The organism is Streptomyces sp. URMC 127, from assembly GCF_051386535.1.
Lineage (GTDB): Bacteria > Actinomycetota > Actinomycetes > Streptomycetales > Streptomycetaceae > Streptomyces.
The window spans coordinates 1-55,205 of record NZ_JBPQTW010000025.1 but is presented as its reverse complement, the minus strand read 5'-3'; the positions used below and the strand labels follow the sequence as shown (position 1 = coordinate 55,205).

The following is a 55,205-nucleotide window of genomic DNA, read 5'->3' as shown; positions in this document are numbered from 1 at the left end:
ATCGTCATGGACGTGGACTCCACGCTGATCCAGGACGAGGTCATCGAGCTGTTCGCGGCGCACGCGGGCTGCGAGGCCGAGGTCGCGGAGGTGACCGCGCGGGCGATGCGCGGCGAGCTGGACTTCGAGGAGTCGCTGCACGCCCGGGTGGCGCTGCTGGCCGGCCTGGACGAGTCCGTGGTGGACAAGGTGCGGGCGGAGGTGCGGCTGACGCCGGGCGCCCGGACGCTGATCCGCACCCTCAAGCGGCTCGGCTACCAGGTGGGCGTGGTCTCGGGCGGCTTCACGCAGGTGACCGACGACCTGCAGGAGCGGCTCGGGCTGGACTTCGCCTCGGCGAACACCCTGGAGATCGCCGACGGAAAGCTGACCGGCCGGGTCACCGGGGAGATCGTGGACCGGGCGGGCAAGGCCCGGCTGCTGCGCCGGTTCGCCGCCGAGGCGGGCGTGCCGCTCGCGCAGACCGTGGCCATCGGTGACGGCGCGAACGACCTCGACATGCTCAACGCGGCGGGGCTGGGCGTGGCCTTCAACGCCAAGCCGGTGGTCCGTCAGGCCGCGCACACGGCGGTGAACGTCCCGTTCCTGGACACGGTGCTCTACCTGCTGGGCGTCACGCGCGAAGAGGTCGAGGCGGCGCGCACCCACGAGTGAGGTGGGCGGGGGGTGGGGGTGCCGGTGACTGTGCATTCCGCCGGACCCTCGCCGTGGGGGCTCGTCACCGCTGCGGCGGGCTCTTCTTCCAGGGCACCCCGCCCGTTGCAGGCCGCGCACAAGTGCCCACCGCAACGGCGAGGCACCCGATGGCGAGGGTCCGGCGGAATGGGGGACCGCCGGAACCCACGCGTACTCCGCAACCGGGCGACCCCGCCCGCTACGCGTGCGGCGCCCAGAAGGCCACGAGCCTGCCGACGCCGTGTTCGACCGCCTTCCACGAGCCGGTGAAGGTCAGCACCGCGATGGCGGAGGTGGGGAACCCCGAGCGGTTCATCCGGGCGAGCAGATCGCCGTCGGCCTCGCCCGCGAGGGCGTCGGCCAGGGCGTGCATACCCGGGTTGTGCCCGATCAGCACCAGGTCGGCCACCTCGTCGGAGACCTCGTTGAGCAGGGCGATCAGCTCGCCGAGCGAGGCCTCGTACATCCGGTCCTCGTAGACCGTCCGGGGACGCTCGGGCAGCTCGGAGACGGCGAGCTTCCACGTCTCGCGGGTGCGGGCGGAGGTGGAACAGAGGGCCAGCTCGGGGGTGACGCCGGAACCGGCGAGCCAGCGGCCGGCTACCGGGGCGTCCTTGCGGCCGCGGTCGGCGAGGGGGCGTTCGTGGTCGTCGCCGTCGGACCACTCGGCTTTGGCGTGCCGGAGAATGACGATCCTGCGGGTCGGTTCGGAGCTCATGCCGTCCAGCTTCGCATGAAACCCACGGCGAAGCGCGGGGTGTTGGGGCGCTTGCCCCCGAAGCGGCACGGACTCGCCCCGCCGGCCGTCATGCGGTGAGCGCGCCCAGCGCGAGCTGGACGAATGCGACCACGTGGGCGACGGGGCCCGCGCCGGCGGCGTCCGGGGCGGGGTCCGCGGAGGCGGGGGCGGCCGTGAGGGCGAAGAAGGCGGTGAAGGCCGCGACGGCCAGCGCCAGGGCCCACCACGGCAGGCCCGCCTGCACCGTGCTGACGGTCCGGGCCTTCGGGCCGACAGGCCCCTTCGTACCGGCGGACCCTTTCGTACCGGCGGATCCGTTCGTACCGGCGGGCATGGGATCGCCTCCGAGCGCTCTGGTGCACCGCCGCGTCGCGGTGTACTACGAAGCTACGGAGAACGGGGTGCCGCTCCCATCCGGTGGACCACCCACTTGTCCCTGACCCAGGCCCCCTAGGGGACGGGGGGTTAGCCCCACCCCCGCATGGAGGCGGGCCGCCGGGGCCGGCGCCGGGCGCCGGAGGGAGCCGGGGGCCGGGGCCGGGCCCTGGCCAGGGCCCGGGCGCTCAGGGGGAGAAGACCGTCGCGATGACCGCGATGACCACGGTGATGCCGAGCATCGCACCGAGGATCGTCAGCAGGGCCTTCTGGCCGTTCTTGGGGTTCGGGTCGAGCACAGGCTGCATGCCGCCCAGTGTCCCACCCCGCCTGCCCGCGGGTGCGACCGGGTCAGGAAGGGCAGGAGGGGCAGGAAGGACAAGAAGGGACCATACGGGGCAGGCCGGGACGAGCCGGGGCCCGGGCGGTCACGCGCGGTCGAGCTCGTCCTCGACGGTGCGGGCGCGGCCGGCCAGCACGCCCGCGATGACCTGAGGAACCATCAGCGCGGCCATGAGGGCGAGCGGCACGCCCCAGCCGCCGGTGCGCTCGTTGAGCCAGCCCACGAGCAGCGGGCCGGGGATGGAGATCAGGTAGCCGGTGCTCTGGGCGAACGCGGACAGCCGCACCACGCCCCCGCCGGTGCGGGCGCGCATGCCGATCAGCGTCAGGGCGAGCGTGAAGGCACTGTTGGACACGCCGAGCAGCACGGCCCAGACCCAGGCGCCGCCGGCCGGGGCCAGCCACAGGCCCGCGTAGCCAGCCAGCCCGAAGCAGGCCAGGGCGACAACCAGGACGCCCTGGTGGGGCAGGCGGGCGGCGAGGCGCGGCAGCAGGAAGGCCAGCGGCACGCCGGTCAGCATCGTGACGGCGCTCAGGACGCCCGCGGTGGAGGCGGGCACCCCCGCGTCCCGGAAGATCGCCGGCATCCAGCCCATGACGATGTAGGCACCGGTGGCCTGGATGCCGAAGAAGATGCCGAGGGCCCAGGCGGTCGGGCTGCGGGTGATGCTGGTGCGCGGGGTGTCCTGGGCGGCGGCCGCGGGGGCGGCGGCGTCCTCCGTACGGCCGCGGCGGGCGGCCGCCAGCCAGAGCAGTCCGGCCGCGGCGGCGAGCAGCGCCCAGGAGCCGAGGCCGAGGCGCCAGCTGTGGCCCATCGCGTCGGCGAGCGGCACGGTGGCGGCGGCCGCACCGGCCGCGCCCGCGGCGATGGCCATCGAATACAAGCCGGTCATCGGGCCGATGCGGTCGGGGAACCAGCGCCTGACGGCCAGGGGCATCAGGACGTTGCTGACGGCGATGCCCGCGAGCGCGAGCACGCTCAGGGCGAGGAAGCCGGGGACCCCTCCCGCGTACGGGCGCAGGGCGAGGCCCGCGGCTATCGCCGCCATGCCGGCGCAGACGACCGCGGCGGGCCCGAAGCGGCGGGCCAGCCGGGGCGCGGCGAGGCCGAAGACGGCGAAGCAGAAGGCGGGCACGGACGTGAGCAGGCCGGCCACGGCCCCGCTCATGCCGAGGTCGGCGCGGACCTCCTTGAGGAGCGAGCCGAGGCTCGTGACGGCGGGGCGGAGGTTGAGCGCGGCGAGGACGAGGCCCGCGACGAGGAGCGGGACGGCCCGGGAGCGGCCGGCCGGACGCGCCGGACCGGCCGGTCCTTCCTGGGCGGGCGGGGGCGCGGGGGTGCCGGCCGGGCCGGTTGCTCCGAGGTCTTCGTCTCTGAGGTCTTCGTCTGCCGTGGGTGCCATGACGGCATCATAGATAGAATCATGGGATGAATGGAGGCTGTCGATGCCACTGAACTCCCCCAGGCGCTCCCGCCTCGTCGACCAGGTCATCGCCGAGCTGCGCGGTCAGATCACGTCCGGTGAGTGGGCCGTCGGCTCGCGCATCCCCACCGAGCCCGAGCTGGTCGAGCGGCTCGGCGTGGCCCGCAACACCGTGCGCGAGGCGGTGCGCGCCCTCGCGCACAACGGTCTGCTGGACATCCGCCAGGGCTCCGGCACGTACGTCGCCGCGACCAGCGAGCTGGCCGGCGTGATGCACCGCCGCTTCGCCGACGCCGACCCGCTGCACGTGGCCGAGCTGCGCAGCGCCCTGGAGGCGTCGGCCGCGCGGCTCGCGGCCCGCCGCCGCACCGAGCAGGACCTCGTACAGCTGGCCGCGCTGCTGGAGCGGCGCGAGGAGGCGTGGCGCTCGGGCGACGCGGAGCGGTTCGTGGAGGCGGACGCCACGCTGCACGCCGCCGTCGTCTCCGCCGCGCACAACGAGGTGATGTCCGAGGTCTACGCGGACCTCGGCGGGGTGATGCGCGAGTTCCTGCGGGCGGGCGTGGGGACGGCGCTGCGGCCGGAGGGGCTCGTGGACCACGGGCGGCTGGTCGCGGCCATCGAGGAGGGCGACGAGGAGACCGCGGGCGCGGAGGCGAGCGCCTACCCGTTCGGCTGCCGGGGCGTCGCCTGCGCGGGCTGAGTCCGGAAAAGCCCGGTGCCCGTTCCGCAGCTGCGGAACGGGCACCGGGCGTGAAGGCGGCGGAGCGCTACGCCCCCATGGAGCGTTTACGCTCCCATCATGTGGACGCCGCCGTCCACGTGGACGATCTCGCCCGTCGTGCGCGGGAAGAAGTCGGAGAGCATGCCGACGACGCCGCGGCCGGCCGGCTCCGGGTCGGCGAGGTCCCAGCCGATGGGCGCGCGGTGGTTCCACACGTCCGCGAGCTCCTCGAAGCCCGGGATGGACTTGGCGGCCATCGACTTGATGGGGCCGGCGGAGACCAGGTTGCAGCGGATGCCCTTGGGGCCGAGGTCACGGGCCAGGTAGCGGTTGGTGCCCTCCAGCGCGGCCTTGGCCACGCCCATCCAGTCGTACTTCGGCCACGCGATCTGCGCGTCGAAGGTCAGGCCGACGATCGAGGCGCCCTCGCCCATCAGCGGCAGCAGCGCCATGGCCAGCGACTTGTAGGAGTACGCCGAGACCTGGACGGCCGTGGAGACGTCCTCCCACGTGGCGTCGAGGAAGTTGAAGGCGCCCTGCGGGCCGAAGGCGATGGAGTGCACGATGCCGTCGAGCCGGGCGTCCTCGCCCTGGAGCTCGCGCACCTTGTCCGCCAGCCCGTCCAGGTGCTCCTGGTTGGTGACGTCCAGCTCGATGACCGGGGCTTCCTTGGGGAGGCGCTTGGCGATGCGCTCGACCAGGGAGAGCCGGCCGAAGCCGGTCAGGATGACCTCGGCGCCCTCGTTCTGGGCGACCTTCGCGGCCTGGAAGGCGATCGACGCCTCGGTGAGGACGCCGGTGACCAGGATGCGCTTGCCTGCGAGGATTCCACTCATGTCGTTCAGTGACCCATGCCCAATCCGCCGTCGACGGGAATGACGGCTCCAGTGATGTATGCGGCCTCGTCGGAGGCGAGGAAGCGGACCGAGGCGGCGATCTCCTCGGGCTGCGCGTAGCGCGCGAGCGGAACCTGCTTGGTGATGCCCTCGCGCTGCTCGTCGGTGAGCACGCGGGTCATGTCGGTGTCGACGAAGCCGGGGGCGACGACGTTACAGGTGATGTTGCGGGAGCCCAGCTCACGGGCGATCGAGCGGGCGAAGCCCACCAGGCCGGCCTTGGAGGCGGCGTAGTTGGCCTGGCCCGCGGAGCCCAGCAGGCCCACCACGGAGGAGATCAGCACGACGCGGCCCTTGCGGGCGCGGAGCATGCCCTTCGAGGCCCGCTTGACGACCCGGAAGGTGCCCGTGAGGTTGGTGTCCACGACGGAGGTGAAGTCCTCCTCGGACATCCGCAGCAGCAGCTGGTCGCGGGTGACGCCGGCGTTGGCCACCAGCACCTCGACCGCGCCCTGCTTGTCCTCGATCTCCTTGAAGGCCTGTTCGACCTGCTCGGAGTCGGTGATGTCGCACTTGACGGGGAGGCATCCCAGGTCCAGGAGGGCGGCCGGCGGCTCACCCGAGCGGTAGGTGAAGGCGACCTTGTCGCCCGCCTCCGCGAAGGCGCGGGCGATGGCGAGGCCGATGCCCCGGTTTCCTCCGGTGACCAGAACCGAGCGGCTCAAAGGACCACCCTTCCTTCACGTGTAGCTGCCATTGGTCGTCTGTACCGTACGAAAACTATCGGGCCGCGGCGGCGGGCGCGCAGCCCGCCCCTAACAGGAGCGCATCGCGGACCCTGTGGGGTCCCTACAGAAACCGGCACCGCGCGCGGCGGCGCGGGCCGTCCGCGACGCTCCCCGGCGGACTTCGCGATCCGTCGCTGAACTGCGCAAAAGGCCGGGCCCGGGCGTGCCGCGGCGTGGTTCACTGCGTCTTCGGGAGACATCGCATGCTCAAGGGGAGGCCATCCGTGCCACATGAAATCGACGCGTCGTTCCTCGCGCTGCCGCTGCGGCAGCTCGCCGACGCGGCCCTCGCGCGCGCCCGGGCCCTGGGGGCCGATCACGCGGACTTCCGCCTGGAGCGGGTGCGCAGCGCGTCCTGGCGGCTGCGGGACGCCCGGCCGGCGGGCACCTCGGACACCACGGACCTGGGGTACGCGGTGCGGGTGGTGCACGGCGGGAGCTGGGGCTTCGCGTCGGGCGTCGAGCTGACGATGGACGCGGCGGCGCGGGTGGCCGGGCAGGCCGTCGCGATGGCCAGGCTGTCGGCGAAGGTGATCGCGGCCGCGGGCTCCGACGAGCGCGTGGAGCTGGCGCCGGAGCCGGTGCACGCCGAGCGGACGTGGGTGTCGTCCTACGAGGTCAGCCCCTTCGACGTGCCGGACGCGGACAAGAGCGCGCTGCTCGCCGACTGGAGCGCGCGGCTGCTGGCGGCGGACGGGGTGGCGCACGCGGACGCCTCGCTGCTGACCGTCCAGGAGAACAAGTTCTACGCCGACTCGGCGGGCACGACCACCACCCAGCAGCGCGTGCGGGTGCACCCGCAGCTGACGGCGGTCGCCGTCGATCCGGCCACCGGCGGCTTCGACGCGATGCGCACCCTCGCGCCCCCGGCCGGCCGCGGCTGGGAGTACCTGACGGGCACCGGCTGGGACTGGGACGCCGAGCTGGCGGAGATCCCGGAGCTGCTGGCGGAGAAGATGCGCGCGCCGAGCGTCGAAGCGGGCTCGTACGACCTGGTGGTCGACCCGTCCAACCTGTGGCTGACCATCCACGAGTCGGTCGGCCACGCCACCGAGCTGGACCGCGCGCTGGGCTACGAGGCCGCCTACGCGGGCACCTCCTTCGCGACCTTCGACCAGCTCGGCAAGCTGAAGTACGGCTCGCAGCTGATGAACGTCACGGGCGACCGGACCGCCGAGCACGGCCTCGCGACCATCGGCTACGACGACGAGGGCGTCGAGGCCCAGTCCTGGGACCTCGTCAAGGACGGCGTCTTGGTGGGCTACCAGCTGGACCGGCGCATCGCGAAGCTCACCGGTTTCGAGCGCTCCAACGGCTGCGCCTTCGCCGACTCCCCCGCCCACGTCCCGGTGCAGCGCATGGCCAACGTCTCCCTGCAGCCGGCACCGGACGGGCCGTCGACGGAGGAGCTGATCTCCGGCGTGGAGCGCGGCATCTACGTGGTCGGCGACCGCTCCTGGTCGATCGACATGCAGCGGTACAACTTCCAGTTCACGCAGCAGAGGGCGTACGCGATCCGGAACGGGCGGCTGGCGGGGCAGTTGCGCGATGTCGCCTACCAGGCGACGACCACCGACTTCTGGGGTTCGATGACGGCGGTCGGCGGTCCGCAGACGTACGTCCTGGGGGGCGCGTTCAACTGCGGCAAGGCGCAGCCGGGCCAGGTCGCGGCCGTCTCCCACGGCTGCCCCTCGGCTCTCTTCGAGGGCGTCAACATCCTGAACACGAACGAGGAGGCGGGTCAGTGAGCGGCTGCCACGCAACCGGCCGGGGGTCCGGGGGTCGTCCCCCGGGACAGCACAGCCTGAACACGAACGAGGAGGCGGGTCAGTGAGCCCTCGTAACCAGCCGCACGAGATCGTCGAGCGCGCCCTGGAGCTGTCGCGGGCCGACGGCTGCATGGTGATCGCCAGTGAGCGGTCCACGGCCAACCTCCGCTGGGCGCGCAACGCCCTGACGACCAACGGCGTCACCCGTGGCCGTACGGTCACGGTGATCGCCACCGTGGACGGTGCCGAGGGCACCGCCTCGGGCGTCGTGTCGCGCTCGGCCGTCACGGCCGCGGAGCTGGAGCCGTTGGTGCGGGCGGCCGAGGCCGCCGCGCGCGAGGCCGGCCCGGCGGAGGACGCGCAGCCGCTGGTGACGGGCGTGCCGCACTCGCCCGACTTCACGGCCGCGCCCGCCGAGACCTCCTCCTCCGTCTTCGACGCGTTCGCGCCCGCGCTCGGGGAGTCCTTCGCCGGGGCGCGGGCCGCGGGCCGCGAGCTGTACGGCTTCGCCCACCACGAGGTGTCCTCGCACTACCTGGGCACGTCCGCCGGGCTGCGGCTGCGCCACGACCAGCCGACCGGCACCCTGGAGCTCAACGCCAAGTCTCCGGACGGCGTGCGCTCCGCGTGGGCGGGCCGGGCCACGCGTGACTTCACGGACGTCGACCCGCAGGCGATGGACGCCGAGCTGGCGCAGCGCCTCGCCTGGGCCGGGCGGAAGATCGAGCTGCCGGCCGGGCGGTACGAGACGCTGCTGCCGCCGACGGCCGTGGCGGACCTGCTCGTCTACCAGCTGTGGTCGGCCGCGGCGCGCGACGCCGCCGAGGGCCGGACGGTCTTCTCGAAGCCCGGCGGCGGCACCCGCGTCGGGGAGAAGCTGTCGCCGCTGCCGCTGACGCTGCGCAGCGACCCGCGGGCGGCGGGCCTGGAGTGCGCGCCGTTCGTGCTCACCTCCTCCTCGGGGGACGACGCGTCGGTCTTCGACAACGGCCTGCCGCTGGGCCGGGTGGACTGGATCCGCGACGGCGTGCTGGAGCACCTGGTGACCACGCGGCACACGGCCGGGCTCACGGGCCTGCCGGTCACCCCGGGCGTGGACAACCTGATCCTGGACGCGGGCGGCACGCGCTCGCTGCAGGAGATGGTCGCGGCCACCGAGCGGGGCCTGCTGCTGACCTCCCTGTGGTACATCCGCGAGGTCGACCCGGCGTCGCTGCTGCTGACCGGGCTGACCCGGGACGGCGTCTACCTCGTGGAGAACGGCGAGGTCGTCGGCGAGGTCAACAACTTCCGCTTCAACGAGTCCCCGGTGTCGCTGCTGTCGCGCGTCACCGAGGCGGGCCGCACCGAGCCGACGCTGCCGCGCGAGTGGGGCGACTACTTCACCCGGGCGGCGGCGCCCGCCCTGCGCGTGCCGGACTTCAACATGAGTTCGGTGAGCCGGGGCGTGTGACGGCCGGGGGGCGAACAGCGGGGGCGCGGCACCGGTCCGAATAGACTGGTCCGCGTCCACCCGTCCCTTCTCTCCTCTCTCTCCTCCTCCCCTTTCTCCGTTTCACCGCGTCCCCGGGCGCACCGCTTTCTTCTTTCGTCCCTTTTCCGTCCCATCGACCCCAGGAATGTCATGACACGCCTCGGCGAATCCGTCGCCCGCGCCGGCGAGCTCCTCGCGCAGGACCTCTCCTCCGACCAGACCGTCCAGCGGCTGCTGCAGGAGACGGGCTCGCGGCGCTATCTCGATCTGACGGATCTGTCGGCGAAGGAGCAGGCCGAGCTGATCGCCGCCCGCACCGTCGAGGTGCTGCCGGGCGTGGACAAGCTGGCCGAGCGCATCGAGGAGCGGCGCGCGGCGGGCAAGGGCCTGAAGATCAAGCTGGGCATCGACCCGACCGCGGCCGACGTGCACCTCGGCCACGCCGTGCCGGTGATCATCCTCAGCCGCTTCCAGCGCATGGGCCACGACGTCACCCTCCTCATCGGCGACTTCACGGCCAAGATCGGCGACCCGACGGGCCGCACGGCCGAGCGCCCGCCGCTGACCGACGAGGACATCGCGCAGAACCTCGCGGGCTACCGCGAGCAGGTGCGCCCGTTCTTCGACTTCGAGAAGGTCACGTTCGTCCAGAACAGCGAGTGGCTGGCCCCGTACACCTTCCCGGAGCTGCTCGGCCTGCTGTCGCAGGTGCCGGTCTCGCAGCTGCTGCAGCGCGAGGACTTCCGCAACCGTCTGGCGGCGGGCTCGGGCCTGACCATGTCGGAGCTGCTGTACCCGATCGCCCAGGGCCTGGACTCGGTCGCGCTCGACTGCGACGTGGAGCTCGGCGGCGCCGACCAGCTGCTGAACCTGCAGATGGGCCGCAAGCTCATGGAGCTGAAGGGCCAGAAGCCGCAGCTGGTCGTCACCATGCCGCTGATCGAGGGCACGGACGGCACGGGCGCGAAGATGTCCAAGTCCAAGGGCAACTACGTGGGCCTGTCCGCGCCCGCCGACGACGTCTTCGGCAAGATCATGTCGGTGCCGGACCGGCTGATGGAGCCGTACCTGAAGGCCTGGACCGAGTGGACGGACGAGGAGATCGCCCGCGCCCTGTCCCGGGTCGAGGAGCGCTCGCTGCACCCGATGGACCTCAAGAAGATCCTCGCGGGTGAGGTCGTGACCGCGCTGTACGGCATCGAGGCGGCGATGGCGGCCCGGGCCGGGTTCGTCGCGCAGTTCTCGAAGAAGAGCTTCTCCGACGTGGAGACGCCCGTGGTGGAGCTCGCCGAGCACGGTGCCTCGCCGGCGACGGCGGTGCTCAGCCAGGTCCTGGGCTTCCAGCCGTCCGCTTCGGCGGCGCGCCGGGTCGCCAAGCAGAACGGCCTGCGGCTCGTGGTCGAGACGGACGGCGGCCAGGAGGCCGTCGTGCTGGCCGAGGCCGATGCGATCCGCCCGCTGGGCGAGGTCGTGACCGAGACGGTCGCCAAGGTGGCCGGCGCCGGCCGGGTCTACCTCAAGGCGGGCCGGAAGATCGCCGAGCTGCGGTAGGGAGCCCTGCCGAGCCCTCCGTCCGGGGCGGTCCGTACGCGAGACGCGTGCGGGCCGCCCCGGCGGCGTATAGCGGCTTTACGGCGTCGTAGCGGCCTCACGACGTCATGGCGGCCTCACGACGTCATGACGCCTTGTGGGCGCCCGCCCCTCCCGTCACGCAGCGTGTCTCCCGCCCGGTCTCCTGTCCCCGCGCACCGCGACCCACAGCCGGTCTCCGATGCCGACGACGAGGACGGCTCCCGCCAGCTGCAGCAGGTGCCGGCCCCAGTCGACGCCCTTGGTCTCGTTGATGCCGAGCCCCGTGGCCGCCCAGTTGCCGAGCAGGCTGCCGATCATGCCCAGGATGATCGTCAGCCACAGGGGGATCTGCTGCTTGCCGGGCAGGATCGCCTTGGCGATCAGGCCCAGCACGAGCCCGACGATGATGGCCCACAACCAGCTCATGTCGCCTCCTCAGCGGCGCGATGTGCCGTGCCCCGCCATTCTGGGGCCGCCGCCCGTACGGCGCACGCCGGAGCCGCTCGTCCCCCGCCGTACGGGCCTGCCGTACGCAGCCGCAGGCCGGAACGGGGACGCCGGGGGACCCGCTCTCGTACCCGGCGGCCACGCGGCGTAACGTGGAGGTTGTCCCGCCGAGGGTGCGCGGGCGCGGCGGATCAGGTGGTGGAACGTGATGCGGAAGCAGGGCGGGACGGCGGTCTTCAGGATCACCGGTGCCCGTCAGGGCCTGGCCGAGGACGTGCGCGGCCGCCAGCGCCGCTACGTCATCTCGATGGCGATCCGCACCCTGTCGGTGGTGCTCACCGTGGTGCTGTGGAACGTCGAGCGCTTTGTGGCGATCGGCACGCTGATCCTGGGTGCCGCGCTGCCGTACGTGGCGGTCGTGATCGCCAACGCGGGGCGGGAGAACGCCCCTTCGCTGCCCGGCACGTTCGTTCCGGCCCCGACACGGCCGGTGCTGATGCCGGGCCCCGACGGGGAGATGGCGGAATCCGTCCCGGAAGCCGCCCGCGGCACCGAGGGCGATCAAGGGCGTGACCACGGCTGATACGCCGTGGGGGCGCGGCGGCCGGGGGCGCGCGCCGCAAAGCTCAAGAAAACCTCAGATCAATCATGTGGTTTCAGTGCCGCACGCCGGGCACCCCGTGACATACTTCCTAAGCGCTCCGCATCCCCCGTCGGAGCGACAGACCGACGCCGGGCGGCTCCCCCCGTGGCTGCCCGGCGTCGCCGTGTCCGCACGCGGTTCGTAGAGTCTGGGGTGTGACTTCCCCCGATGACGCCGTGATCTGTTCCGCCAAGGGCTGCCGTGCCCCCGCCGTCTGGGTGCTGGCGTGGAACAACCCCAAGCTGCACACGCCGGACCGCCGCAAGACGTGGCTCGCGTGCGACGAGCACCGCGAGCACCTGTCCAACTTCCTCGGTCTGCGGGGCTTCCTGAAGGACGTGGTGACGCTGGAGGAGTGGGAGGCCTCGCCCAAGGCGTAGACCCGGCCCCGGCCGCCCGGCCGGTCAGCCGCCGATGGCGGACATGGGCCGCTGCGGCTGCAGGAAGGCCGGGTCGTCCAGGCCCGAGCCCGCCTTCTTGCCCCGCATCGCCCGCTCCCAGCGCCCGGCGAGCTCCTCGTCCGTGGCGCCGGAGCGCAGCGCGGCGCGCAGGTCCGTCTCCTCGCGCGCGAAGAGGCAGTTGCGGATCTGCCCGTCGGCGGTGAGCCGGGTGCGGTCGCAGGCGCCGCAGAAGGGGCGGGTGACGGAGGCGATGACGCCGACCCGGCCGGGCCCGCCGTCGACGAGCCAGCGTTCGGCGGGGGCGGCGCCGCGCTCGCCAGCGTCCTCGGGGGTGAGGGCGAAGCGGGTGCTCAGGCTCGCGAGGATGTCCGACGCGGTGATCATGCCGTCGCGGCGCCACCCGTGCTGGGCGTCGAGGGGCATCTGTTCGATGAAGCGCAGCTCGTAGCCCTGGTCGAGGGCCCAGGCCAGCAGGTCGGGCGCCTCGTCGTCGTTGAGGCCGGGCATCAGGACGGTGTTGACCTTCACGGGCGTGAGGCCGGCGGCGCGGGCCGCGGCGAGGCCGTCGAGGACGTCCTGGTGACGCTTGCGGCGGGTCAGCCGCTGGAAGACGTCGGGCCGCAGCGTGTCGAGGGAGACGTTGACGCGGTCGAGGCCGGCGTCCGCGAGGGCCTGGGCGGTGCGCGCGAGGCCGATGCCGTTGGTGGTGAGGGATATCCGGGGGCGCGGCCGCAGGGCGGCGCAGCGCTCGACGAGGGAGACGAGGCCGGGGCGCAGCAGGGGCTCGCCGCCGGTGAAGCGGACCTCGGTGATGCCGAGCCGGGTCACGGCGATGCGCACGAGGCGGACGATCTCGTCGTCGGTGAGCAGGTCGGGCTTGGCGAGCCACTGGAGGCCCTCTTCGGGCATGCAGTAGGTGCAGCGCAGGTTGCAGCGGTCGGTCAGGGAGACGCGCAGGTCGGTCGCGACGCGCCCGTAGGTGTCGATGAGCACGCTGCGGCCCCTCCCGGCGGACGTGAACGTTCGTTCCTGTGCAGCGTACGCGATCGCCCGGGGCGCGGGTGGTTTCGGGCTCCGCCCCGGGCCCGGCCGCCGGTCGCCGGGCGGGCTGTCTGCCGGCCCGCCCGGCGTTCGGACGCGGGAATGCCGCCCGGTCCGGAGGAGCTCAGTGCGCCCCGTATCCCGTGAGGGAGCGGACCTCGAGCTCGGCGTACTTGGCGTCCGCGGCGGGCTCTTCGCGGGAGAGCAGCGAGCCGAGCCAGCCCAGCAGGAAGCCGAGCGGGATGGAGACCAGGCCCGGGTTGCCGAGCGGGAAGTAGTCGAAGTCCATGCCGGGGAAGAGCGCCTTCTCGTTGCCGGAGACCACCGGGGAGAAGATCACCAGGCCGACGGACGAGATCAGCCCGCCGTAGATCGACCAGAGCGCGCCGCGGGTGGTGAAGCGCTTCCAGAAGAGGCTGTAGAGGATGGTCGGGAGGTTGGCGGAGGCCGCGACGGCGAAGGCGAGGGCCACGACGGCGGCGGCGTTGAGCCGGTGGGCGAAGATGCTCAGGGCGATGGCGACCGCGCCGATGACGACGGCGGCGCACTTGGCGGTGAGCACCTCCTCCTTCTCGCTGGTCTTCCCCTTGCGGATGACGTTGGCCCACAGGTCGTGCGCGAAGGAGGCCGAGGAGGCGAGGGTGAGGCCCGCGACCACGGCGAGGATCGTCGCGAAGGCGACCGCGGAGATCACGGCGAGGAGGACGGCGCCGCCGGTCGAGCCGGCGCCGCCGCCGACCTCCTGGGCGAGCAGCGGGGCGGCGGTGTTGCCGGAGGGGTCGGAGGCGGTGATGGACTTGGAGCCGACGAGGGCGGCGGCGCCGAAGCCCAGTGCGATGGTCATCAGGTAGAAGGCGCCGATGATGCCGATGGCCCAGTTCACGGACTTGCGGGCGGCCTTGGCGGTGGGCACGGTGTAGAAGCGGATGAGGATGTGCGGCAGGCCGGCGGTGCCCAGGACGAGGGCGAGGCCGAGCGAGATGAAGTTGAGCTTGGTGGTGCCGTCCTTGCCGTACTGCAGGCCCGGTTCGAGGAAGGCCTTGCCCTTGCCGCTCTCCTCGGCGGCGCGCCCGAGGAGGGTGGAGACGTTCCAGCCGACCTTGTTGAGCACGAGGACGGTGATCAGCAGGGTGCCGAGGATGAGCAGGACCGCCTTGACGATCTGCACCCACGTGGTGCCCTTCATGCCGCCGATGGTCACGTAGAGGACCATCACCAGGCCGACCAGGCCGATGATCCAGCGCCGCGAGCCCTCTCCCGAGGCCCCGAGCAGCAGCGCCACGAGGGCGCCCGCGCCGATCATCTGCGCGAGCAGGTAGAAGATCGAGACGACGATGGTGGAGGTGCCGGCGGCGGTCCGTACGGGGCGCTGCCTGAGCCGGTACGCGAGGGCGTCGGCCATGGTGAAGCGGCCGGAGTTGCGCAGCGGTTCGGCGACGAGCAGCAGGGCCACCAGCCAGGCGACGAGGAAGCCGATGGAGTAGAGGAAGCCGTCGTAGCCGTAGAGGGCGATGGCGCCCGCGATGCCGAGGAAGGACGCTGCGGACATGTAGTCGCCGGAGATGGCGAGGCCGTTCTGGAAGCCGGTGAAGGAGCGGCCGCCGGCGTAGAAGTCGGTGGCGTCCTTGGTCTGCCGGCCGGCCCAGACGGTGATGGCGAGGGTGGCGGCGACGAAGACGGAGAAGAGCGTGATGATCAGGGTGCGGTGCTCGCTCGCGGCGCCGGCCGCGAGGGGGACGCCGGTGTGCAGGGCACCGGGGATGCCGGCCGCGCTGGAGATGCTGGACATGGAAGTCACTCCCCCGCTTCCAGGCGGGCCCGCAGGGCCTCGGCCTTGGGATCGAGCTTCGCCGCCGCGTGCCGCGAGTACCACCAGGCGATGAGGAAGGTGGTGAGGAACTGGGCGAGACCGAGGACGAACGCCACGTTGATGTTGCCCAGGACCGTCGTGCCCATGAAGTCGCCCGCGTAGTTGGAGAGCAGGACGTACAGCAGGTACCAGGAGACGAAGGCGAGGGTGAGCGGGAAGGCGAAGGAGCGCTGGGCGCGGCGGAGTTCGCCGAACTCGGCGCTCGACTGCACCTCGCTGAAACGGTCGGCCGCCGCGGGTGCGGCGGCTGCGGTGGTGCCCGGGCCGTCGGGCTCGTCCGGCCCTTGAGTGGTGATCGGTGCGGTGTCCACGGTCTCTCCTGTACAAGGGGGGTGTGAGGCGCGAGCCGATGGCTTGTGATCCGGATCACGCATCGTAGAGGCAGGTCGCAGTATGCGACAGGGGTGGCGGCCCGGAATTCGGCAGCGGCAGGGGGCCCGGGCGACACCGCCCGCCCGCGGCATCGTTGACCCTGGTGTGAGCGACGCGCCTCCTCCTCCCCCGCCGTCCCCCGGTCGACGACCGTTCGGGATCGTCAGGTTGACGGCGCCCATAGCGGCGGTGCCGACCGGCCGGCCCGTGCCCCTGCCGCGGGCGGGACGGTGGTACGGGCCCCGGGTGCCGCTGCCGCCGCTGAGCATCGACGCGCTGCGCGACAGCGATCTCGCGCCCTGACTCCGGGCCCTGTTCCAGGCCCCGTTCAGACCTCTTTCCAGGCCCGTTCAGGCCCTGGTCCGGACCTCTGACGGACCCCCCGCCCGGGCCTCGCCGGCCCCCTTCGCGGGCCTCCCCGCTCCTCCTCCGGAGCCGGATGCTCCTCTTCCGAATTGCCCCTGAACCAGGGCCTTTTACTACCCGCCTTACGGCCCGTCTTACGGCCCGTCGATGACCTCCGGGCCCGCTGATCCGGAATGCATTGCCCGGTTGTTCCGGAATCCATTGCCCGGTGCCATGATCGGCGCTAGCTTCACTCGTCATGCACCCGCCCGCGCGCGGCCCGCGCTCCGGCGGTTTTCGGATGATGTGGAGAACCCATGGCTCATCTGCGTTCCAGACGGCACGCGCTGCTCGCGGTGCCCGCCGGCCTCGCCCTCACCGCCTCGCTCGGCCTCCTGCCGGGGGTCGCCGCCGCCGCGCCGCAGGCCGCCCCGCAGGCGAAGCAGGCCGTAACGGACGGCCCCCTGCTGTCGTACGTGGTGAACACCGCCGCCGACCGCGCCACCGTCGCCAAGGTGAAGAAGGCCGTCGCCGCGTCCGGCGGCAGCGTCGTGACCGCCTACGAGCAGATAGGCGTCGTCGTCGCCCACTCCGCGAACCCGGACTTCGCCAAGGCGCTGCGCGCGGTCCCCGGCGTCGCGTCCGCGGGCGCCACCCGCACCGCGCCGATCGTCCCGGCCGCCACCACGGACGTCGGCAAGCCCGAGAAGGTCAAGCTGTCCAAGGCGAGCGCCGCCGCGGCTGCGGCCGGCAAGTCCTCCACCGGGGCCGAGCCCCTGGAGAGCCTGCAGTGGGACCTGCCCGCCATCAAGGCGGACCAGGCCGCGAAGGTCAACCCGGGCAGCCGCAAGGTCACCGTCGGCGTCATCGACACGGGTGTGGACGACACCCACCCGGACCTCGCCCCGAACTTCTCCCGGGCCCAGTCGGCGAGCTGCGTCAGCGGCAAGGCCGACACCACGCCCGGCGCCTGGCGCCCGTACAACCCGGCCAAGGACTACCACGGCACGCACGTCGCCGGCACGATAGCCGCGGCCCGCAACGGCACCGGCATCGCGGGCGTCGCCCCGAACGTCAAGGTCTCGGCCCTCAAGGTCTCCAACAAGGACAGCCTGTTCTACGCCGAGAGCGTGGTCTGCGCCTTCGTCTTCGCCGCCGAGCACGGCATAGCGGTGACGAACAACAGCTACTACGTGGACCCGTGGTTGTTCAACTGCGCCGACGACCCCGACCAGAAGGCGATAGCCGAGTCGGTCGCCCGCGCCTCGAAGTACGCCCAGGACAAGGGCACGGTGAACGTCGCCTCGGCCGGCAACTCCAACTTCGACCTGGCCGCCAAGGAGATCACCGACGACTCCAGCCCGAACGACAAGGGCCGCCCGGCGCAGAAGCGCAAGATCGACCCGTCCGTCTGCCTGGACGTCCCGGCGCAGCTGCCCGGCGTGGTCACCGTCTCCGCGACCGGCGCGAAGGGCCAGAAGTCGTACTACTCCAACTACGGCCTCGGCCAGATCGACGTGGCGGCCCCCGGCGGCGACAAGTACCAGGTCCCGGAGCTGCCCGGCAAGGACGGCCGCATCCTCTCCACGCTGCCCGGCGGCGACTGGGGCTTCCTGCAGGGCACCTCGATGGCCGGTCCGCACGTGGCCGGCGTGGCGGCGCTGCTGAAGAGCGCGCACCCCAAGTCGTCCCCGCAGGAGATCCAGTGGCTCCTGAAGGCGCAGGCGGACAACCCCGGCTGCCCGACGGCCCCGTACGACGGTGACGGCGACGGCAAGGTGGACGCCGTCTGCACCGGCACCAAGCCGGTCAACGGCTTCTACGGCTTCGGCATCGTGGACGCGCTGGACGCGGTGCGCTGACGCTCGCGCTTCGTCTCCGGGGAGGGGCCGGGCGGAAGCCCGGTCCCTCCCGCGCTGCGCAACAGCCCCTCGGCGAGCAGGACCTGCGCGCCGAGGTAGGTGAGCATCACCCAGAACTGGGCGGCGGGCGGCTGGGGCCAGTCGGCGACGCCGGTGGCGATCAGGGTGTCCGACACGACGAACAGCCCGCCGCCCGCGGCGGCGAGCGGCAGCGTACGGGTCGCGCCCAGCGCCATCGTGACGAGCAGCAGGCTGTAGAGGGCGACGGGCGCCCGCAGCCCGGCCTCCAGGCCGGGCCACAGCAGGGCGACGGTGACGAGCCAGGCCGCCCCGTAGCCGGCGGCCAGCCTGCGGGTGCGGGCGCCGCGGGGGCTGCCGTGCCGCGCGCACAGCACGAGGTAGCAGACGTGCCCGGCGGCGAACGAGGCCATGCCGAGCAGGAACGGCACGTCGCCGCCGGTCTGCAGGAGCGTGTCCCCGCCGCAGCCGAACAGCAGCGCCACCGCGAGCAGCCGGGGCCCTCCGCGCGCGAGGACGCACGCCGCGAGCAGGGGCATCAGGGCGGGCTTGGTGACGGGCGCGACGGCGGACCCGGCCGGCAGGGCGGCCAGGTGGGCGAGGGCGACGGCGCCGAAGAGGACGGTGAGGGCCCGGGCGCGGGTCACGCGGCGCGCTCGTGAGCGGGCACGGCCTCGCCGGACGAGGCGGCCGGGACGGCTCCGGCTCCCGGCGCGGGAGCGTCCTGCCGGGGCGCCGGCTGCCACCCCGGCCCGCGGAACACCCGCCCCAGCCGCTCCCGCCAGTCACGCGCGGCGCGCAGGTCGCGGGCGATCGCGGCGTACTCGTGGGTGGCGACGCGCAGCGGGTTGTACGTGTTGATGTTCTTGGTCAGCCCGTACACCGGCTTCTCCCCCTCCGCCACGAAGGAGCCGAACATCCGGTCCCAGACGATGAGGATCCCGCCGTAGTTCCGGTCCAGGTAGCCGCCCTGGGAGGCGTGGTGGACGCGGTGGTGGGAGGCCGTGTTCAGGACGTACTCGAGCGGCCGGGGCAGCTTCCCGACCCGCTCGGTGTGCACCCAGAACTGGTAGACGAGGTTGGCCGAGGAGCAGAAGGCCAGCGCGGCCGGGTGCACGCCGGCGGCGATCATCGGCAGGTAGAACGGCCAGACGGTCAGCGTCGTCCAGGGCTGGCGCAGGGCGGTGGTGAGGTTGAACTTCCGGCTGGAGTGGTGCACCACGTGGCAGGCCCACAAGATCCTGATGACGTGGTGCCCGCGGTGCGACCAGTAATAGAAGAAGTCCTGCACGAGCAGCATCAGCGGGAGCGTCCACCACAGCACGGGGACGCGCAGCGGGGTGAGCTCGTACAGGGCGGTGTAGACGGCGACGATCGGAATCTTCCACAGCGCGTCGAAGACGAGGCTGCCGGCGCCCATTCCGATACTGGTCGCCGCGTCCTTGACCTCGTAGCCCGCATCACCCGTCTCCTCGGCGGGGCGCAGCCGGTAGCTCACCAACTCGACCGCGGTGAGCAGGAGGAAGGCGGGTATGGACCACAGCACGACATCGGGAAGGTGCGGCATGGGCGCACGATAGGCGCGTCATCAGGCGTGCCGCTAGGGGTAGTTACCCTTCGGTATGGAATTGTGTTACCGGGGGTTCGTGCGCGCGGCGGGAGCGTGTCGCGGCCTCGCCGCGGCAGGCCTCGCCCGTCACCGGAAAGTGCGAACGCCGTCGCTCGTGCGGTGCACCGTGGGCGGAGGGCCCGTCCTTCCGGCCGGCGCCGGACCGGACCGGTCCGCACCGGACGTCCCCGGCATCCGCCGGGGCGCGGAAGGCGTCCCGTCCGGCGCTTGCGCCCGCCCGCTCCCCGTCCCTGTCAGTCCGCCCCCGTATTCTCTGTGACCATGCTCGAAGACCAGACCGCAGCCGCAAACCCGACTCCGTGGCCGGCCGCGTATCCCTCGGGGTACGCGGTCGTCGACGTGGAGACCACCGGGCTCGCCCGGGACGACCGGATAGTGTCCGCGGCGGTCTATCAGCTGGATGCCCGCGGCGAGGTCGAGGACCACTGGTACACGCTGGTCAACCCGGAGCGGGATCCGGGGCCCGTGTGGATTCACGGGCTGACGACCGCCGTGCTCTCGTCCGCGCCCCTCTTTCCCGAGATCGCCGACGAGTTCGCCAAGCGGCTCGAAGGCCGCGTGCTGGTCGCGCACAACGCCGCCTTCGACTGGTCGATGATCGCCCGTGAGTACGCCCGCGCCCGGGCGACCGCGCCCGTCCGCCAGCGGCTGTGCACCATTGCGCTCTCCAAGGAGCTGCAGCTGCCGCTGCCCAACCACAAGCTGGAGTCGCTCGCCGCGCACTACGGCGTCGTGCAGGAGCGGGCCCACCACGCGCTCGACGACGCCCGCGTGCTCGCCGAGGCCTTCCGGCCGAGCCTGCGCCTGGCCGCCGAGGCCGGTCTGCGGCTGCCGCTGCTCGCCTGCCAGCCGCTCACGGAGTGGGCCGACGGGCCGGCAAACCCCCGCCCTACGGGACATATCGGACAGCAGCGTTCGTACGGCTACGGGTCGCCCTCCTCCTGGCGGCCGAGCCGTAAGCGCCCGGCCTGCCCGTACCCCAACCCCGGACGGTACAAAGTTGGCGAACAGCTCATTCAGGGCATGCGGGTGGCGTTCTCGGGGGACACCTCCATCGACCGCGAGCTGCTGGAGGACCGCGCCGTCGAGGCGGGGCTGCACGTGGCGACGAGCATCTCGCGCCTCACCAGCGTGCTGGTCACCAACGACCCCGACTCGCCCACGACCAAGACCACGAAGGCCCGCTCCTTCGGCACCCCGGTGATCGACGAGGCCGCCTTCGTCCAGCTGCTCTCGCACGTGGTCCCCGCTCCCGGGGTCTGACGCCGCCCGGCACCGCCACCCACTGCGCCCGGGGCGAACCGGGCCAGGTACCGTCAAATGCGTGTACCGCTTCCTGTTGTCCCGGCAGTGGGTGATCCTCACCCTCGTGGGGCTCGTCCTCATCCCGGTGATGATCAAACTGGGCTTCTGGCAGTTCCACCGCCACGAGCACCGGGTCGCGCGCAACGACTTCGTCGCCCGCAGCCTCGCCGCCGACCCCGTGCCGGTGACCGAGCTGTCCGCGCCCGGCAAGGACGTCTCGGACGACGTCTGGCGCCGGGTCACCGCGAGCGGCACCTTCGACACCAAGGGCGAGGTCGTCGTCCGGCTGCGGACCGACGCCGACGGCAAGTCCGGCTACATGGTCCTCACGCCCCTCGACCTCGCCGACGGGCGGGCCGTCCTCGTCAACCGCGGCTGGATCCCCTCCACCGGCGATCTGACGAAGTTCCCCGAGGTCCCCGCCCCGCCCTCCGGCAAGGTCACCGTCACCGGCCGGCTGCGCGCCGACGAGACCGACTCCAGCGGGATCAAGGACACCCGCGGCCTGCCGCCCCGTCAGGTCATGCGCATCAACAGCGAGCGCCAGGCGCAGTCCCTGCACCGCCCCGTCCTCGGCGGCTACATCGAGCTCACCGACCCGGATCCCGGTGCCAAGGGGCCCGAGCCGGTGGCGGCCCCCGACCACGACAGCATCGGCCCGCACATGGCCTACGCCGTCCAGTGGTGGCTGTTCGCCGCCTTCGTGCCCGTCGGCTGGGTCGTCCTCGTCCGCCGCGAGCGCCGCGACCGCGCCACCGGAAGCGCCCCCCAGGCCCCCGGAACACCCGAAGCCCCCGGTGCTCCCGGCGCGCAACCGGACGTAGCCCGTACGGCCGCCTCACCCGAGTAGCCTCCCCGGCTCGCGGGAAGACGCACCGCGTGGCAGCACCCATCGAGGACTACGCGCTCATCGGCGATCTCCAGACCGCCGCCCTGGTCGGCCGCGACGGCTCGGTCGACTGGCTCTGCCTGCCCCGCTTCGACTCGGGAGCCTGCTTCGCGGCCCTCCTGGGCGACGAGGAGAACGGCCACTGGCGCCTGGCCCCCGCCGGCCTCGCGCCCGGCACGCCCTGCACCCGCCGCGCCTACCTCCCCGGCTCCCTCGTCCTCGAAACCGTCTGGGAGACGGACTCCGGCACCGTCAAGGTCACCGACTTCATGCCGCAGCGCGACCGCGCCCCCGACGTCGTCCGCATCGTCGAGGGCGTCTCCGGGAGCGTCGACATGCTCGGCGTCCTCCGCCTGCGCTTCGACTACGGCAGCATCGTCCCGTGGATACGGCGCTCCGACGGCCACCGCGTCGCCGTCGCCGGCCCCGACTCCGCCTGGCTGCGCAGCGAGCCGCCGGTCAAGACGTACGGCCGCGACTTCAGCACCCGCTCCGAGTTCACCGTCTCCGCCGGTGACGAGGTCGCCTTCGTCCTGACCTGGCACCCCTCCCACGAGCCCCGCCCGGCCCTCATCGACCCCCATGAGTCCCTCGCCCAGAGCCTTGCGGACTGGCGCGAGTGGGCGGGCCGCTGCACCTACGACGGCCCCCACCGCGAGGCCGTCCTCCGCTCGCTCATCACCCTCAAGGCCCTCACCTACGCCCCCACCGGAGGCATCGCCGCCGCCTGCACCACCTCCCTGCCCGAGGAGATCGGCGGCGTCCGCAACTGGGACTACCGCTACTGCTGGCTGCGCGACTCCACCCTCACCCTCGGCGCCCTGCTGGCCGCGGGCTACGGCGACGAGGCCGCCGCCTGGCGCTCCTGGCTGCTGCGCGCCGCCGCCGGCGACCCCGCCGACCTGCAGGTGATGTACGGCGTCGCCGGCGAGCGCCGGCTGACCGAGACCGAGCTGCCCTGGCTCCCCGGCTACGAGCGCTCCGCCCCCGTACGCATCGGCAACGGTGCCGTGCGGCAGCTCCAGCTCGACGTCTACGGCGAGGTCATGGACTCCCTGCACCTCTGCCGCGACTGGGGCCTGCCCGCCCGGCCGCACGAGTGGAAGCTCCAGCGCTGCCTGATGGAGTACATCCAGGAGCACTGGCGCGAGCCCGACGAAGGCATCTGGGAGATCCGCAGCCCCCGCCGTCACTTCGTCCACTCCAAGGTCATGGCCTGGGTCGCCGCCGACCGCGCCGTCCGCGCCCTGGAGGCCGACCCCGGCCTGCCCGGCGACCTCGACGGCTGGCGCGCCATGCGCGACGAGGTCCACCGCGAGGTCTGCGAACGGGGCTACGACGCCGAGCGCAACACCTTCACCCAGTCGTACGGCTCCCGCGAGCTCGACGCCGCGACGCTCCTCATCCCCCGCGTCGGCTTCCTCCCGCCGGACGACCCGCGCGTCACCGGCACCGTCGACGCGGTCCGCCGCGAGCTGGCCCACGACGGCCTGCTCCGCCGCTACACCGCGGACGTCAAGCCCATGGACGGCGTCCAGGGCAACGAGGGGGCCTTCCTGGCCTGCTCCTTCTGGCTGGCCGAGGCCCTGCACAGGACCGGCCGCACCGAGGAGGCGCACCACCTCTTCGAGCGGCTCCTCTCGCTGCGCAACGACGTCGGCCTGCTGTCGGAGGAGTACGACCCGCAGGGCATGCGGCAGCTGGGCAACACCCCGCAGGCGTTCAGCCACATCGGCCTGGTCAACGCTGCCCTCACCCTCTTCCCCCCGGCAGACTGACCCCATGGATCTGGGACTGAAGGACCGCACGTACGTCGTCACGGGGGCCACCAGGGGCCTGGGCCACGCCACCGCGCGGGAGCTCGTCGCCGACGGCGCGAAGGTCGTGATCACCGGGCGCACGGAGGAGTCCGCACGCTCCGCCGCCGCGGCCCTGGGGACCCGCGCCCTCGGAGTGGCGGCCGACAACGCCGACCCCGCGACCCCGGAGCGCGTGATCGCCGCGGCCCGCGGCCACTTCGGCGGCTTCGACGGCATCCTCATCAGCGTGGGCGGCCCGCCCGCCGGCACCGCGGCGGACGTCACCGACGACCAGTGGCAGCGGGCGATCGACACCGTCTTCCTGGGCGCCGTCCGCACGGCCCGTACGGCCGCGGCGGCCCTCGCGCCCGGCGGCGTGATCGGCTTCGTCCTCTCGGCGTCCGTCCGCGAACCGATCCCGGGCCTGACCATCTCCAACGCCCTGCGCCCGGGCCTGGCGGGCTTCGCGAAGTCCCTCTCCGCGGAGCTGGGACCGCGGGGCGTCCGCGTCGTCGGCCTCCTCCCCCACCGCATCGACACGGACAGGGTGCGGGAACTGGACGCCCTCTCGGACGACCCGCAGCGCACGCGCAGGCAGCACGCCGCGGAGATCCCGCTGGGCCGCTACGGCACCCCCGCCGAATTCGGCAAGGCGGCGGCCTTCCTGCTCTCCCCGGCGGCCTCCTACCTCACGGGCGTGATGCTCCCGGTGGACGGCGGCGCGCACCGGGGTGTGTGACGCGCCTTCACCCCACGCGCCGTCACCCCACATGCCTTTAACCCACGCGCCGCCATCCCTCGTGCCTTCATCCCACCCGCTCCGCCCGGTGCCGCACGGCCCGGACCCGTACCTCCACCGGCAGCCGTGCCATCCCGGCCGACACCCGCGCGTGCTCCAGCGCCACCCCGTCCAGCCGCGACAGCGCCGCCGCCGGCGACGCGTGCGGCGCCAGGGTCAGCCCGACCCGCGCCTCCGGCGCCGTCCGCCGCCCGAGCAGCGCGACCAGCGCCCGCTCCACGCCCTCCAGCGCCTCCGCCTCGGCGCACACCGCCTCCTCCAGCGCTCTCCCCCGCAGCACCGCCTCCTCGCCGTCCCCGCAGTCCACGACGAGCTCGCGCAGCCGGCGCCGCCGCACCTGCGCCAGCAGCCACCACAGCGCCAGCAGCACCACCGCGCCAAGACCGCCGATGACCGCGGGCCACCACCAGCCCTCGTCCCGCCACCTCGTCCGGGCGGCCCGGCTCAGCAGCACGTCCTGCGGCCCGTCGAACGGCCAGGCCGGCGGCAGGCCGAAGCCCCACCGCCGCTGCAGGTCGAGCGCCCCGGCCAGCACGGCCGCCCCGAGCCCCACGAGCACCACCCCGGCCGCACCCAGCAGCACCCGGTTGACACCCCTCAACACAGCACGCCCCTCACCACAGCACGCCGCCCCTCACTCCTTCGCCGGTCACTTCTTCACCGGCCGGCCGACCCGTACCGACACCCCGGGCTCCCGCGCGAGCCCCAGCTTCCGCACGCCCTCCACCGTCGCGCCCTCCACATCGGCCCGTACGTCGTCGAGGTCGCGGAAGTGGGACTGCGCGCGCACGGTCACGCGCCGCCGCCCCACCTTGACCCGCACGGACCGCACCCCGGCCACCTCCATCGCCCGGTCCCGCAGCACGAGCGCCGCGGCCCGCCGGTCGATCCCGGCCCGGAGGCCGGCGCGGTCGGGCCGCATGGGCAGCACGGCCCGCATCCCGGGCGTGACGGCGAGGAGCACGAGCCACAGGCCCGCCACCACGGCGACGACCGCGCCCGCCACGATCCATCCGTCGTCCAGGGGCCGGGTGGCCAGCTCATGGGCGAGCCGTCGCCGCCACTCCATGGCGGGCCGGTGCGCACGGACGGCGGCGACGTCGTAGAGCAGGATCCCGGCCGCGCCCAGCACCACGGCGGCCACGAGGAAGGCGGGCACCCGCCGCACGGCCCAGAACCGCCGCGCGACTCCCGGCCCCCCGCCTCCGGCTCGGCTTCCCCTGTGGTTTCCGGCTTCGATCCCGCCTTGGTTTCCGGCTTCGGATCCGCTCACCGCACCCGCTCCCGCCCCGCCGACACCGTGTGCACGGAATGCAGCCGCTCCACGGTGACGGCCACCTCCGGCACCTCCATCCCCGCCAGTGCCTTCACCCGTTCGGCGATCCGCCGCCGCACCGCACCGCACTGCGCGCCGATGTCCGACGGATAGCCGAGCTCCACGGCGACCCGGACCCGGACGACGTCGTCGCGTACCGTGACGTCGGCATACGGAGGCCCGGCCTCCGCACTGCGTGACGCGGCGCCGCGCAGCGCCTCCCGCGCCGCCTGCGAGGCGATCTTCGCCACGACGCGGTCCGCGATGCGGGTCGCCCCCCGCTCACCGGCCGGCAGCGTCACCGCCGCCGCCCGTCCCGGTCCCGCATCCGGAAGAACTCCCCCGGATCCAGGTCCCCGTCGGCGAAGCGGCCCACCACGAACCCGAGCGCCCCCAGGGCGGCCACGAGCAGAAACGCCCCGAAGCCGCCGAAGTACCCGGCGAAGCCCAGCGCCATGCCGGCGATCATGCCGACCACGGCCATGCTCATCGCGCGCTCCTCCACTGCAGCCCTGGCCTGCAGGAGCCCCGGCTCCGGCTCACTGGAGCCTCGGCTCCGGCTCGTCCTCTTCCTCGTCCGGCAGCTTCACGTCGGTGACGGCGATGTTGACCTCGACGACCTCCAGCCCGGTCATCCGCTCCACCGCCGCGATCACGTTCTCCCGCACGGACCGGGCGACGTCGGCGATCGCCACCCCGTAGTCCACGACGATCTCCAGGTCGAGGGCCGTCTGGACCTCTCCGACCTCGGCCTTCACCCCGCGCGAGACCGACCGGCTGCCGCCGGGAACCCGGTCCCGGACGGCCCCGAACGTACGGGAGAGGCCGCTGCCCATCGCGTGGACGCCGACGACGTCGCGGGCCGCGAGCCCGGCGATCTTCTCGACGACCCCGTCGGCGATCGTGGTGCGGCCCCGGTCGGCCGGGGCGGTCGGAACGCTCTCGCTGGTGTATACGTTCTCGCTCATCGTCCATTCGCCTCTCTAGGCCACGGGCCATGGGCTTACGGGCTCCCTTTGCCACCTTAGGTGCGCTTTCCCCGGACCGCGCGGGGGATCCGGGGGAATCGACGGGAGCGGGCCGCCGCCCGAGTGAGCCGCCGCCCGCGAACGCGCCCGGGCGCACGTACGGCATCGGAGCAGGTCATGGCGGCGCGAGGGCGCATGGCTGTCATGCCCACAGCGATACAATCCGGCCTGATCGATCAAGGCGGCGGGGCGGCGACTGTGTGTCCCGGGGAGGGGCACGGCGTGGCGGAGGACGGGAAGAACGCTTCGGACGACGGCTGCGTGGCCGCGCTCTTCACCAGTGCCCGGAGCTCGGCCCAGTGGCTCGGCTTCGGGCGCGAGGTCCTCGCGGAGTACGACTCCGAGGGCCTCCGCTTCCTCCAGGGCTTCCGGGCCTTCCTCGGCACGGTGGCGACGTTCGCCCTCATCTGGACGTACGGCGTGGACGGCGGCTGGAGCTCCGTCCTGGAGGACGGGCTGACCAAGCTGTTCCTGGCGCCGCTGGTGCTGATCGTCGCCGGGCCCCTCGTCATCACGGGCTTCATCCTCTACGCGCCGAAGGAGACCCGGCCGTGGCTGCGCGGTCAGCTGCGGTTCCCGCTGCTGACCGTGGGCGCCTACCTCGGCATACCCCTGGTCGTCCTGAGCGTGACGGCCGGGGTGTGGTGGCTGATCTTCACCTACATATCCCAGTGGAAGTTCGGGCTGATCGTCGGCCCGCTGCTCTCCCTGTTCCTGTCCTTCTGGCTGGTCGTCGGCCTGGTCTGGCTGGCCGCCTTCCTCTTCTTCGCCTCCGGCGTCGTCGCCCGTACCGCCTTCAACACCGGTGTCGTGCACCCCGTGCTGCCCGCCGTCCTCACCACGCTCGTCGTCTGGACGCTGGGCATCGTCTCCCTGGGCGACGGCCTGCCCAACGGCCCCCTGTACGTGAAGATCGCCGCGTTCCTCGGCGGCCCGCTCTCGGTGACCGCCCTCTCCGCCTGGGAGCTGTACGTCCTGCGCACGCGCTACGGCGTGCGCGTGCGCGGAACGGGCGCCGCGTAAGCCCCGGATAAGCTTCCGCGAGATCTTGACGAGCCGCACCACAGGGGGACCGCATGGCGCTGAGACATCTGCTGAGAGCCAATGGACTGAACCTCGCACGCCACGCCCGCCGCCACGCCCACGGCATCTTCGCCGCCCCGAGCCCCGGCCGCGTCATCGACCCCGTCATAGGCCGCGTCCAGAAGGCGCGCGCCGTCGCGGGGGCGCTCACGACGTTCCTGCTGATATCCGTCTACGGCGTCGACGGCGGCTGGAGCGCCGTCTTCGAGGACGGCTTCACCAAGCTCTTCCTGGCACCGCTGGTGCTGATCCTCGTCGGACCGCTCGTGATCGCCGCGTTCATCTGGTACGCGCCGCCCCAGCACCGGCCCGTGCTGCGGTCACGGCTGCGCTACCCGCTCAGGGCCATCGGCTGGTACCTGGGCATACCGCTGGGCGCGATCGGCACGGTGCTGCTCCTCCTCCTGCTGAGCAAGGTGCTGGAGGGGGTCCTCGTCCTGCAGGCCGTGATCGGCCTGGCCGTCCTGATCGCGGGCGTCCCGCTGCTGATCTGGGCGGGGTCCTTCCTCTTCTTCGCCTCGGGCGCCGCCGCCCGCTACGCCTTCAACACCGCCGACGTGCACGCCGCCCTGCCCGCCGTCCTCACGGCGGTCCTCGTGTGGGTGCTGAACGCCGCCCAGCTGGGCGACGGACTGCCGAACGGGCCGGTGGCCGTGCAGATCGCGGCGTTCCTCGGCGGCCCGCTCTCCGTCACGGCCGTGTCGTACTGGGAGCTGCACGTGCTGCGCACCCGCTACGGGGTCCGCGTCCGGGGCTGACCCGGACGCGACCCCCTACGTGCCTGCTTCGCTACTCCCCCACGCCCGCGAGATCCCGCAGCCGCCGGCCCTGGGCGGCCCGCTCCGCCGCGCGCTGTTCGTCGTACGTGCGCCCGGCGGCGCCCCGCAGCAGCGCCTTGGTCTCGACCACGGCGTCGCGCGGGGCGGCGAGGATCGCCGCGGCGAGGTCGTGGACGGCGCCGTCGAGCTCGCCGGCCGGCACCACCAGATTGGCGAGCCCGGCGCGCTCGGCCTCCGCGGCCCGCACGAAGCGGCCCGTGGCGCAGATCTCCAGCGCGCGGGCGTAGCCGACGAGGGAGACCAGCGGCTGGGTGCCGCCGAGGTCCGGCACCAGGCCCAGGCTGGGCTCGCGCATGGCGAACTGCACGTCCTCCGCGCAGACCCGCAGGTCGCAGGCGAGGGCGAGCTGGAAGCCGGCGCCTATCGCATGGCCCTGGACCGCGGCGATGGAGACGATGTCGTTGCGCCGCCACCAGGTGAAGGCGGACTGGTACGCGGAGATCTCGGCGTCCAGCGCCTCCTCGCTGCCGCGCGCCAGGTCCAGGAACGACGGCTCGCCCTCGAAGCCCTCGGGGGTGAAGGCCTGCCGGTCGAGCCCGGCGGAGAAGGACTGGCCCTCGCCGCGCAGCACGACGATCCGGACGCTGCCCGGGAGCAGGCGGCCGGCTTCGGTCAGGGCCCGCCAGAGCGCGGGCGACTGGACGTTGCGCTTGGCGGGATTGGTGAGGGTGACGGTGGCGACCGCGTCTTCCACGGTGAGCCGCACGCCGTCCCGGTCGAGCAAGGTGTCGAGCAGGGTCTGGTCGTTGGGGGCGGTCATCGAAGGGCCTCCGATCGGGCTACTGCACAGTAGGTGACTGCACAGTAACCACCCGGCCGACTGCTCGACCGACCGGGTGGCACTGCCCACACTGTCGGTGCCCTGGGTGCGCGGGGCGTCAGGCCGAGGCGGCCTTCTTGCCGCGCGTCGCTCCGCCGCGACCCCGCAGGATCACGCCGGATTCACTGAGCATCCGGTGAACGAAGCCGTAGGAGCGGCCGGTCTCTTCGGCCAGCGCCCTGATGCTCGCACCGGAGTCGTACTTCTTCTTCAGGTCTGCCGCGAGCTTCTCGCGCGCGGCGCCGGTCACCCGGCTGCCCTTCTTCAGAGTCTCGGCCACCCGTGCCTCCTCATGGGAGATGCGCCTCTTGACTCTCATGATCACCCCTATACGGCCTCCTGGCCACCCATTCGACAAGGTCCATGAGAAGTCCCGGGGCCCCGGCGGCCCCGATTTCCGGCGCCGACAGGCCTCGGAGCAGGCAATTCCGAACGATCGCGCTCGTACGGCCGTACGGGTGGCCCGGCGAAGGGGCAGGTCAGACGGGGCACTCCCGACCGGCGGTGCGAACGCCCCGGCGCACGGCACGGGTCGTGCGCCGGGGCATGGGGAGGCGGCGGGGTACGAGCCGCACTCACTCAGATGAAGGATCACCCGTCGGCCGAATGATCGGGACGGCACCGATCACGCTCGTCACGGAGCGCTACGAAGCCCCCGGGCGCAGGGCAGAGCTCGGGGCGCGGGGGCGACGGTCGTCGCGGATCCGGACCAGGTCCGGTCACACGGCGGCCCGGGCCGGGCGAGCGCGACGGCCCGGGTCGGGCGAGCGCGGCCTCCCGGGTCAGGCGAGCGCGACCAGGTCCGCGTAGTCCGGGCCCCAGAGGTCCTCGACGCCGTCCGGGAGCAGGATGATCCGCTCGGGCTCCAGCGCGTCGACGGCGCCCTCGTCGTGGGTCACGAGCACGACCGCGCCCGTGAAGGTGCGCAGCGCGCCGAGGATCTCCTCGCGGCTCGCGGGGTCGAGGTTGTTGGTGGGCTCGTCCAGGAGCAGCACGTTGGCGGAGGAGACGACCAGCGTGGCCAGGGCCAGCCGGGTCTTCTCACCGCCGGAGAGCACGCCGGCCGGCTTGTCGACGTCGTCGCCGGAGAAGAGGAACGAACCGAGCACCTTGCGGACCTGGACGAGGTCGAGGTCCGGCGCGGCCGAACGCATGTTCTCCAGCACCGTGCGGTCCGGGTCGAGGGTCTCGTGCTCCTGGGCGTAGTAGCCGAGCTTGAGGCCGTGACCGGGAGTGACCTCGCCGGTGTCGGGCTTCTCCGCGCCCGCGAGCAGGCGCAGCAGCGTGGTCTTGCCGGCGCCGTTGAGGCCGAGGATGACGACGCGGGAGCCCTTGTCGATGGCCAGGTCGACGTCGGTGAAGATCTCCAGGGAGCCGTAGGACTTCGACAGGCCCGAGGCCATCAGCGGGGTCTTGCCGCAGGGCGCGGGGTCGGGGAAGCGGAGCTTGGCGACCTTGTCGGAGGCGCGGTCGGCCTCCAGGCCGGAGAGCAGCCGCTCGGCGCGCCGGGCCATGTTCTGCGCGGCGACGGTCTTGGTGGCCTTGGCGCGCATCTTGTCGGCCTGGGCATTGAGGGCCGCGGCCTTCTTCTCGGCGTTCTGGCGCTCGCGCTTGCGGCGCTTCTCGTCGGCCTCGCGCTGCTGCTGGTACAGCTTCCAGCCCATGTTGTAGACGTCGATGGCCGAGCGGTTGGCGTCGAGGTAGAAGACCTTGTTGACGACGGTCTCCACGAGGTCGACGTCGTGGGAGATCACGATGAAGCCGCCGCGGTACGTCTTGAGGTAGTCGCGCAGCCAGGCGATGGAGTCGGCGTCGAGGTGGTTGGTCGGCTCGTCCAGGAGCAGGACGTCGGCGTCGGAGAAGAGGATCCGGGCCAGCTCGACGCGGCGGCGCTGACCGCCGGAGAGGGTGTGCAGGGGCTGGCCGAGGATGCGGTCGGGCAGGCCGAGGGCGGCCGCGATGGTGGCGGCCTCCGCCTCGGCCGCGTAGCCGCCCTTGGTGAGGAACTCGGTCTCCAGGCGGGCGTACTTCTTCATCGCGTTGTCGCGGGTGGCGCCCTTGCCGTTGGCCATGCGGTCCTCGTTCTCGCGCATCTTGCGCAGGACGGTGTCCAGGCCGCGGGCGGAGAGGATGCGGTCGCGGGCGAGCACGTCGAGGTCGCCGGTGCGGGGGTCCTGCGGGAGGTAGCCGACCTCGCCGGAGCGGGAGATCGTGCCGCCCGCGGGCATGCCCTCGCCGGCGAGGCACTTGGTGAGGGTCGTCTTGCCCGCGCCGTTGCGGCCGACGAGGCCGATGCGGTCGCCCTTGGCGATGCGGAAGGAGGCGTTCTCGATGAGGATGCGGGCGCCGGCGCGCAGCTCGATGCCGGAAGCGGTGATCACGGGGATTACTCCAGGGCGTGGTGGACGGCGGTGGGGACGGGAGCGAACTCGGCCGCGCGCGGGGCGCCTCTGCGGGCGCGGGCGGCGGCCGGCGCCGTCTAATGCACGAGGAGGAATGCCATGCCCATCAGTCTAACGGGGAACCGCAACCTGCTTCGGGGTCCGGGCACCGGGCGACCGACGGGCGCCGGGCGCCCATGCCTCCGCAGCGTCGGTGACCGGCGGATTCCGGCGGTGCCGTACCGGGGCCGAGGCCGAGTCCCGCCGGTGGGCAAGCCCGGTCCGGCACCGCCGGGGGACGGCCGCGGTGGCTGATCGCCGTTGCGGCGGGACGAACTGCCCGGGCGCGGACGCCCTCCTCCGCCGCGGTGGTGGCCGACCACGACGGCGGACTCCGGCGGTGCCGTAGCGGGGGCCGGCCCGGGGCCGCGGCCGAGTCCCGCCGGTGGGCAAGCCCGGCTCGGCACCGCCGGAGACCGCCGCGGTGGCTGATCGCCGTTGCGGCGGGACGAACTGCCTGGGCGCGGAGGCCCTCCTCCGCCGCGGCGGCAACCGGCCACGACGGCGGACTCCGGCGGTGCCGTACGCGCCCCGCCCCGCAGGAACCGCCCCGCGGGCGAGCCCGGCGTTGCGGCGAGGCGAAGTGCCTGGGCGCGGACGTGTTTCTCCGGCGGCCGGACCGCCCCGTCGCTAGGCGAACGGGCCCGTCGCCGAGACCGCTGCCAGGTGGGATGTCCACGGCGTTCCGGGGGCGCAGTGGCGGGCGATCAGGAGGAAGTCGTCGCGGCGGGCGGTGCGGGAGGGGTCGAAGGCGCAGCCGGGGCCGGCCTCGCGGTGCCACCGGAGGCCGCCGTCGCCCGCCCCGTACGCGGTGACCAGCCGCGGGGTGACGACGGCCACCGCGCCCGGCTGCGGGCCGAGCAGGTGGAGGGCGCTGCGCGCGGGCCGGCGGATGGCGCCCGGGACGCCGCGGTGCCAGACGGAGAGGGCGCCGTCGCGCAGGACGGTGCCGGTGACGAGGCCGTCGTCCCAGAAGGCGACGGCCTCGCCGCGGGCGGGGCGGGCCTGGAGCGGCCGGTGGCCTTCGCGGGCGTACGTCCAGCGGCGGGCGCCGGTGTCCGGGTCGTACGCCTCCAGGCCGCCCGGCGCGAGGCGCAGCCGCGGCGGGCGGGCGGCCGCGGCGGAGCGGGCGTGGCGCCCGGCGGGGTGCAGGGTGAGCCGGTCGCCGAAGGGGGCGTGCCGGCCGTGGCGGGCGGCCGCGAAGGCCGGCGGCAGGAGCAGGAGGAGGGCGGCGAGGAGGAGCGCGAGGGTGGCCGGGGAGGGAGTGCGGTGACCGCCGTGCACCGTGTCCGCCGTCGCCATGGGGGCGCTCCTTCCGTACCGTTCGTCCTGGATATCCGGGCGCCACGGGACACGGCGGCCGACACGCCGGACCGGGCGCCCGAGTAATAGCGACATATGGGGCGATTCACCGATACTCAGGGGTGGGAAGGCGGTGGGCGCATGCAGTTCGACGACGACGCGGGGCTGGACACCTCCCAGGTCCAGGACGAGCGCGGCAGCCGGATCCCGGGCGGCGGGGTGGCGATCGGCGGCGGCATCGTGGGCCTGATCGCCCTGGTCCTCGGGCTGTTCTTCGGCATCGGGCCGCAGGAGCTCGGGCTCACCTCGGAGCCCGCGCCCGGCGGCACCGCGAGCAGCGACGCCCAGGTGGCCCAGCACTGCCGCACGGGCCGCGACGCCAACACCCGCGAGGACTGCCGGATCGTCGCCGTGGTCAACAGCGCACAGTCGTTCTGGGGCCAGGAGCTCCCGCGCCGCTCCGGCACCACGTACACCCCGGCGTCGACCGTCTTCTTCACCGGCCAGGTCCGCACGGCCTGCGGGGCCGCCTCCTCGGCCGTCGGGCCCTTCTACTGCCCGGGCGACCGCAAGGTCTACCTCGACCTGGGGTTCTTCAAGGAGCTGCGGACCAAGTTCGGGGCGAGCGGCGGCCCGTTCGCGGAGGCGTACGTCGTCGCGCACGAGTACGGGCACCACATCCAGAACCTGACGGGCACGCTGGGCCGCGCCCAGGACCGGCGCACGGGCGCCGGGAGCAACTCCGTCAGGGTCGAGCTGCAGGCGGACTGCTACGCCGGGGTCTGGGCCCGGCACGCCACGACCACCCCCGAGAAGTCCACCGGGCGCCCCCTGATCAGCAAGCTGACGCGGGAGGACATCGACGACGGACTGTCCGCGGCCGCGGCCGTCGGCGACGACCGCATCCAGGAGCGGTTCCAGGGCCGGGTGACGCCGGAGAGCTGGACGCACGGGTCGGCCGAGCAGCGGCAGCAGTGGTTCAACACGGGGTACGCCACCGGGGACATGGCCCGCTGCGACACCTTCCGCTGAGCGGGCGTCAACCGCGAAGGAGTGACCTCACATGACAGGCACGCACACGCCGAGCATCTACCCCACGCTGCTCTACCGCGACGCGAAGGCGGCGATCAAACAGCTCACCAAGGCGTTCGGCTTCACCCAGGCGGCCCTGTACGAGAGCGAGGACGGCACGGTCCTGCACGCCGAACTGGCCTACGGCAACGGCAGGGTGATGATCGGTTCGAAGGGACGGGTCGGAGTGTTCGCCGAAGCCATGCGGGAGAGCGGGCCGGTGGGCGTCTACGTCGTGGTCGAGGACACGGACGCGCACTTCCGGCGGGCCGAGAAGGGCGGGGTGGAGATCCTGCTGCCGCCGACGGACCAGGAGTACGGCTCGCGGGACTACATGGCGCGGGACCTGGAGGGGAACGTGTGGAGCTTCGGGACGTACGTCCCGGCGGGCTGAGCCCGGCCGGGCGGGCCGGGCTCACCCCGTAATCACTCGCTTCGTATCAGCGGAGCACGCCCCTCACACGCCGCCCGTGTGCACCTGGAACGCCGCCTTCCGGACAGCCTTGGCCAAGGCCGGGTCCGGATGCGCCGCCGCCAGGGCGACCAGCACCTGCACCGTGCGCGGATGCCCCACCGCCCGCACCTCCTCCAGCAGCCCCGGCACCGTGCCCTGGACCGCCGAGTCCAGGTGCCGCACGAGCAGCCGGCTCTCGCCGTGGTCGGCGACGGCGGCGGCCGTGTCCACCCACAGCCAGGTGGCCTCCTCGCGGGTGAGCACCTCGGCCGCCTGCTCCGGGTCCCGCCCCTCGTGCTCGGCGAGCCACAGCAGGGCGTACGGCCGCAGACACGGCTCCTCCACCACGGCCCGGACGGCGGGCTCCGCGGCCGCGCCGACCGCCCGCAGCGCCTCGAAGGCCAGGCCGCGGACCAGGGCGTCGTCGCCGCGGGCCGCGTCCAGCAGCTCGGACAGGGCGCTGCCGGCCGGGCGGGCGGCGAGCCACGCGCGGTACTCGGCACGGGCCGGGCCCGGCGTGAGGTCGGCGCAGCCGCGCAGCATGGCCTCGGCGGACAGCTCGATGTTGCCCGCGGGGCTCTGCGCGGCGACGCAGATCTGCTCCAGCTTGACCCACACCGCCCAGTTGCCCAGCGGGGTCAGCACGGCTTCGGCCTCGGTCAGCGACCCGGGGCCGCCGCGCATGACCACGGCCCCGACGGAGGCGAGCCCTTCGAGCGCCCAGCCGAGGAGCTCCTCCAGCGGGTCGTCGTCCGTGGAGAGGGACCGGGCCGGGGGGACGGGCCGGCCACCGTAGGGGACCTCGCAGCGCTCGGCGCGGATCTCGGCGACGCGCTGCTGCAGCAGGTCGAGGAGCATCGCCACGGGCACGGGCCCGGCCGACAGGTGCATGACGGACAGCAGCTGGGGCGCCGCCTCGACGACCTCGGCGGCGACCGTCGCGTCCGCGCCGGCGGGCGCGGGGTGGGCGAGCGACCAGGCGTCGAAGAGGGCCACCCAGCCGCGCAGCACGGCGCCGTCGTCGCGGTCCCAGGCCTGCATGCGCCAGCCGGGGCGGGCCGTGCTGCCGTGCAGCTCGACGAGCCCGGCGAGGCGGGCGCGGTCCCAGTCGGCGCGTACCTGGTGGGGTGTCAGGCCCAGGGCCGCGGCGGCCCGCTCGGCCGTCTCCGCGGAGAGCCCGCCTGTCGTACCGGGGAGCAGGGTGGCGCCGCGGCCGCGCTCGTCGGCCGCCCAGCGGGCCACGCGGACCGCGCCGGTGAGGCAGTCTCTGGCCTGCCGGGCCGTGGCGAACCGAGGCACCCGCCCGGCGGGCAGCGGCGATCGGCTGTCGGGGGACAAGTCTGAGCCGGGAGTCGCGCGGAGTACGGGACGTCACAGGAGCAGTCTTGCCGCTGACGCTCCGAAAACCCAATCGGAATCAATTGTCCAGCTGTCCACCATTCACTTCCTGCCGCTGAATCAGGGCAGCTTGGAGGCCCTGGGAGCGTCACATGAAGGGGATGAGGAACCTCCGCAGCGCCTCTTCGTAACGCTCAGGGGAGGCGTTCCACATCGCCGCGTGCGGAGCCTGCCGGACGGTGTGCAGGACGATCAGATCGGGGCGGCCGGCCGCGAGTTCGCGTGACGTGCGCCACGGGGCGACGGTGTCGTCGGGGCCGTGGGCGAGGAGGGCCGGCACGGCGAGCCGGGCCGGGTTCCGGAGGCGGTCGAGCGCGTCGGGGGCGATTCCGGTCCGGCCGCGGGCGGCGTGCACGGCGAGCGGAAGCAGGGGGGCGGGCACACCGCGGGCGGCGGCCATCGCGTGCAGAGCGGCCGGCCAGTCGAGCACCGGCGAGTCCATGACGATGCCGCTGATGTGGGGGCGCAGCTCCGGGTCGGTGACGGCCAGCAGGGCCATGGTCGCGCCGGTGGACCAGCCGTGGACGACGACGCGGCGGGCACCGTGGGCCAGGGCATAGCGGACGGCAGCGGCGAGATCATGCCATTCGGCGAGCCCGAAACGGCTGATTCCGTCCGGTGGCCGGGGCGCCCCGGGGTCGCCCCGGTAGGCGAGCGCGAGGACCGGCAGCCGCAGGCGGTGCAGGAACGGCATGACGACCATGGGCTGCTCGCGGGTCATCCCGAGGCCGTGCACGGTGATCACCCAGGTGTCCCGGGCGGCGGGCAGGAACCAGGCCGGAAGCGGCCCGAGCTCGCCGGGGACGGTGACGTCGGCGTGGTCGAGGCCCAGGGTGTCGCGGGGGTTCCCGGCGTGGAGCTGCGGGGTGAGCCACACCCGGTCGCCCCGCTCCGGCGCGCCGCGCGTGACCCGCACCAGGCGGCGGACGACGGCGGACGAGGAGTGCTCGGCGTCCTGGACGACGGGGCCGACGACGGCGTGCAGGCCGGGCCCGGTCAGCCCGTACGTGCCGGGGCGCAGCGAGGCCTGGTGACGGGTGAGGGTGATGCGGTCGCCGTCGGCGGAGTGGACGGTGAGCCGCGGCTGGTCGGGCGGAGGGCCGCCGGGGGACGCGCGCAGGGCGGCGTCGGAGGCGTACCGGCCGGCCGCGAGGGCGGCTGCGCCGGCGCTGATCGCCGTGGCGGCGGCCACGGTTGCCGTGGTCCGTATGCCCATGCCCTCCAGTGTGGGCGGCGCGGGCGACGACGGCCAGTGGGCGGGGCCGCTGCGCGGGGCGGCCCGGCGCCCTGGCCCCGGGCCGGCCGGGCGTTCCGGGGGCCCTCGCGGCGGGGGCCTCGCCACGGCGGCGGGCGGATTCCTTCCCGCCGCCGTGGCGAGAGGGCGCTACGGGGTAGGCCGGCGGTGCCGTACCGCGCCCGGCCGGCCGCCGGCTCAGCCCCGCGCGCCGTAGCCGCGGAGCTTCTCCGTCGCCCGGGCCGCCTGGTCAGGGGACAGGAGCGTCGGGGCCCGGCCGGGGACGGAGGAGGCCGTGAGCCAGACCCGGCACATCCACTCCAGCTGGGCGGTGCGGTCGTAGGCCTGGTCGAGGCTCGCGCCGTAGGTGAGGGTGCCGTGGTTGCGCAGCAGGCAGCCGGTGCGGCCCGCGAGAGCCTCCAGGGCGTGCGCGGCCAGCTCGTCGCTGCCGTAGAGGGCGTACGGGGCGACGCGCACCGGCCCGCCGAGCGCCCCGGCCACGTAGTGGATCAGCGGCAGCTCGTCGACCAGCGTGGAGACCGCCGTCGCGTGGACGGCGTGCGTGTGCACGATCGCGGCGGCGTCCGTGGCGCGGTAGACCGCCAGGTGCAGGGGCAGCTCGCTGGTGGGGGCGAGGTCGCCGAGGAGCGGGCGGCCCTCCAGGTCGACGGCGACCACGTCGCGCGCGGTCAGCCGGTCGTAGGGGATGCCGCTCGGTGTGACGACGACGACATCTCCGGCCCGCGCCGAGACGTTCCCCGACGTGCCCACGACAAGGCCCTCGGCCGTGGTCCGGCGGGCCGTGGCCAGGACATCGGCCCACGTCCGGCGGATCTGCTCGGTCTCCCTCATCGTTCTCCACCCCTCCGCATCCGTCCGCATCCGTTCGCCGCCTCCGGTTCACGCCACTACCCCGCCCGGATCAGTTCACCTTCCGTTCACCCAAGGTCTTTACGGTCCCCGCTGTACTGACCATCGAGCTGATTGCCTGGGTGAATGGAACACATCACGCTTCTCATCGGGATCGTGATCGTCACGGCCTTGGTGTTCGACTTTACGAACGGCTTCCACGACACGGCCAACGCCATGGCCACCACCATCTCCACCGGCGCGCTCAAGCCGAAGGTCGCGGTGGCGATGTCGGCGGTGCTGAACCTCGTCGGCGCGTTCCTGTCCGTGGAGGTCGCCAAGACGATCTCCGGCGGGATCATCGACGAGAGCGCGGGCATCAGACCGGAGATCATCTTTGCGGGTCTGGTCGGTGCGATCGTCTGGAACCTGCTGACCTGGCTCGCCGGTCTGCCCTCCAGCTCCTCCCACGCCCTCTTCGGCGGCCTCATCGGCGCGACGGTCGTCTCCGTCGGCTTCGACGCGGTCAACGCCGACAAGGTCGTCATGAAGGTCCTCATCCCCGCCGTCGCCGCGCCGATCGTGGCCGGCCTCGCCGCCTGGTGCGCGACCCGGCTCACCTACCGGCTCGCCCGCGGGCGCGACGAGCGCGAGACCGCCAAGGGCTACCGCGCCGGGCAGATCGCCTCGGCCGCCCTGGTCTCCCTCGCCCACGGCACCAACGACGCCCAGAAGACCATGGGTGTGATCACCCTCGCGCTCGTCGCCGGCGGCGTCGTCGCGCCGCACGCCGACCCGCCGCTGTGGGTCATCGTCTCGGCCGGCCTGGCCATCGCCCTCGGCACGTACCTGGGCGGCTGGCGCATCATCCAGACCCTCGGCAAGGGCCTCACGGACATCAAGCCCGCGCAGGGCTTCGCCGCCCAGACCGGCGCGGCGACCGTGATCCTCGCCTCCTCGCACATCGGCTTCGCGCTCTCCACCACCCAGGTCTGCTCCGGCTCGATCATGGGCGCCGGGCTCGGCCGCAAGGGCGGCGTCGTGCGCTGGTCGACCGCCGGGCGCATGGTCATGGCCTGGGGCCTGACCCTCCCCGCGGCCGGCCTGGTCGCCGGTGGCGCGGCCCTCCTCGCCGACCAGGGCAACTGGGGCGTCGCCGCCGTCGCCGTCCTCGGCCTGGCCGTCTCCGGCGCGATCTGGCTGGCCTCGCGCCGCAAGCCGGTCACCCACGACGACCTGGACTCGCGCGACGGTGTCGCCGGCGCGGAGCCGGCGGGTGTCGTCACCGCGGCCCTGCAGGCCGTCGCCCCGCCGCCGGCCGTTGCGGTCTCCCCCTCCCCCGAGGCCGGGCGGGCTCCTGCCGCCGCGGCGGCGAGCTGAAGGAAGAAACGCATGCACATCGACTGGGCAGCTCTCGGCCAGGTCTTCGGCGTCAGCCTCGTGGTGACGGTCGGCCTGGTGGGCATCTTCACCCTGGGCATCGTGGGCACGTCGCCCCGCGCGGGGGCGTCGGCGGACTCCGGCACGGGCGCGGGGGCGCTGGCGCGCTCCGGGGCGTACGCGTGCTTCGCGCTGTGCGCGGCGGCCGTGGGATACGGCATCTACTTGATCGTGGCGTAACCACGCTCACCGCTCCGAACGGCCGGGTCCCCTACGGACCCGGCCGTTCGCGTACGCGCAACCGCCGCCAGCCTGGCACCGCCGAACACGTACGAGGGGGTTGCCCGCCGCTGCGGCGGAAGGAACGGCCCGCGGCCGTCACGGCGTACCGCCGACCCCTCCCCCGCACCCGCGGTCAGTCCGGCACCGCCGGAAACGTACGAGCGGGTTCCTCGCCGCGGCGGCGGAACGGACTTCCGCCCGTCGCCCCGGTTGCCGCCGGGCAACCAACCTCCCGCCGCAACGGCGAACGACCACCACGGACGTAATCGGCGGTGCCGTACCAGCGGCCAGTCCGGCACCGCCGGAAACCTACGAGCCGGTTGCTCGCCGCGGCGGCGGAAGGAACGGCCCGCGGCCGTCACGGCGTACCGCCAACCCCCCGCACCCGCGGTCCGTCCGGCACCGCCGGACACGTACGAGCGGGTTACCCGCCGCTGCGGCGGAACGGACTTCCGCCCGTCGCCCCGGTTGCCGCCGGGCAACCAGCCTCCCGCCGCAACGGCGAACGACCACCACGGACGTAATCGGCGGTGCCCTACCGGCGGTGGGTTCGGCACCGCCGGAAACGTACGAGCCGGTTGCCCGCCACTGCGGCGGGAAGGATCTGCCCGGTGCCGGTCCGGGCAGGTCAGGCGTGAGTTGACGGCGCCCGCGGCGCATGGTGGACTTCCGGAGCCAAACGGCGACAGCAGAGGAAGCCGGTGCGAATCCGGCGCGGTCCCGCCACTGTCACCGGGGAGCGTCTCCCCCACGCGATGGCCACGGCGGCGAGCCGGAAGGCCGGGGGCGGCGCGGATCCGGGAGCCAGGAGACTCTGGTCGCCGGTCACGTCGAGCCAGGGCGCGGACCCTGAGTGAGGACACATCGTCATGCCCGGCGCCCGCCACCGAACGCCCCGCACCGCTGCTTCCCTTCGCCGAGGCGTGACGGCGGTCTGAGCCGATGCGCGCCGATCCGATCGGTTTCGCGTGCGGCGCCGCGCTCGGCTTCCTCGGTGACCGCGTCCTGGGCGACCCGCGCCGCGGCCACCCCGTCGCCGCGTTCGGCCGCGCCGCGCTCGCCGTGGAACGCCGCCTGTGGCGCGACGACCGCGGCCGCGGCGCCCTGCACACCCTGGTGTGCGCCGGGGGCGCGGCGGCTGGTGCCGCGCTGCTGGCCCGCGCCGTACGCGCCTCCCGTTCCCGTACCGCCGACGTCGCGCTGACCGCCGCCGCCACCTGGGCCGTGCTCGGCGGCACGTCGCTGGGCCGCGAGGCCCGCGCCGTCGGGGGCGCGCTCGCCGCCGGTGACGTGGAGGTCGCCCGCGAGCGCCTGCCGCACCTGTGCGGCCGCGACCCGCAGGCGCTGGACGCCCAGCAGATCGCCCGCGCCGTCGTGGAGTCCGTGGCCGAGAACACCTCCGACGCCGTGGTCGGCGCCCTGGTGTGGGGCGCGCTCGGCGGCGTGCCGGGCCTGATCGGCTTCCGGGCGGTGAACACCCTCGACGCGATGGTGGGTCACAAGTCCCCCCGCTACCGCCGCTTCGGCTGGGCCTCGGCCCGCCTGGACGACATCGCCGGCTGGCCCGGAGCCCGCCTCACGGCCGCCCTCGCGATCCTCGCGGGCCCCGACCCGCGCGGCGCCTGGCGCGTGGCCCGGCGCGACGCCTCCCGCCACCCCAGCCCCAACGCGGGCCCCGTGGAGGCCGCGTTCGCGGGCGCGCTCGGCGTGCGGCTGGGCGGCACCCTCGCCTACGCGGGCCGCGTCGAACACCGGCCCGTACTGGGCGCGGAGAACCGCCCCGTACGGACGGACGACATCGAGCGCGCGGTACGCCTCTCGCGCCGGGTGTCGCTGCTGGCCCTGGGGACGGCGGTGGCGGCCCGCGCAGTGGGCAGCCTGTTGACGACGCCAAGGACGACAAGGACGGCAACGACGGCAAGAACGGCAAGGAGGAGCCGGTGACGGCTGACAGGAGCGGGCCCGCGGGCCCGCTGGGCGGGGGCCTGCTGGTGGCCGGCACCACCTCGGACGCGGGCAAGAGCGTGGTGACGGCCGGCATCTGCCGCTGGCTGGCCCGCAAGGGCGTCAAGGTCGCGCCGTTCAAGGCGCAGAACATGTCGCTCAACTCGTACGTGACGCGCGAGGGCGCGGAGATAGGCCGCGCGCAGGCGATGCAGGCCGCGGCGGCCCGGGTCGAGCCGAGCGCGCTCATGAACCCGGTCCTGCTGAAGCCGGGCGGGGACCGCAGCAGCCAGGTGGTGCTGATGGGCAAGCCCGTCGGCGAGCTCAGCGCTCGCGGCTACCACGCGGGCCGCCAGGAGCAGCTGTTCGGCACGGTGACGGAGTGCCTGGCCGAACTGCGGCGCACCCACGACGCGGTCATCTGCGAGGGTGCCGGCAGCCCGGCCGAGATCAACCTGCGGCGCAGCGACATCGTCAACATGGGCATCGCGCGGGCCGCCCGGCTGCCCGTGGTCGTGGTCGGCGACATCGACCGCGGCGGCGTCTTCGCGTCCTTCTTCGGCACGACAGCACTGCTGTCGCCGGAGGACCAGGAGCTGGTGGCGGGCTACATCGTCAACAAGTTCCGGGGCGACGTGACGCTGCTGGAGCCGGGCCTGGACATGCTCCGCGACCTGACGGGCCGGCGGACGTTCGGCGTCCTGCCGTTCGCGCACGGCCTCGGCATCGACGAGGAGGACGGCCTGCGGGTCTCCCTGCGGGGCGCGGTCCGCGAGTCGGTGGTGGCGCCGCCGCACGGGGCGGACGTGCTGCGGGTCGCGGTGTGCGCGGTGCCGCTGATGTCGAACTTCACGGACGTGGACGCACTGGCGGCCGAGCCGGGCGTCGTGGTGCGCTTCGTCGACCGCCCGGAGGAGCTCGCCGACGCCGACCTGGTGGTCGTGCCGGGCACGCGCGGCACGGTGCGGGCGCTGGCGTGGCTGCGCGAGCGCGGCCTGGCGGACGCCCTGGCGCGGCGCGCGGCGGAGGGCCGTCCCGTGCTGGGCATCTGCGGCGGCTTCCAGGTGCTGGGCGAGCGCATCGAGGACGAGGTGGAGTCCCGGGCGGGCGTGGTCGAGGGGCTGGGCCTGCTGCCGGTGCGGGTGCGGTTCGCGGCGGAGAAGACGCTGGCGAGACCGGTCGGCACGGCCCTGGGCGAGCCCGTGGAGGGCTACGAGATCCACCACGGCGTCGCGGACGTCCTGGGCGGCGACGAGCCGTTCCTGGACGGCTGCCGGGTGGGCGCGGTGTGGGGCACGCACTGGCACGGCTCCCTGGAGAGCGACGGCTTCCGCCGGGCGTTCCTGCGGCGCGTCGCGGAGGCGGCGGGCAGGGCGTTCGTCCCGGCCCCGGACACGTCGTTCGCCGCGCTGCGGGAGGAACAGCTGGACCGGCTGGGCGACCTGATAGAGGAACACGCGGACACGGACGCGCTGCTGCGGCTGATCGAGGACGGGGTGCCGGGCGGAGTGCCGTTCATACCGCCCGGGGCGCCGTGAGCACGATGATCCCCGCATGCGCGGGGATGACAGCAGCCGATCCACCAGGTGATCGCCGAGCAAAGGAACACCCCCGCTAACGCGGGGACAACGGTTGCACCATCGCACGCGGCGCAGCCGCTGACGAACATTCCCGGTCCGATTACCTCGAAAGGGATATCACCTGATGGCTTCGGCTACCTACCCGTTCACCGCGATCGTCGGGATGGACGACATGCGGCTGGGCCTCCTGCTCAACGCCGTCTCGCCGTCGATCGGCGGAGTTCTCGTGCGAGGCGAGAAGGGCACCGCCAAATCCACTGCGGTACGAGCGCTTTCGGCGCTGCTGCCGGAGATCGACGTCGTCGTGGGTTGCCGTTTCTCCTGCGACCCGGCAGCACCCGATCCCGCGTGCCCGGACGGGCCGCATGCGAGCGCCGCGGTCGAGGGCCGCCCCGCCCGGATGGTCGAGCTCCCCGTCGGCGCTTCCGAGGACCGCCTCGTCGGTGCACTCGACATCGAGCGGGCCCTGGCGGAGGGCGTCAAAGCCTTCGAGCCCGGCCTGCTCGCCGAGGCGCACCGAGGGGTGCTCTATGTCGACGAGGTCAACCTCTTGCACGACCACCTCATCGACAGCTTGCTGGACGCGGCCGCCATGGGAGCCGCTCACGTCGAACGCGAGGGCGTCTCCGTCCGTCACGCGTCCCGTTTCCTCCTCGTCGGCACCATGAACCCCGAGGAGGGCGAGCTCCGCCCGCAGCTCCTGGACCGCTTCGGCCTGACCGTCGAGGTCGCCGCCTCGCGCGAGGCCGACGAGCGGGTGGAGGTCGTGCGCCGCCGGCTCGCCTTCGACGAGGACCCGGCCGCGTTCACCGCGAAGTGGGCCGCCGAGGAGGAGACCCTGCGCGAGCGGATCGCCGCCGCCCGCGCGCTGCTGCCGTCCGTACGGCTGGGCGACGGCGCGCTGCGCCGCATAGCCGCCGTCTGCGCGGGCTTCGAGGTGGACGGCATGCGCGCGGACATCGTGACCGCGCGGACGGCATCGGCGCTGGCCGCGTGGGCGGGCCGTACGGACGTGCTGGCCGAGGACGTACGGCAGGCCGCGCTGCTGGCGCTGCCGCACCGCCGCCGCCGCAACCCCTTCGACGCCCCCGGCATGGACGAGGACAAGCTGGACGAGATCCTCAACGGCTTCGAGGACGAGGACCCCGATCCGGAGCCCGAGCCGGAAGGGCCGGAGGGGACGGACGGGCCGGAGGGTCCGGACGACGACGGCCCCGGCGACGGCGGTCCCGGGGGCGGCGGCCCCGACGGCGGCGGGCAGCAGCCCCCGCAGGACGGCCGAGGACCCGAGAGCACGCCCGACGTACCGCAGCAGCGGCAGGATCCCACCGGCTCCGGCCCTGCCTCTCCGGAATCCCCGGACGCCCCCGAAGGCGCGCCCGCGACCGGAGAGGCCGCCGAAGCTCCCGCCGTCGCCGCCTCAGCGCCCTTCCGGACCCGCAGGCTCGACGTTCCCGGCCTCGGCGAGGGAGCCGACGGCCGCCGCTCGCGGGCGCGCACGGCGCACGGCCGGACGACCGGTTCCCGCCGCCCTCGCGGCACCCTGTCCCGGCTGCACCTGGCCGCGACGGTGCAGGCGGCCGCCCCGCACCAGCGGGCGCGCGGGCGCAGCGGCCCCGGCCTGCTCGTGCGCCGCGACGACCTGCGGGAGGCGGTGCGCGAGGGCCGGGAGGGCAATCTCGTGCTGTTCGTCGTGGACGCCTCCGGCTCCATGGCGGCCCGCAAGCGGATGAGCGCCGTCAAGGGCGCGGTGCTGTCGCTGCTGCTGGACGCGTACCAGCGCCGCGACAAGATCGGCATGATCACGTTCCGCGGCGCGGACGCCGAGGTGGCGCTGCCGCCGACGTCGTCGGTGGACGCCGGCGCGGCCCGGCTGGAAAAGCTGCCGACGGGCGGCCGCACGCCGCTCGCGGCCGGCCTGCTGCGGGCGCACGAGGTGCTGCGGGTGGAGCGGCTGCGCGACCCGTCGCGGCGGCCGCTGCTGGTCGTGGTGACGGACGGCCGGGCGACGGGCGGCCCAGAGCCGCTGCAGCGGGCGGCGCGGGCCGCGCGGCTGCTGGCGGGCGAGGGCACGGCGTCGGTGGTCGTGGACTGCGAGGCCGGGCCCGTACGCCTCGGGCTCGCCGCCGAACTGGGCCGGGAACTGCGCGGCCCCGTCGTGACGCTCGACGAACTGCGCGCGGACAGCATCTCCGCGCTCGTGCACACCGTACGGACCACTCACACCAGGAGGGCCGCGTAATGCCCAAGGGACAGCCGACCACCGTTCCCGACGACGGCCTCACGACGCGTCAGCGCCGCAACCGGCCGCTCGTCTTCGTCCACACCGGCATCGGCAAGGGCAAGTCGACGGCGGCGTTCGGCCTGGCGCTGCGGGCCTGGAACCAGGGCTGGCCGATCGGGGTGTTCCAGTTCGTGAAGTCGGCGAAGTGGAAGGTCGGCGAGGAGAACGCGCTGCGGGTGCTCGGTGCGTCGGGCGAGGGCGGCACCGTCGACTGGCACAAGATGGGCGAGGGCTGGTCGTGGATCCAGCGCGACCCCAAGGACGGGGAGCTCAGCAACGAGGACAAGGCCCGGGAGGGCTGGGAGCAGGTCAAGCGCGACCTCGCGGCCGAGCGGTACAAGCTGTACGTGCTGGACGAGTTCGCCTACCCCCTGCACTGGGGGTGGATCGACACGGACGAGGTGGTCGACGTGCTGCGCAACCGCCCCGGCACCCAGCACGTGGTCATCACGGGCCGCAACGCCCCGGAGAAGCTGGTGGAGTTCGCGGACCTGGTGACGGACATGTCGAAGGTCAAGCACCCGATGGACACGGGCCAGAAGGGCCAGCGGGGCATCGAATGGTGAGCGTCGGATGGTGACCGAACAGTGAATACGCACGTCCCCCGCCTGGTCATCGCCGCGCCGGCCTCCGGCAGCGGCAAGACCACGGTGGCCACCGGCCTGATGCGGGCCTTCGCCGACGCGGGCCTCGCCGTGTCGCCGCACAAGGTCGGCCCGGACTACATCGACCCGGGCTACCACGCGCTCGCGACCGGCCGCCCGGGCCGCAACCTCGACGCGTACATGTGCGGCCCGGAGCGGATCGCCCCGCTGTTCCTGCACGGGGCCGCGGGTTGCGACATCGCGGTGGTCGAGGGCGTGATGGGCCTGTACGACGGGGCGAGCGGGCAGGGCGAGCTGGCGTCGACGGCGCACGTCGCGAAGCTGCTCAAGGCGCCGGTCGTGCTGGTCGTGGACGCGTCGTCGCAGTCGCGCTCGGTGGCCGCGCTGGTGCACGGCTTCGCGTCCTGGGACCCGGAGGTACGGGTCGCGGGCGTCATCCTCAACAAGGTCGGCTCGGACCGCCACGAGGCGCTCCTGCGGGAGGCCCTGACGGAGTCGGGCGTGCCGGTGCTGGGCGCGGTGCGCCGCGTCCAGCAGGCGCACACGCCGTCCCGTCACCTGGGCCTCGTCCCGGTGGCGGAGCGCAGCACCGAGGCGGTGGAGGCGGTGGCGGCCCAGGCGGCCCAGGTAAGGGCGGGTTGCGACCTGCAGGGCTTGCTGGCCCTGGCGCGCAGTGCACCACCCCTCACCGATGCCGCTTGGGAACCTGGTTTGTGGGCAGGCGTCCCGCAGGGCGGGACGGGTGGGCACAAACCGCCCACCGGCCCGCACCCGGACAACAAGCCGGTGATCGCCGTAGCCGGCGGCCCGGCGTTCACCTTCTCGTACACGGAACACACGGAACTGCTCCGAGCCGCAGGCGCCGACGTGGCAACGTTCGACCCACTGAGGGACGAGGCCCTGCCAGAGAACACCGCCGCCCTGGTAATCGGCGGCGGCTTCCCCGAGATCTACGCCCCGGAACTCTCCGCCAACGAACCGCTCCGCAAGCAGGTCGCCGCCCTCGCGGCAACCGGTGCCCCGGTCATCGCCGAGTGCGCGGGCCTGCTCTACCTCTCCCGTTCGCTGGACGGCAAGCCGATGTGCGGCGTGCTGCCCGCGGACGCCCGGATGTCCGGCCGCCTGACCCTCGGCTACCGCGAGGCCGTGGCGATCGCGGACAACCCGCTGGCGCAGGCCGGCACCCGCGTCCGGGGCCACGAGTTCCACCGCACGGTGACGGAGCCGGGCGCGGGCGCGGCCCCCGCGTGGGGCTTCACCCATCCGGAGCGCCGCACGGAGGGGTTCGTGCTGGGCGGGGTCCACGCCTCGTACCTGCACGTGCACTGGGCGGGCGCCCCCGGCGCGGCCGCCCGGCTCGTGGCGGCGGCAGCGGCAGCGGCCACGGCCCGCGGGTGACGCCGGTGGTCTCCGTCTACGTGGGCGTGGGCGCCCGCCGCGGCGTGCCGGCCGCGGAGGTGCTGGAACTGATCGAGCAGACGCTCGCCGAAGCGGGGACGGGGACGGCCGTACCGCGGCCGTCCGCGCTGGCGACGGTGGACGCGAAGGCGTACGAGGCCGGCCTGCTGGAGGCAGCCGCCCGGCTGGGCGTACCGCTGCGGTCCTACGGCCCCGACGCCCTGTCACAGGTCGCCGTACCGAGCGCGTCGGCGGCGGCCGCGCTGACCGCAGTGGGCACGCCCTCCGTGGCGGAGGCGGCGGCGCTGATGGCGGCCGGGCCGGGTGCCGTCCTGGCCGTGGGGAAGCGGAAGTCGGCGCGGGCGACGTGCGCGGTCGCGTACGGACCCGCTTGACGGTCCTTCGGCGGCCGTCAGTACCGTTTCCGGGTGGGCCGCACGCGCCCGCCGACGACCACCCGGCACTCATCCGGCACTCATCCGGCACTCACAAGAAGGCGGCCCGCGGCCATGCACACTCCCAGCGAACCCGACCTGCGCCACCACGGTGACGCCGAAGTGCGGGGTGCCGGCGCGGAGCTGACGGACCTCGCCGTGAACGTGCGGGCGGGCACGCCGCCTGTGTGGCTGCGTGAGCGCATCGCCGCGTCGCTGGACGGGCTCGCCGCGTACCCGGACGGGCGGGCCGCGCGGCGCGCGGTGGCGGCGCGGCACGGGCTGCCGGAGGAGCGGGTGCTGCTGACGGCGGGTGCGGCCGAGGCGTTCGTGCTCATCGCGCGGGCGCTGCGGGTGCGGCGGCCGGTCGTGGTGCACCCGCAGTTCACGGAGCCGGAGGCGGCGCTGCGGGACGCGGGGCACCAGGTGGAGCGGGTGCTGCTCGACGAGGCGGACGGCTTCCGGCTGGACCCGCGGGCGGTGCCCGGCGACGCGGACCTGGTCGTCGTCGGAAATCCGACGAACCCGACGTCCGTGCTCCACCCGGCGCGCGACCTCGCCCGGCTGGCCCGGCCGGGCCGGACGCTCGTCGTGGACGAGGCGTTCATGGACGCGGTGCCGGGCGAGACGGAGTCCCTGGCGTCGGTCACGGACCTGCCGGGGCTGATCGTGCTGCGCAGCCTCACCAAGACGTGGGGGCTGGCGGGTCTGCGCATCGGCTACGTCCTCGCCTCGCCGGGGACCATAGCCCGGCTGGAGCGCGCGCAGCCGCTGTGGCCGGTGTCGTCGCCGGCGCTGGCGGCGGCGGAGGCGTGCAGCGCTCCCCCGGCGCTCGCGGAGGCGGAGCGCGCGGCGCGCCGGCTCGCCGACGACCGGACGTATCTGGCGGCCGCGGTCGGCCAGTTCGAGGGGGTGCGGGTGCACGGGCCGGCGGCCGGGCCGTTCCTGCTGATCCGGGTGCGGGGTGCGGCGGCCGTACGGGGCAGGCTGCGCGGGCTGGGGTTCGCGGTGCGGCGCGGCGACACGTTTCCGGGGCTGGGGCCGGACTACCTGCGCCTTGCGGTCCGGGACCGCGCGACGACGGACCGCTTCGCGGAGGCCCTCGGAAAGGCGCTCGCCGAGGGGCTCGCCGAGGGGTGAGACCGGCTCTGGCCGCGGTGCGCGGGTGATCGCTAAGGTGCCGCCGTATGGCGACCCCTCGAATAGCCCCGGCGGCCCCGGCCGCCGCCGACCGGACGGCGCGGCTGGCCGTCACCGTGTTCCCGTTGCTCGTCGTCGCGGCCGGAGGGCTGGGGCTCGCCGCGCCCTCGCACTTCACCGGCTGGGCGCCGGCCGTGCCGTACCTGCTGGGCGTCGTGATGTTCACGATGGGGCTCACGCTGACCGGTGACGACTTCCGGGCGGTCGCCAAGCGGCCGTGGGCGGTCGGGCTCGGCCTCGTCGCCCACTACGTGATCATGCCGGGGCTGGGCTGGCTGATCGCTACGGCGCTGGGGCTGCCGCCGCAACTGGCGGCCGGAGTGATCCTGGTCGGCTGCGCGCCGAGCGGGACGGCGTCCAACGTGGTCACGTACCTGGCGCGCGGGGACGTCGCCCTGTCGGTGTCCGTCGCGACCGTGTCGACGCTCGTCGCGCCGCTGGTCACACCGCCGTTGACGCTGCTGCTGGCGGACCGGTTCCTGGACGTGGACGCGGGCGCCATGTTCACCGACATCCTCAAGACCGTGCTCGTGCCGGTGGTCGGCGGGGCGCTGGTGCGGATGGCGGCGGGGCGGCGCGTCGCCCGGGTGCTGGGGGTGCTGCCCTCCCTGTCGGCGCTGACGATCGCCGTGCTCGTGCTGATCGTGGTGTCGGGCAGCGCGGCGCGGATCAAGGACGCGGCGGCGCTCGTCCTGCTCGCCGTCGTCCTCCACAACGGGCTGGGCCTGGCCCTCGGCTACGCGGCGGGCCGCGCGGCCCGCCTGGGCCGGCCGTCGAGCCGCGCCATGGCCTTCGAGGTGGGCATGCAGAACTCGGGCCTGGCCGCGTCCCTGGCAACGGCCCACTTCAGCCCGGCGGCGGCCCTGCCCGCGGCGGTCTTCTCGGTATGGCACAACGTTTCGGGGGCGGCGGTGGCGGCCTGGATGTCCCGCGGGGCGCCTCCGGCGCGGTAGAAAGCACGACGGCCGGCCCGCCCGTCTCTCCCGCCGCCGCGGCGCGCAACCGCACGAGACCTCACCGGCGGTGCCACGCCCGGCTCAGGCGAGCCCGGCACCGCCGGACACCACCGTCGTGGCCGGTCGCCGCCGCGGCGGAGGGACGCCCCCCGTCAGCGGATCACCCGCCCCCGTAGGATCACGCGGCTCGGGGAGGCGAGGACGCGGACGTCCGCGCGGGGGTCCGAGCCGTAGACGACGACGTCGGCCGGGGCGCCCTCTTCGAGGCCGGGGCGGCCGAGCCAGGCGCGGGCCGCCCACGTCGTGGCGGCGAGGGCGTCGACCGGCGGGATGCCCGCCTTGACGAGCTCGGCGACCTCCTGGCCGACCAGGCCGTGGGCGAGGGAGCCCCCCGCGTCCGTACCGACGAAGACGGGGATGCCCGCGTCGTACGCCGCCCGCACCGTGTCGTAGCGGCGCGCGTGCAGGCGCCGCATGTGGTCCGCCCAGCGCGGGAACTTCGCCTCGCCGCCCTCCGCGAGCCGCGGGAACGTCGCGATGTTGACCAGCGTCGGCACGATGGCGACGCCCCGCTCCGCGAACAGCGGAATCGTGTCCTCGGTGAGCCCGGTGGCGTGCTCGATGCAGTCGATGCCCGCCTCCACCAGCGGCGCCAGGCTCTCCTCCGCGAAGCAGTGCGCCGTCACCCGCGCCCCGAGCCGGTGCGCCTCGGCGATGGCCGCCCGCACCTCGCCGCGCGGCCAGCAGGCGGACAGGTCACCGGTCTCGCGGTCGATCCAGTCGCCGACGAGCTTGACCCAGCCGTCCCCGCGCCGCGCCTCCCGCGCCACGTACGCGACGAGGTCCTGCGGCTCGATCTCGTGCGCGTAGTTGCGGATGTACCGGCGGGTGCGCGCGATGTGCCGGCCGGCGCGGATGATGCGCGGCAGGTCCTCGCGCTCGTCGATCCAGCGCGTGTCCGAGGGCGAGCCGGCGTCCCGCAGGAGGAGCGCTCCCGCGTCGCGGTCGGTCATCGCCTGCTTCTCGCTCGTGGACGCGTCGACGGGCCCGTGGGCGTCGAGGCCCACGTGGCAGTGGGCGTCCACGAGCCCGGGCAGCGCCCAGCCCTCGACCGTGGTGACGTCCCGCGCCCCCACCGGCCGTTCGAAGGTGATCCGGCCGCCGACGACCCACAGCTCGTCGCGCACCCCGCCCTCCGGGTCCGCGCCGACGAGCACCCGCCCCTTGATGTGCAGCACACCGCTGTCGCTCATGGACCGCACTGTACGAGCCCGCTCCTCCCGCGCGCCAAGGGGCCGCCGGCATCAGGGCCCCGGCCGCCCCGGCGGACCCCGGGAAATTCCCCGGACCCGCCCTTTCCTATTTCACACAGACAACTCCCCGCGCATTCTCCTTCCCGCTTTCCCGCAGCCTAAACACAGCGTTTTCCTTACGTTTCCGCAAGGGAATTCACCCGCCCCGCGATCACCTGTGACGCACTCCACACACCACACCCTTCGTCCGGTTATTTCCGGGCAAACCACCCTACATCTCCCCCGTCTCGCCCGCCCACGCACCTTCGCGCGATAACACAACCACCCGCCGCCGGGTAACCCGCACCCCCGGTGCGATTTCCGATGCGCATCGGTAAATTCCCTCGGCATGACCGCCGCACAAGCAGACCTTGCACGTGCCCGCCCCGCCTCCGTCCGGGAATTCCCCGGAATTCCGGAGGGCCTCACGCTCGACGTCCCGCGCGCCGGCGACGGAGCCGCGATCTGGCGCATCGCCCGCGACTCGGGAACCCTGGACCTCAACTCCTCGTACAGCTACCTGCTGTGGTGCCGCGACTTCGCCGCCACCTCGGCCGTCGCCCGCCGCACCGGCGACGGGGCGCCCGCCGGCTTCATCACCGGCTACATCCGCCCCGCCCGCCCCCGCACCCTCATGGTCTGGCAGGTGGGCGTGGACCGCCCCCACCGCGGCCGCGGCGTGGCCGCGGCGATGCTGGACGGCCTCGTCGCCCGGCTGGCCCGCGAGACCGGCGGCCTCGACGGGATCGAGACCACCGTCACGCCCGGCAACACCGCCTCCAACCGCCTCTTCGCCTCCTTCGCCGAACGGCACGGCGCCACCGTCGAACGCGAAGTCCTCTTCCACGGCGGCCTGTTCCCCGAGGACGGCCACGACCCCGAAGTGCTGCACCGCATCGGCCCCCTCAGGCACTGAAGGCGCTGAAGGCGCTGAAGGCGCTGAAGGCACTGACCGAACGCGCTCACAGCACCCCGTACGCACCAAAACGCACCGAACGCAGCGAACGAACGCACCGACAGGAGCAGCCCATGACCATCACCCCGCCCGCCCTCAGCGTCTTCGAGGCCCTGGAGTCGGAGGTCCGCAGCTACTGCCGCAGCTGGCCCGCGGTCTTCGACCGGGCCCAGGGCAGCCGGATGTACGACGAGGACGGCCACACCTACCTCGACTTCTTCGCCGGCGCCGGGGCGCTCAACTACGGCCACAACAACCCGGTCCTCAAACGCGCCCTGATCGATTACATCGAACGCGACGGCGTCACCCACGGCCTGGACATGGGGACCACCGCCAAGCGCGCCTTCCTGGAGGCCTTCCAGAACGTCGTGCTGCGCCCGCGCGACCTGCCGTACAAGGTGATGTTCCCCGGCCCGACGGGCACCAACGCCGTCGAGGCCGCGCTCAAGCTCGCCCGCAAGGTCAAGGGCCGCGAGGCGATCGTGTCCTTCACCAACGCCTTCCACGGCATGTCGCTCGGTTCGCTCGCCGTCACCGGCAACGCCTTCAAGCGGGCCGGCGCGGGCATCCCCCTCGTGCACGGCACGCCCATGCCCTTCGACCACTACCTGGACGACCAGGTGCCCGACTTCCTGTGGTTCGAGCGGCTGCTCGCCGACCAGGGCTCGGGCCTGAACACCCCCGCCGCCGTCATCGTCGAGACGGTGCAGGGCGAGGGCGGCATCAACGTCGCCCGCCCCGAGTGGCTGCGCGGGCTCGCCGCGCTGTGCGAGCGGCACGACATGCTGCTGATCGTCGACGACATCCAGATGGGCTGCGGCCGCACCGGCGCCTTCTTCTCCTTCGAGGAGGCGGGCATCACCCCGGACATCGTGACCCTGTCGAAGTCCATCGGCGGCTACGGGCTCCCCATGTCGCTCACCCTCTTCCGCCCGGAGCTCGACGTGTGGGAGCCCGGCGAGCACAACGGCACGTTCCGCGGCAACAACCCGTCCTTCGTGACCGCGGCCGCGGCGCTCGACGCGTACTGGACCGACGGGCAGATGGAGAAGCAGACCCTCGCCCGCGGCGAGCAGGCCGAGGAGGCGCTGCGCGCGATCTGCGCCGAGCATCCGGAGCTGGGGGCGCGGTACCGGGGCCGCGGGCTGGTGTGGGGCCTGGAGTTCGCCGACAAGGACCGCGCCTCCGCCGTCTCCCGGCGGGCCTTCGAGCTCGGGCTGCTCGTCGAGACGTCCGGCCCGGAGGGCGAGGTCGTCAAGCTGCTGCCCGCGCTGACGATCTCGCCCGAGGAGCTCGACGAGGGGCTGCGGATCCTGGCCCGCGCGGTCCGCGAGACGGCCTGAACCCGCACCCCGCACCCCTCAGGTAAAGAACGGTTAGAGAAAGGCAGTTCATCATGATCGTCCGTTCCCTCCAGGACATCGAAGGCACCGACCGGCATGTCAAGGCGCGCAGCGGTACGTGGGAGAGCAAGCGGATCGTCCTCGCCAAGGAGCGGGTGGGCTTCTCCCTGCACGAGACCGTCCTCTACGCCGGGACCGAGACGTCCATGTGGTACGCCAACCACATCGAGGCCGTGCTGTGCGTGGAGGGCGAGGCCGAGCTCACCGACGACGAGACCGGCGAGACGCACTGGATCTCGCCCGGCACGATGTACCTCCTCGACGGCCACGAGCGGCACACCCTGCGGCCGAAGACCGACTTCCGCTGCGTGTGCGTCTTCAACCCGCCGGTCACCGGACGGGAGGACCACGACGAGAACGGCGTCTACCCGCTGCTGACGGAGGAGGGCTGAACGATGGCCGCGGTCACCGACCTCTACCCCACGCGCGGCACGCACGAGGCCGCCGTTCCGCGGCAGGACCCCGTGGTGTGGCCGTCGGACTCCGGGGCCCCGGCCCCCGGGCCGATCGACGCGGCCGCCCTCGCGGGCTACGAGCGCGACGGCTTCCTCACCGTGGACGAGCTGATCACACCGGACGAGGTGGCCGCCCTGCGCGCCGAACTCGACCGGCTGATCGCCGATCCGGCGGTGCGGGCCGACGAGAGAGCGGTCGTCGAACCGCACTCGCAGGACGTGCGGTCGGTGTTCGAGGTGCACCGGATCAGCGAGGTGTTCGCGGAGCTCGTGCGCGATCCGCGGGTCGTCGGGCGGGCCCGGCAGATCCTCGGCTCGGACGTCTACGTCCACCAGTCGCGGGTCAACGTCAAACCGGGCTTCGGGGCCGCCGGGTTCTACTGGCACTCCGACTTCGAGACGTGGCACGCGGAGGACGGGCTGCCGCGGATGCGGACGGTGTCGGTGTCGATCGCCCTGACGGAGAACCTCCCCACCAACGGCAGCCTGATGATCATGCCGGGGTCGCACCGGACGTTCCTGGGCTGCGCGGGGGTGACGCCGCGGGACAACTACAAGCGGTCCCTGCGCATGCAGGAGGCGGGCACGCCCTCGGACACGGCCCTCGCCGAGCTGGCGGGCCGGCACGGCATACGGCTCTTCACCGGCCCGGCCGGCTCGGCGACGTGGTTCGACTGCAACTGCATGCACGGTTCGGGCGACAACATCACGCCGTACGCGCGGAGCAATGTGTTCGTCGTCTTCAACAGCGTGGAGAACGCGGCGCGGGAGCCCTACGCGGCCCCGGCCCGCCGCCCGCCCTTCATCGGCGCACGCGACTTCACACCGGTGAGGTAGGGGACGGCCTCCGGCGGTGCCGTACGGGCTTCGGGCCTGTAAGGCACCGCCGGAGGCCACCGTCGTGGCGATTCGCCACGGCGGCGGAACACGAACCGGAGCCCGGCATACTCCCCCGCCGCGGCGGCGCGCAGGCCCCGCGGACGCATCCGGCGGTGCCGAACCGGCGCCAGCCCGCGCGGCACCGCCGACCACCACAGCGGATGGGGTGGGCCGGAGCCCCGCCC

The 55,205-nt window shown here is 73.7% G+C and carries 56 protein-coding genes and 1 riboswitch (1 of these 57 running past the window's edge); of the genes, 31 read left to right on the top strand and 25 right to left on the bottom strand.

Annotated features, from left to right (window positions below):
• Nucleotides 1-654: the 3' portion of a phosphoserine phosphatase SerB gene (gene serB / locus ACSNOH_RS09045; RefSeq protein ID WP_436720707.1), read on the top strand. Its footprint begins 579 nt before the window's first position; 654 of the gene's 1,233 nt are visible here — the last part of the coding sequence; the start codon falls outside the window, past its left edge; it ends in the stop codon at nt 652-654.
• Between the two features lie 220 nt (nt 655-874).
• On the opposite strand, the gene ACSNOH_RS09040 is transcribed toward serB, so the two are convergent.
• The 4 genes from ACSNOH_RS09040 to ACSNOH_RS09025 form a co-directional block, all read right to left on the bottom strand.
• A complete protein-coding gene (locus tag ACSNOH_RS09040) occupies nt 875-1,393 on the bottom strand; it encodes a SixA phosphatase family protein (RefSeq protein WP_436720706.1) in 519 nt (172 codons plus the stop codon).
• 88 nt (nt 1,394-1,481) lie between these two features.
• On the bottom strand, nt 1,482-1,748 hold the full coding sequence (locus tag ACSNOH_RS09035) for a hypothetical protein (protein WP_436720705.1): 267 nt from the start codon (nt 1,746-1,748) through the stop codon (nt 1,482-1,484).
• Nucleotides 1,749-1,977: 229 nt separating this feature from the next.
• Entirely contained in the window at nt 1,978-2,097 is a 120-nt protein-coding gene (locus tag ACSNOH_RS09030; RefSeq protein ID WP_286157540.1) for an SGM_5486 family transporter-associated protein, read from the bottom strand.
• 120 nt (nt 2,098-2,217) lie between these two features.
• Complete coding sequence (locus ACSNOH_RS09025) at nt 2,218-3,534, bottom strand: CynX/NimT family MFS transporter (RefSeq protein WP_436720704.1); 1,317 nt, start codon at nt 3,532-3,534, stop codon at nt 2,218-2,220.
• A gap of 43 nt (nt 3,535-3,577) precedes the next feature.
• Between ACSNOH_RS09025 and ACSNOH_RS09020 the strand changes: the two genes are divergently transcribed.
• A complete protein-coding gene (locus ACSNOH_RS09020) occupies nt 3,578-4,258 on the top strand; it encodes a FadR/GntR family transcriptional regulator (RefSeq protein WP_436720703.1) in 681 nt (226 codons plus the stop codon).
• Nucleotides 4,259-4,344: 86 nt separating this feature from the next.
• On the opposite strand, the gene fabI is transcribed toward ACSNOH_RS09020, so the two are convergent.
• The gene (fabI, locus tag ACSNOH_RS09015) at nt 4,345-5,115 is read right to left on the bottom strand and encodes an enoyl-ACP reductase FabI (protein WP_436720702.1); all 771 of its coding nucleotides are present in this window, start codon (nt 5,113-5,115) and stop codon (nt 4,345-4,347) included.
• A 5-nt stretch (nt 5,116-5,120) separates the two neighbouring features.
• The gene (gene fabG, locus ACSNOH_RS09010) at nt 5,121-5,840 is read right to left on the bottom strand and encodes a 3-oxoacyl-[acyl-carrier-protein] reductase (protein WP_436720701.1); all 720 of its coding nucleotides are present in this window, start codon (nt 5,838-5,840) and stop codon (nt 5,121-5,123) included.
• A gap of 287 nt (nt 5,841-6,127) precedes the next feature.
• Here fabG and ACSNOH_RS09005 point away from each other — a divergent pair, with 287 nt between their 5' ends.
• From ACSNOH_RS09005 to tyrS, 3 genes are all read left to right on the top strand, one after another.
• Nucleotides 6,128-7,651, top strand: coding sequence for a TldD/PmbA family protein (locus tag ACSNOH_RS09005; protein ID WP_436720700.1), 1,524 nt, complete (start codon nt 6,128-6,130; stop codon nt 7,649-7,651).
• A gap of 82 nt (nt 7,652-7,733) precedes the next feature.
• On the top strand, nt 7,734-9,125 hold the full coding sequence (locus ACSNOH_RS09000) for a metallopeptidase TldD-related protein (protein WP_436720698.1): 1,392 nt from the start codon (nt 7,734-7,736) through the stop codon (nt 9,123-9,125).
• Nucleotides 9,126-9,296: 171 nt separating this feature from the next.
• A complete protein-coding gene (gene tyrS / locus ACSNOH_RS08995; protein ID WP_436720697.1) occupies nt 9,297-10,697 on the top strand; it encodes a tyrosine--tRNA ligase in 1,401 nt (466 codons plus the stop codon).
• Nucleotides 10,698-10,853: 156 nt separating this feature from the next.
• On the opposite strand, the gene ACSNOH_RS08990 is transcribed toward tyrS, so the two are convergent.
• On the bottom strand, nt 10,854-11,144 hold the full coding sequence (locus tag ACSNOH_RS08990) for a GlsB/YeaQ/YmgE family stress response membrane protein (protein ID WP_436720696.1): 291 nt from the start codon (nt 11,142-11,144) through the stop codon (nt 10,854-10,856).
• Between the two features lie 229 nt (nt 11,145-11,373).
• On the opposite strand from ACSNOH_RS08990, the gene ACSNOH_RS08985 reads away from it, so the two are divergent.
• A complete protein-coding gene (locus tag ACSNOH_RS08985; protein ID WP_436720712.1) occupies nt 11,374-11,748 on the top strand; it encodes a DUF3099 domain-containing protein in 375 nt (124 codons plus the stop codon).
• Between the two features lie 215 nt (nt 11,749-11,963).
• Nucleotides 11,964-12,188, top strand: coding sequence for a hypothetical protein (locus ACSNOH_RS08980; RefSeq protein ID WP_436720695.1), 225 nt, complete (start codon nt 11,964-11,966; stop codon nt 12,186-12,188).
• Between the two features lie 24 nt (nt 12,189-12,212).
• On the opposite strand, the gene moaA is transcribed toward ACSNOH_RS08980, so the two are convergent.
• From moaA to ACSNOH_RS08965, 3 genes are all read right to left on the bottom strand, one after another.
• Nucleotides 12,213-13,202, bottom strand: coding sequence for a GTP 3',8-cyclase MoaA (gene moaA, locus ACSNOH_RS08975; RefSeq protein ID WP_436720694.1), 990 nt, complete (start codon nt 13,200-13,202; stop codon nt 12,213-12,215).
• A 172-nt stretch (nt 13,203-13,374) separates the two neighbouring features.
• A complete protein-coding gene (locus ACSNOH_RS08970) occupies nt 13,375-15,039 on the bottom strand; it encodes a solute symporter family protein (protein ID WP_436720693.1) in 1,665 nt (554 codons plus the stop codon).
• A gap of 5 nt (nt 15,040-15,044) precedes the next feature.
• Complete coding sequence (locus ACSNOH_RS08965; protein WP_436720711.1) at nt 15,045-15,416, bottom strand: DUF485 domain-containing protein; 372 nt, start codon at nt 15,414-15,416, stop codon at nt 15,045-15,047.
• A gap of 244 nt (nt 15,417-15,660) precedes the next feature.
• Between ACSNOH_RS08965 and ACSNOH_RS08960 the strand changes: the two genes are divergently transcribed.
• Nucleotides 15,661-15,795, top strand: coding sequence for a hypothetical protein (locus ACSNOH_RS08960; RefSeq protein WP_436720692.1), 135 nt, complete (start codon nt 15,661-15,663; stop codon nt 15,793-15,795).
• A 359-nt stretch (nt 15,796-16,154) separates the two neighbouring features.
• Nucleotides 16,155-17,699, top strand: a complete 1,545-nt coding sequence (locus tag ACSNOH_RS08955) for a S8 family peptidase (RefSeq protein ID WP_436720691.1) — start codon at nt 16,155-16,157, stop codon at nt 17,697-17,699.
• Here ACSNOH_RS08955 and ACSNOH_RS08950 read toward each other — a convergent pair.
• Both ACSNOH_RS08950 and ACSNOH_RS08945 read right to left on the bottom strand, forming a co-directional pair.
• Nucleotides 17,657-18,364 (bottom strand): lysoplasmalogenase, encoded by a 708-nt coding sequence (locus ACSNOH_RS08950; protein ID WP_436720690.1) that lies wholly within the window; start codon nt 18,362-18,364, stop codon nt 17,657-17,659. The two genes, ACSNOH_RS08955 and ACSNOH_RS08950, sit on opposite strands and share 43 nt — an antisense overlap.
• Nucleotides 18,361-19,284 (bottom strand): sterol desaturase family protein, encoded by a 924-nt coding sequence (locus ACSNOH_RS08945; protein ID WP_436720689.1) that lies wholly within the window; start codon nt 19,282-19,284, stop codon nt 18,361-18,363. The genes ACSNOH_RS08950 and ACSNOH_RS08945 overlap by 4 nt, the downstream gene beginning before the upstream one ends.
• A gap of 324 nt (nt 19,285-19,608) precedes the next feature.
• Here ACSNOH_RS08945 and ACSNOH_RS08940 point away from each other — a divergent pair, with 324 nt between their 5' ends.
• From ACSNOH_RS08940 to ACSNOH_RS08925, 4 genes are all read left to right on the top strand, one after another.
• Entirely contained in the window at nt 19,609-20,610 is a 1,002-nt protein-coding gene (locus ACSNOH_RS08940; protein WP_436720688.1) for a DEDDh family exonuclease, read from the top strand.
• A gap of 61 nt (nt 20,611-20,671) precedes the next feature.
• The gene (locus ACSNOH_RS08935; protein ID WP_436720687.1) at nt 20,672-21,502 is read left to right on the top strand and encodes an SURF1 family cytochrome oxidase biogenesis protein; all 831 of its coding nucleotides are present in this window, start codon (nt 20,672-20,674) and stop codon (nt 21,500-21,502) included.
• Nucleotides 21,503-21,531: 29 nt separating this feature from the next.
• Nucleotides 21,532-23,319, top strand: a complete 1,788-nt coding sequence (locus ACSNOH_RS08930; protein ID WP_436720686.1) for a glycoside hydrolase family 15 protein — start codon at nt 21,532-21,534, stop codon at nt 23,317-23,319.
• 4 nt (nt 23,320-23,323) lie between these two features.
• Entirely contained in the window at nt 23,324-24,079 is a 756-nt protein-coding gene (locus ACSNOH_RS08925) for an SDR family oxidoreductase (protein ID WP_436720685.1), read from the top strand.
• Between the two features lie 67 nt (nt 24,080-24,146).
• Here the strand turns inward: ACSNOH_RS08925 and amaP are convergent, their stop codons facing one another.
• Genes amaP through ACSNOH_RS08900 form a run of 5 tightly spaced genes read right to left on the bottom strand, consistent with a single transcriptional unit; the run spans nt 24,147 to nt 26,422 of the window.
• Nucleotides 24,147-24,743: an alkaline shock response membrane anchor protein AmaP gene (gene amaP / locus ACSNOH_RS08920; RefSeq protein WP_436720684.1), complete on the bottom strand. Its 597-nt coding sequence runs from the start codon at nt 24,741-24,743 to the stop codon at nt 24,147-24,149.
• 45 nt (nt 24,744-24,788) lie between these two features.
• Nucleotides 24,789-25,379, bottom strand: coding sequence for a DUF6286 domain-containing protein (locus ACSNOH_RS08915; protein ID WP_436720710.1), 591 nt, complete (start codon nt 25,377-25,379; stop codon nt 24,789-24,791).
• A gap of 29 nt (nt 25,380-25,408) precedes the next feature.
• A complete protein-coding gene (locus tag ACSNOH_RS08910; RefSeq protein ID WP_436720709.1) occupies nt 25,409-25,750 on the bottom strand; it encodes an Asp23/Gls24 family envelope stress response protein in 342 nt (113 codons plus the stop codon).
• A gap of 2 nt (nt 25,751-25,752) precedes the next feature.
• Nucleotides 25,753-25,944 carry a hypothetical protein gene (locus ACSNOH_RS08905; RefSeq protein WP_436720683.1) on the bottom strand — a complete coding sequence of 64 codons (192 nt, stop codon included), beginning with the start codon at nt 25,942-25,944 and terminating at the stop codon, nt 25,753-25,755.
• A gap of 49 nt (nt 25,945-25,993) precedes the next feature.
• Complete coding sequence (locus ACSNOH_RS08900; RefSeq protein ID WP_436720682.1) at nt 25,994-26,422, bottom strand: Asp23/Gls24 family envelope stress response protein; 429 nt, start codon at nt 26,420-26,422, stop codon at nt 25,994-25,996.
• Between the two features lie 282 nt (nt 26,423-26,704).
• Here ACSNOH_RS08900 and ACSNOH_RS08895 point away from each other — a divergent pair, with 282 nt between their 5' ends.
• Complete coding sequence (locus ACSNOH_RS08895; protein ID WP_436720681.1) at nt 26,705-27,505, top strand: hypothetical protein; 801 nt, start codon at nt 26,705-26,707, stop codon at nt 27,503-27,505.
• Nucleotides 27,506-27,558: 53 nt separating this feature from the next.
• Nucleotides 27,559-28,323, top strand: a complete 765-nt coding sequence (locus ACSNOH_RS08890) for a hypothetical protein (protein ID WP_436720680.1) — start codon at nt 27,559-27,561, stop codon at nt 28,321-28,323.
• A gap of 31 nt (nt 28,324-28,354) precedes the next feature.
• On the opposite strand, the gene ACSNOH_RS08885 is transcribed toward ACSNOH_RS08890, so the two are convergent.
• The 4 genes from ACSNOH_RS08885 to ACSNOH_RS08870 form a co-directional block, all read right to left on the bottom strand.
• Entirely contained in the window at nt 28,355-29,164 is an 810-nt protein-coding gene (locus ACSNOH_RS08885) for an enoyl-CoA hydratase/isomerase family protein (protein WP_436720679.1), read from the bottom strand.
• 118 nt (nt 29,165-29,282) lie between these two features.
• A complete protein-coding gene (locus ACSNOH_RS08880) occupies nt 29,283-29,504 on the bottom strand; it encodes a helix-turn-helix domain-containing protein (RefSeq protein WP_030366669.1) in 222 nt (73 codons plus the stop codon).
• A gap of 502 nt (nt 29,505-30,006) precedes the next feature.
• Nucleotides 30,007-31,605, bottom strand: coding sequence for an ABC-F family ATP-binding cassette domain-containing protein (locus ACSNOH_RS08875; protein ID WP_436720678.1), 1,599 nt, complete (start codon nt 31,603-31,605; stop codon nt 30,007-30,009).
• A 690-nt stretch (nt 31,606-32,295) separates the two neighbouring features.
• The gene (locus ACSNOH_RS08870) at nt 32,296-32,967 is read right to left on the bottom strand and encodes a hypothetical protein (RefSeq protein ID WP_436720677.1); all 672 of its coding nucleotides are present in this window, start codon (nt 32,965-32,967) and stop codon (nt 32,296-32,298) included.
• 141 nt (nt 32,968-33,108) lie between these two features.
• Between ACSNOH_RS08870 and ypfJ the strand changes: the two genes are divergently transcribed.
• Entirely contained in the window at nt 33,109-33,999 is an 891-nt protein-coding gene (ypfJ, locus tag ACSNOH_RS08865; protein ID WP_436720676.1) for a KPN_02809 family neutral zinc metallopeptidase, read from the top strand.
• Between the two features lie 31 nt (nt 34,000-34,030).
• A complete protein-coding gene (locus tag ACSNOH_RS08860; protein ID WP_436720675.1) occupies nt 34,031-34,432 on the top strand; it encodes a VOC family protein in 402 nt (133 codons plus the stop codon).
• Between the two features lie 63 nt (nt 34,433-34,495).
• On the opposite strand, the gene ACSNOH_RS08855 is transcribed toward ACSNOH_RS08860, so the two are convergent.
• The 3 genes from ACSNOH_RS08855 to ACSNOH_RS08845 all read right to left on the bottom strand — a co-directional run bounded on the left by ACSNOH_RS08855 (nt 34,496) and on the right by ACSNOH_RS08845 (nt 37,976).
• Nucleotides 34,496-35,830: a hypothetical protein gene (locus tag ACSNOH_RS08855; protein WP_436720674.1), complete on the bottom strand. Its 1,335-nt coding sequence runs from the start codon at nt 35,828-35,830 to the stop codon at nt 34,496-34,498.
• A 148-nt stretch (nt 35,831-35,978) separates the two neighbouring features.
• On the bottom strand, nt 35,979-37,106 hold the full coding sequence (locus ACSNOH_RS08850) for an alpha/beta hydrolase (RefSeq protein ID WP_436720673.1): 1,128 nt from the start codon (nt 37,104-37,106) through the stop codon (nt 35,979-35,981).
• Nucleotides 37,107-37,322: 216 nt separating this feature from the next.
• Nucleotides 37,323-37,976: a class II aldolase/adducin family protein gene (locus tag ACSNOH_RS08845; RefSeq protein WP_436720672.1), complete on the bottom strand. Its 654-nt coding sequence runs from the start codon at nt 37,974-37,976 to the stop codon at nt 37,323-37,325.
• 144 nt (nt 37,977-38,120) lie between these two features.
• Between ACSNOH_RS08845 and ACSNOH_RS08840 the strand changes: the two genes are divergently transcribed.
• From ACSNOH_RS08840 to ACSNOH_RS08795, 10 genes are all read left to right on the top strand, one after another.
• Nucleotides 38,121-39,353, top strand: coding sequence for an anion permease (locus ACSNOH_RS08840; RefSeq protein WP_436720671.1), 1,233 nt, complete (start codon nt 38,121-38,123; stop codon nt 39,351-39,353).
• 12 nt (nt 39,354-39,365) lie between these two features.
• A complete protein-coding gene (locus ACSNOH_RS08835) occupies nt 39,366-39,593 on the top strand; it encodes a hypothetical protein (RefSeq protein ID WP_436720670.1) in 228 nt (75 codons plus the stop codon).
• Nucleotides 39,594-40,327: 734 nt separating this feature from the next.
• A riboswitch (cobalamin riboswitch) is annotated at nt 40,328-40,449 on the top strand.
• A gap of 128 nt (nt 40,450-40,577) precedes the next feature.
• The gene (locus ACSNOH_RS08830) at nt 40,578-41,579 is read left to right on the top strand and encodes a cobalamin biosynthesis protein (protein WP_436720669.1); all 1,002 of its coding nucleotides are present in this window, start codon (nt 40,578-40,580) and stop codon (nt 41,577-41,579) included.
• 29 nt (nt 41,580-41,608) lie between these two features.
• A complete protein-coding gene (locus tag ACSNOH_RS08825) occupies nt 41,609-43,117 on the top strand; it encodes a cobyric acid synthase (RefSeq protein ID WP_436720708.1) in 1,509 nt (502 codons plus the stop codon).
• A 166-nt stretch (nt 43,118-43,283) separates the two neighbouring features.
• The gene (locus tag ACSNOH_RS08820; RefSeq protein ID WP_436720668.1) at nt 43,284-45,401 is read left to right on the top strand and encodes a putative cobaltochelatase; all 2,118 of its coding nucleotides are present in this window, start codon (nt 43,284-43,286) and stop codon (nt 45,399-45,401) included.
• Nucleotides 45,401-46,009, top strand: a complete 609-nt coding sequence (cobO, locus tag ACSNOH_RS08815; RefSeq protein WP_436720667.1) for a cob(I)yrinic acid a,c-diamide adenosyltransferase — start codon at nt 45,401-45,403, stop codon at nt 46,007-46,009. Before ACSNOH_RS08820 ends, cobO begins: the two co-directional genes overlap by 1 nt.
• Before the next feature lie 21 nt (nt 46,010-46,030).
• Complete coding sequence (locus ACSNOH_RS08810; RefSeq protein WP_436720666.1) at nt 46,031-47,446, top strand: cobyrinate a,c-diamide synthase; 1,416 nt, start codon at nt 46,031-46,033, stop codon at nt 47,444-47,446.
• Nucleotides 47,443-47,841 carry a cobalamin biosynthesis protein gene (locus ACSNOH_RS08805; RefSeq protein WP_436720665.1) on the top strand — a complete coding sequence of 133 codons (399 nt, stop codon included), beginning with the start codon at nt 47,443-47,445 and terminating at the stop codon, nt 47,839-47,841. Before ACSNOH_RS08810 ends, ACSNOH_RS08805 begins: the two co-directional genes overlap by 4 nt.
• A 33-nt stretch (nt 47,842-47,874) precedes the next feature.
• Entirely contained in the window at nt 47,875-49,020 is a 1,146-nt protein-coding gene (cobC, locus tag ACSNOH_RS08800; protein WP_436720664.1) for an Rv2231c family pyridoxal phosphate-dependent protein CobC, read from the top strand.
• A gap of 47 nt (nt 49,021-49,067) precedes the next feature.
• The gene (locus ACSNOH_RS08795; protein ID WP_436720663.1) at nt 49,068-50,033 is read left to right on the top strand and encodes a bile acid:sodium symporter family protein; all 966 of its coding nucleotides are present in this window, start codon (nt 49,068-49,070) and stop codon (nt 50,031-50,033) included.
• Between the two features lie 155 nt (nt 50,034-50,188).
• Here ACSNOH_RS08795 and ACSNOH_RS08790 read toward each other — a convergent pair whose 3' ends face one another.
• On the bottom strand, nt 50,189-51,289 hold the full coding sequence (locus tag ACSNOH_RS08790; RefSeq protein ID WP_436720662.1) for an amidohydrolase family protein: 1,101 nt from the start codon (nt 51,287-51,289) through the stop codon (nt 50,189-50,191).
• 388 nt (nt 51,290-51,677) lie between these two features.
• Between ACSNOH_RS08790 and ectA the strand changes: the two genes are divergently transcribed.
• From ectA to thpD, 4 genes are all read left to right on the top strand, one after another.
• On the top strand, nt 51,678-52,244 hold the full coding sequence (ectA, locus tag ACSNOH_RS08785; protein WP_436720661.1) for a diaminobutyrate acetyltransferase: 567 nt from the start codon (nt 51,678-51,680) through the stop codon (nt 52,242-52,244).
• A 113-nt stretch (nt 52,245-52,357) separates the two neighbouring features.
• Nucleotides 52,358-53,626 carry a diaminobutyrate--2-oxoglutarate transaminase gene (gene ectB, locus ACSNOH_RS08780; protein ID WP_436720660.1) on the top strand — a complete coding sequence of 423 codons (1,269 nt, stop codon included), beginning with the start codon at nt 52,358-52,360 and terminating at the stop codon, nt 53,624-53,626.
• Between the two features lie 53 nt (nt 53,627-53,679).
• Nucleotides 53,680-54,078, top strand: coding sequence for an ectoine synthase (locus ACSNOH_RS08775; RefSeq protein ID WP_424892673.1), 399 nt, complete (start codon nt 53,680-53,682; stop codon nt 54,076-54,078).
• 3 nt (nt 54,079-54,081) lie between these two features.
• Entirely contained in the window at nt 54,082-54,978 is an 897-nt protein-coding gene (gene thpD / locus ACSNOH_RS08770; protein ID WP_436720659.1) for an ectoine hydroxylase, read from the top strand.
• Nucleotides 54,979-55,205: the final 227 nt, after the last annotated feature.

What these genes read in the sequence shown, in the direction of transcription:
- ACSNOH_RS09040 (WP_436720706.1), bottom strand. Translation starts at nt 1,393, where the DNA reads ATGAGCTCCGAACCGACCCGCAGGATCGTCATTCTCCGGCACGCCAAA.
- ACSNOH_RS09035 (WP_436720705.1), bottom strand. Translation starts at nt 1,748, where the DNA reads ATGCCCGCCGGTACGAACGGATCCGCCGGTACGAAAGGGTCCGCCGGT.
- ACSNOH_RS09030 (WP_286157540.1), bottom strand. Translation starts at nt 2,097, where the DNA reads ATGCAGCCTGTGCTCGACCCGAACCCCAAGAACGGCCAGAAGGCCCTG.
- ACSNOH_RS09025 (WP_436720704.1), bottom strand. Translation starts at nt 3,534, where the DNA reads ATGGCACCCACGGCAGACGAAGACCTCAGAGACGAAGACCTCGGAGCA.
- ACSNOH_RS09020 (WP_436720703.1), top strand. Translation starts at nt 3,578, where the DNA reads ATGCCACTGAACTCCCCCAGGCGCTCCCGCCTCGTCGACCAGGTCATC.
- fabI (WP_436720702.1), bottom strand. Translation starts at nt 5,115, where the DNA reads ATGAGTGGAATCCTCGCAGGCAAGCGCATCCTGGTCACCGGCGTCCTC.
- tyrS (WP_436720697.1), top strand. Translation starts at nt 9,297, where the DNA reads ATGACACGCCTCGGCGAATCCGTCGCCCGCGCCGGCGAGCTCCTCGCG.
- ACSNOH_RS08990 (WP_436720696.1), bottom strand. Translation starts at nt 11,144, where the DNA reads ATGAGCTGGTTGTGGGCCATCATCGTCGGGCTCGTGCTGGGCCTGATC.
- ACSNOH_RS08985 (WP_436720712.1), top strand. Translation starts at nt 11,374, where the DNA reads ATGCGGAAGCAGGGCGGGACGGCGGTCTTCAGGATCACCGGTGCCCGT.
- ACSNOH_RS08970 (WP_436720693.1), bottom strand. Translation starts at nt 15,039, where the DNA reads ATGTCCAGCATCTCCAGCGCGGCCGGCATCCCCGGTGCCCTGCACACC.
- ACSNOH_RS08955 (WP_436720691.1), top strand. Translation starts at nt 16,155, where the DNA reads ATGGCTCATCTGCGTTCCAGACGGCACGCGCTGCTCGCGGTGCCCGCC.
- ACSNOH_RS08945 (WP_436720689.1), bottom strand. Translation starts at nt 19,284, where the DNA reads ATGCCGCACCTTCCCGATGTCGTGCTGTGGTCCATACCCGCCTTCCTC.
- ACSNOH_RS08940 (WP_436720688.1), top strand. Translation starts at nt 19,609, where the DNA reads ATGCTCGAAGACCAGACCGCAGCCGCAAACCCGACTCCGTGGCCGGCC.
- ACSNOH_RS08925 (WP_436720685.1), top strand. Translation starts at nt 23,324, where the DNA reads ATGGATCTGGGACTGAAGGACCGCACGTACGTCGTCACGGGGGCCACC.
- ACSNOH_RS08905 (WP_436720683.1), bottom strand. Translation starts at nt 25,944, where the DNA reads ATGAGCATGGCCGTGGTCGGCATGATCGCCGGCATGGCGCTGGGCTTC.
- ACSNOH_RS08900 (WP_436720682.1), bottom strand. Translation starts at nt 26,422, where the DNA reads ATGAGCGAGAACGTATACACCAGCGAGAGCGTTCCGACCGCCCCGGCC.
- ACSNOH_RS08890 (WP_436720680.1), top strand. Translation starts at nt 27,559, where the DNA reads ATGGCGCTGAGACATCTGCTGAGAGCCAATGGACTGAACCTCGCACGC.
- ACSNOH_RS08885 (WP_436720679.1), bottom strand. Translation starts at nt 29,164, where the DNA reads ATGACCGCCCCCAACGACCAGACCCTGCTCGACACCTTGCTCGACCGG.
- ACSNOH_RS08870 (WP_436720677.1), bottom strand. Translation starts at nt 32,967, where the DNA reads ATGGCGACGGCGGACACGGTGCACGGCGGTCACCGCACTCCCTCCCCG.
- ypfJ (WP_436720676.1), top strand. Translation starts at nt 33,109, where the DNA reads ATGCAGTTCGACGACGACGCGGGGCTGGACACCTCCCAGGTCCAGGAC.
- ACSNOH_RS08860 (WP_436720675.1), top strand. Translation starts at nt 34,031, where the DNA reads ATGACAGGCACGCACACGCCGAGCATCTACCCCACGCTGCTCTACCGC.
- ACSNOH_RS08850 (WP_436720673.1), bottom strand. Translation starts at nt 37,106, where the DNA reads ATGGGCATACGGACCACGGCAACCGTGGCCGCCGCCACGGCGATCAGC.
- ACSNOH_RS08845 (WP_436720672.1), bottom strand. Translation starts at nt 37,976, where the DNA reads ATGAGGGAGACCGAGCAGATCCGCCGGACGTGGGCCGATGTCCTGGCC.
- ACSNOH_RS08840 (WP_436720671.1), top strand. Translation starts at nt 38,121, where the DNA reads ATGGAACACATCACGCTTCTCATCGGGATCGTGATCGTCACGGCCTTG.
- ACSNOH_RS08835 (WP_436720670.1), top strand. Translation starts at nt 39,366, where the DNA reads ATGCACATCGACTGGGCAGCTCTCGGCCAGGTCTTCGGCGTCAGCCTC.
- ACSNOH_RS08830 (WP_436720669.1), top strand. Translation starts at nt 40,578, where the DNA reads ATGCGCGCCGATCCGATCGGTTTCGCGTGCGGCGCCGCGCTCGGCTTC.
- ACSNOH_RS08820 (WP_436720668.1), top strand. Translation starts at nt 43,284, where the DNA reads ATGGCTTCGGCTACCTACCCGTTCACCGCGATCGTCGGGATGGACGAC.
- cobO (WP_436720667.1), top strand. Translation starts at nt 45,401, where the DNA reads ATGCCCAAGGGACAGCCGACCACCGTTCCCGACGACGGCCTCACGACG.
- ACSNOH_RS08795 (WP_436720663.1), top strand. Translation starts at nt 49,068, where the DNA reads ATGGCGACCCCTCGAATAGCCCCGGCGGCCCCGGCCGCCGCCGACCGG.
- ACSNOH_RS08790 (WP_436720662.1), bottom strand. Translation starts at nt 51,289, where the DNA reads ATGAGCGACAGCGGTGTGCTGCACATCAAGGGGCGGGTGCTCGTCGGC.
- ectA (WP_436720661.1), top strand. Translation starts at nt 51,678, where the DNA reads ATGACCGCCGCACAAGCAGACCTTGCACGTGCCCGCCCCGCCTCCGTC.
- ectB (WP_436720660.1), top strand. Translation starts at nt 52,358, where the DNA reads ATGACCATCACCCCGCCCGCCCTCAGCGTCTTCGAGGCCCTGGAGTCG.
- ACSNOH_RS08775 (WP_424892673.1), top strand. Translation starts at nt 53,680, where the DNA reads ATGATCGTCCGTTCCCTCCAGGACATCGAAGGCACCGACCGGCATGTC.
- thpD (WP_436720659.1), top strand. Translation starts at nt 54,082, where the DNA reads ATGGCCGCGGTCACCGACCTCTACCCCACGCGCGGCACGCACGAGGCC.